Origin of the sequence: Mycobacterium gordonae, assembly GCF_001417955.2 — a bacterium.
Lineage (GTDB): Bacteria > Actinomycetota > Actinomycetes > Mycobacteriales > Mycobacteriaceae > Mycobacterium > Mycobacterium gordonae_B.
In genome coordinates this window covers 287524-344955 of the sequence record NZ_LKTM01000001.1, presented here as the reverse complement: position 1 = coordinate 344955, position 57432 = coordinate 287524, and the positions used below count along the sequence as shown (strand labels likewise).

Below are 57432 nucleotides of genomic sequence, written 5' to 3'. Positions count from 1 at the left end.
GCGGCATCACCCTGGGCGAACAACAGGCCGACGGGATGTCGGAGATCCGTGGGCTGATCACCCCCGAATTCCGCGCCACCCTGGAACCGGTGGTCGCCAAACTCGGCGCCCCGGGCATGTGCAACCCCGACGACCAACACCCCGTCACCGCGGGCAAGGCACCCGAGGACGCGGTCGACCGTGACGCCCGCAACCACGCCCAGCGCAGCCACGACGCCATCGCGGCCGGACTGCGGATGCTGCTGGGCTCCAAAGAGTTAGGCCGCCACCACGGGCTGCCGACCACCATCGTGGTCACCACCACCCTGGCCGAACTCGAAGCCGGGGCCGGGCGAGCCCTGACCGCCGGGGGCACCCTGCTGCCCATGTCGGAGGTTATCCGACTGGCCTCGCCGGCCCATCACTATTTGGCGATCTTCGACAAGGACAAAACACTGGCGCTCTACCACAGCAAGCGCCTGGCCTCGCCCGAGCAACGCCTGGCCCTGCTGGCCAGAGACGGCGGCTGCACCCGCCCGGGCTGCAGGGTGCCGGGCTACTGGACCCAGGTGCATCACCTTGAGGGATGGATGGCCAAGCGTCGCACCCACATCGACGAACTCGCCCTGGCCTGTGCACCAGACAACAGATTGGTCGAACTCCACAAATTCACCACCCGCCGAAATGCCCGCGGCCACACCGAATGGATAGCACCCAAGCACCTGGACTTCGGGCGCCCCCGCACCAACTGCATGCATCACCCGGTGCGACCACCGAAAACCGATGGCGTTGACAGCGAACCAGATTGACGCCAGGTCAGTTCGCTAGCCGGACAATTCCCGGCGCACCACCTTGCCCGCCGGATTGCGCGGGATGCTTTCGACTATGTTGATATCCCTGGGCTGCTCGAAGCGGGAAACTTTGCCCCGCAAGTATTCTCGCAGCGCCAGCTCATCGGCGGCGCTGTCCTCCCGCAATACGACGAACGCGGCCAAGCGCTTGCCGAACTGCTCATCGGCCACCCCGACGACCGCATTCTCGGCCACTTCCGGGTGCCCGGCCAGCGCGTTCTCCAGCGCGCGCGGGTAGACGTTCTCACCGCCGGAGACGATCATGTCGTCCTCGCGGCCAACGATATAGAGGCGGCCGTCCTCGTCGAGGTAACCCATGTCCCCGGTGCTCGTCATGCCGTCGATCACCGCTTTGCCGCCACCACCGGTGTATCCGTCGGAGGCCAGTCCGCCGCCGACGAAGATGCGGCCGGTGACCCGTGGCCCGACGGGCCGCCCGTTGCGGTTGTAGATACGCACCGGGCAACCGGCGACGGGCCTGCCCACCGTCTCGGGGTAGCGGCGCAGTTCCTGCGGTGTGGCCAGGGATCCGATGCCAACCTCGGTCGAGCCGTAGAGGTTGTAAAGGACGTCACCGTAGGCGTCCATGAATCGGCGGGCCAGGCCCGGGTCCAGGCGGTCGCCGCTGGATATGACAACACGCAAGCAGGACAGGGGGTTTCGCGCTCGCACCCGTTGCGGCAGATCCAACATGCGGGCCAACATGATGGGCACCGCGCTCATCGCCTCGGCCCGGTGCAGGGAAGCCTGGGCCAGGGCGGCTTCGGCATCGAAGCGGCGGCGGGTCAGCACCGTGCCGCCCAGTGCGATCGCCATCATCAGGATGCCGAAACCGAGACCGTGAAACATCGGCGCCGCCAGAGAGATTCGCGTGCCGACGCGTAATCCGGTACGCGCCAGTATGGTCATGCTGACCCCCACCCCCGAACTGAGGTGGGGCGTGCGTGGCACCCCTTTCGGGATTCCGGTGGTACCGGAGGTCAGCAAGACCATCCGCCCAGACGGGGCGACCTTGGGCCGCGGAACATCCAGTCGCGGTTCGACGCCGGCCGGATCGATGATCCGGATAGGCTCCCCGGTCGCGACGATCTGAGAGGTGAACTCTTCGTCGCAGAACATCGTCCGGATCTGGTGTGCCGCAAGGGCGCCCGCGAGGGCGTCGGAGCGGAACTCGGTGTTCACCAACACCACATCGGCGCCGATCAGCGCCGTGGCGAAAACCGCGGTGACGAAGTTGCGCCCGTTGCGGCACATCACGCCGACCGGCTGCCCGGCGCGCACACCGGCATCGAGCAGCTCCACGGCCATTGACTCGGTCATCGACAGCAACTCGTGGTAACTGAGTGCACCGTCTTCGTCGACGATCGCGGTCCGCTGCGGCCAGCGTGCCGCCGACACCGCCAGCAGGGTGAAAAGATTGGTCCCACCCCGGCATATTTCGCGGGCCAGACGCAACGCCCCGGCGGGACCGGGCGGGCCGAGCAGCCCCGATGACAGCACCGCGCGCGCTGTCGTGCCCACCACGCTGTCCGTCACGACCGGGCTTCCTTTGCGACCGGCGGCAAGCCGGATTCGGCGAAGAACCGGCTATACCACAGCCGGGCGGCGCGTTCGGCGGGCCCGGCCAGCAGCACCGAAGCGATTTCGGCCGGCCATACCCAGGGCGGCTCGTTGGTGCGGGGCCGCTCGATGATGACCTTCGCGACGGCGTCGGCTGCCTCGTCGGGCGTCAGGCCCGGCAGCCGGCCGAGTAGCGGCGTGGGTTCGATCATCCGGGTGCGGACCAGCGCGAAGTAGATCGTCGAAACGTCGATGCCGTCTACGTGCAGTTCCGGCGCGACGCTGCGCAGCCAGCGGTCGAAGGCTCCCTTGGACGCCTGGTAGGCGCCCCACTGTGGCCCCGGGACCACCCGCACGCCGACGCTCGACACGTTGACCAGGTGCCCGCGGCCGTTCTCGCGCATCGCCGGAAGCAACCCCAACAACAGCCAGATCGGCCCCAGATAGTTGACGTCGATCGTGCGCTGGAAGTCGTGCGGGCGGTCGTACTGCTCGTGCAGCGACCGGCGCAACGACTTGCCGGCGTTGCTCACGATGATGTCCAGCGGGCCGTGATTCTCGGTGATCTGCTTGGTCAGCTCGCTGACGGCGGCCTCGTCGCTGAGATCGGTCGGATAGACGACGGCCTGTCCCCCACCGGTATTGATGGAGGCTGCGACATCTTCCAGGCGATCGGCCGAACGGGCCACGATCAACACCTTCGCTCCGGCCGCGGCCAGCTTGCGGGCGGTCGCCTCGCCGATCCCGTAGGACGCGCCGGTGACCAGCACCGTCTTGCCAGTGACGACATCGCGCAACTTGTCCGGGTCGGATTCCCGCGCCGGATTTGCCAACCTGCTGGCAGCCGAATCAATCGCCTGCAAGACAAGATTCATCGGCTGTATCCCTCGATCGCTGTCGACCCGTCTTCACCTATCGAAACACAGGTGTGACCCACGGTCACAACGCCACCTGAAGCCCTCGCGCGTCGGGGTACCGCCGCTATCGAGTTCGGGGGCCGTATCTGCGGTGGAAGAGGTCCACCCTGCCGGCGGCGTCGAGGGTGCGCTGCGTCCCAGTCCAGAACGGGTGCGAATCCGCCGACACCTCGACGACGACCAGCGGGTACGTCTGCCGCCCCGCCGGGGTTTCCCACTCGATGGTGCGGGAGCTGTGCATGGTCGATCGGGTGAGGAACATCGTGCCGGTGTTGGCGTCCTGGAACACGACCGGGCGATAGTCGGGATGAATGCCGGGCTTCATCCGCGCTGACCATCGTTGCGGTGCGCCGTGAACTCGCCCGCCGCGTCCGGCGTCTCGTGGCACGGATCCTGATGCCAGTCGCCGAAGGGGTCTCGATACCCGGTCCAGGAATCCGGATCGGCCATCTCCAAGTCGGTGAGCAGCGCCGCGTTCAGGGCGTTCGTGATGTCGACCGGGTCGGCGCCGCAGACCAGCACGGTCATCGCGGTGTGCCGGTCGCCGTGGTGGAACTCCCACATCAGCTCGGCGAACAACCGGCGCTCGGGGTCGACATAGGCGACCTCCGAGGGGGACATGGCCGCCAGCCACTTCCCTGCCGAGGCGACCCGCAGGCCCCCGCCGGCCGATTCCAGCCACATCACCTGTTCGGGCCGGTTGGCCAGCCATAACCGCCCGCGGGTGCGGACCACTCCGTCCAGTAGCAGGTCCACGGCGTCGTGCAGGCGTTCGGGGTGAAACGGGCGGCGAGCGTTGAATTCGAGGATGACGACGCCGCGTTCGGCCTCCAGCGGGGGTAGGCCCGTCAGCAGCGGCGCGTGCGGGTGGTCGGTTCGGCCGCGCCGCGACCGCTCGTCGAGGTTCGCCAACGCCAGCTCGACGCGATCGCAGCCGACCGTGATCCGCGCCCGCGGCGCCAGGCGTCGCAGGACGGCCAGCGTCACCGGCTCCGGCTGGGTCAGCACCAGCAGGTCGCCGAATTCGGCTTGCCCGACGGCCGCCTGGGCCACCGTGCGCCCGTCGGGCAGCAGGTCCTCCCCGAGCGCCTGCGCCAGCCAATTGACGGAGTCCACGCAGGTCACCACGGCGGCTATCTGCACGTCGAGGGCGGCCGGTCCGTCCGGATAGCCGGGGCCGACCCGCACCCGGACGTGATTGACCGCCCAGCAGATCGGTTCGGGTTCCAGCCACGACGCCACATGCACGACGACGCGGGCCACATTGGAGCGTCGATGGAGCTTCCGCAGCAACACCAGCAGGTCGTTCCGGATCGTGCAGGAAAGGCAACCGTGCGCCAGCTCCAGCGCCTCCTCGGTCGTGCGCAACTCACCACGATCCAGGGTGATGACCGTGCGGCGGACCACGTGACCGTCGAACCGGTGCTCGACCACGGCAGTACCCGGCTGCCGCAGGAGCGTTCCCGTCACCTCGTCGGTGGCTCCCTGACCGACGACCAGCACTACCGGAGTTCGCATACCCGCTCCTTATTGAAAATCATTTTCATTAAGGCTACAGTCCAGTGCGTCGCTTGTCTAAAACACGAGGGGAGGCCGATATGTCAGCGCGATGCCAAGTCACCGGGCGCACAGTAGGTTTCGGCAATGCGGTGTCACACTCACACCGGCGCACCCGGTGCCGCTGGTCACCGAATTTGCAGCGCAAGACCTACTACCTGCCGTCCGAGGACCGCCGCATCACGTTGCGGGTCAGCACCAAGGGCATCAAGGTCATCGACCGCGACGGCATCGAGGCGGTCGTGGCCCGGTTGCGCCGCATGGGGGAGCATTTCTGATGGCGCGCAACGACATTCGCCCGATCGTCATGCTCCGCTCGACGGCCGGCACCGGTTACACCTACGTCACCCGCAAGAACCGGCGAAACGATCCCGACCGGATGACGCTGCGGAAGTACGACCCGGTGATCAGACGGCACGTGGACTTCCGGGAGGAACGCTGAATGGCCGCTGCCCGCTAATTGTTGATCCGGCGCGGGTCGACACCCACGCGCTGCCACGCGTCGGCCGCCCAGGAGGCGTAGACGAACCGTAGGGGCAACCGGTTGATCAACGGATTCAGCGCCCGCATGGTCGCGGCGAAGCGCTGAAATCGCTTCTCCTTCTTACTATCCCAGGCGAGATCGCATACCGCGCGCATCTGCGGCGGGCAGGTCCCCGCGATCACCAACCGGGCGTAGGCGTTCACGGGCGCGGACAGGATCCGCCAGATCGGGCGGGGAATTCGGCGCGGGCCCGGGAGCCCTTTGCGGATGTAACCCGTCCCGTACAGAACGGTCTTGTGTGGCACGAACCGGTCGAGCATGCCGTCCCAGTATTCGACGAACTCGTCGTAGGTCTGCGGCTGGCCCCGGTCGCTGACGCCGTACAGGGAATACCAGACCTTGCTCTCGGCGAAGATCTGCTCCTTCTCCGCGTGCGACAGGCGTCGGATGAACGTGTCGGCGTTGTAGAGAACCTGGTCGACGAACGTGGCGTGCGCCCAGTAGAACAACTCCGGATTCAGAGCGTGATAGCGCGACCCGTCGCTGACGGTCCCTTTGATCGGCTTGTGGAAGTCCCGCACGGTACGGCCCCACTTGTGCGGGTCTTCGGAATAGACGGTTTTCATCAGCGGCGGCGCTGTCCGCTTCGCCCGGCCCAGCGTGTCGCTGAACACCACCGAATGGTCGAGCACGCCCTGGGCAAGCTGTTCTATGCAGTTCTCGGTGCCGGCGACGCGCTGGAATCCGAACAACTGGGTCCGGTAATCGCCGTAGAACTTCCAGATCAACGAGCCCGGGCCCAGCACGGGCGCCGCGTCGTCGATCTCGTCGTGCACCACCGGCGTCGCTTCCCGGACACCGACGTCGAAACTCGTACTCATCACAACCCCCTCCGGCACCCCCCAGCGCCGTTGAAGCAGAGACACAAAACCGTACTTTTGTTTCACGATACCATTCGAATCGGGAAATCCCCGGCATCACTGCCGGGCGGGGAAAGTAGTTGAGCATGGCGACGAGGGCTACGGGTGCCAACATCGCGTCCGTCGAGGACACCATCCTGGACACCGCACGCTCGGTGTTTGAGACCTATGGCGTGCGGCGCGCGAACATCGAAGATGTCGCTGTCCGGGCCGGGGTGAGCCGCAGCACCATCTATCGGCGCTTCCCCACCAAAGACGAGCTGTTCGAAGCCGTAGTGCGGCGCGAGGCGGCGTTGTTCTTCACCACGCTGGACCAGGCCACCACTGGCTGCAGCCCGCAGGAAGCGGTCATCGAGGCGTTCACCCTCGGAGTCCGCCTGATCGAAGACTCACCGTTGTACTCGCGCATCGCCGAGAGTGAGCCCGAACTGTTCGGAATGTTCTCGCGTTCGGACGTCTTTCCGATCGGCCAGTTCGCCGACGGCATCGCCCACACCCTGCGGCGCTGTGGCGTCGGCATCCCCGACGCGGACCTCGCCAATGTCGCCGACATCCTGCTGCGGGTCGCCGTGGGCATCATCGTGTTTCCCACCGACCGTCTCGACACCTCCGATCAGGCGGCGGTCCGCGCCTACGCCGCGCGCTACCTGGTTCCGATCATCAGCGCGTAAGTCCGCGGCCGGAGTGGGTGGTACCCGAGCCGACGGATGACCTCGGGTGAAAGTGTCGGTCGCAATTACTAACCTGTATGTGTGGCGCAGGCTCCCCGGACTCGCTATGCGACCTGCGGCGAGGTGGACATCGCCTATCAGGTGTTCGGCGACGGCCCCCTCGACCTGCTGGTGCTGCCCGGCCCGTCCATCCCGATCGACACCGTCGACGCCGAGCCGTCGATGTACCGGTTCCACCGGCGCCTGGCGTCTTTCGCCCGGGTGATCCGCTATGACCAGCGCGGCATCGGGCTGTCGTCGCGGGTGTCGTCGCCGGACATGATCGGGCCGAAGCACTGGGCCAAGGACGCCATCGCGGTGATGAACGCCGTCGGCTGCGAGCGCGCGACGATCCTGGCTCCCGGCTTTACCACGATGACCGGCCTGGTCCTCGCGGCCGACTATCCCGAACGGGTCAGCAGCCTGGTCTGCATCAACGGCGCGGCCCGGACGCTGCGTGCGCCCGACTACCCGATAGGCCACGAAATCGATGCCACGGATCCCTTCACCACCGTCGCCATCGAACCCGACGCCGTGGAGCAGGGCTTCGACATTTTGAGCATCATCGCTCCATCGGTCGCCACCGACAACGCGTTCCGCTCGTGGTGGGACATGGCCGGCAACCGGGCCGCTTCACCGAGCATGGCCCGGGCGATCATCACCGCTGTCCGGCACTCCGACGTCCGCGACACCCTGCCCCGCGTCACCGCGCCGACGCTCGTGTTGCACCGCGACAACCGTGGCTTCAGCCCGATCGAGCATGGCCGGTACCTCGCCGATCAGATCGCCGGAGCGCGCCTGATCGAGCTGCCAGGCGAGGACACCCTGTACTGGGTGGGCGATGCCGCCGCCATGCTCGATGAGATCGAGGAATTCGTCACCGGCGTGCGCGGTGGCGGGGATGCCGAACGGGTGCTGACCACCATCGTGTTCACCGACATCGTCGGCTCGACACAGCGGGCCGCGGCGCTCGGCGACTACCGGTGGCGCGACCTGCTCGACAACCACGACACCATCGTCCGCCACGAGATCCAGCGGTTCGGCGGCCGGGAGGTCAACACCGCCGGCGATGGTTTCGTCGCCACGTTCACCAGCCCCAGTGCCGCCCTGGCCTGCGGCGACGCCGTGATCGAGGCGGTGCGCGTGCTGGGCATCGAGATTCGGGTGGGCATCCACGCCGGCGAGGTCGAAGTGCGCGGCGCTGACGTCGCCGGGATGGCCGTGCACATCGCCGCACGCGTCGGCGCCCTGGCCGGGCCCAGCGAGGTGCTGGTGTCCTCGACCGTGCGCGACATCGTCACCGGGTCGCGGCACCGGTTCGTCAGCCGCGGTGAGCGCGAGCTCAAGGGCGTGCCGGGGCAGTGGCAGGTGTGCGCGCTCATCCGCGAGCACGCGACTGTCAGCTCCTGATACCGCTTGTACGCTGGGCTTACCTGATTGCACTGAGCACCGAGGAGAACCGTGGCGACGCCGCTTGTGGAGAAACCCGAGCGGCAGCGTGTCCGGCTCGATGTTTCCGGGATGTCCTGCGCGGCGTGCGCGAGCCGGGTCGAGACGAAGCTGAACAAGGTCCCCGGGGTGCGCGCGTCGGTCAACTTCGCTACCCGGGTGGCGACCATCGACACCGTCGACGCCAACGTCGACGAACTGTGCGAGGTGGTCAACCAGGCCGGTTACCAGGCAGTTCCGCACACCGAGTCCTCCGCGCCGGCCGAAGGGGATGATCCCGACGCCCGGCATGCCCGCAGCCTGCTGCGCCGGCTGCTGATCGCCGCGGTGTTGTTCGTGCCGCTGGCCGACCTGTCGAGCATGCTGGCGATAGTGCCCAGCGCCCGGTTCCCCGGGTGGGGCTATGTGCTGGCCGCGTTGGCGGCCCCGATCGTGACCTGGGCGGCGTGGCCTTTTCACTCCGTCGCGCTGCGCAATGCGCGGCACCGGACGGCGTCGATGGAGACGCTGATCTCGGTGGGCATCGTGGCCGCCACCGTCTGGTCGCTGGCGACCGTCTTCGTCCCCAGGCAGCCTCGTGAGACGCACGGCGTCTGGCAGGCGATCCTGCAGAGTGACGCGATCTACCTCGAAGTCGCGGCCGGCGTCACCGTCTTCGTGCTGGCGGGTCGTTACTTCGAGGCGCGCGCCAAGTCGAAGGCCGGCGGCGCGCTGCGCGCCCTGGCCGCCCTCGGCGCCAGGAACGTCACCGTACTGCTCGACGACGGCTCGGAGTTGGTCATCCCGGCCGGCGAACTCAAGAAGCGTCAGCGTTTCGTGACGCGGCCGGGCGAGACCATCGCGGCGGACGGGGTTGTCCTGGACGGCTCCGCTGCGATCGACACCAGTGCCATGACCGGCGAGTCCCGACCGGTGCGGGTGTCACCGGACGCCGCGGTGGTGGGGGGCACCGTGGTGCTGGACGGCCGGCTCATCATCCAGGCCACCGCCGTCGGCGCCGACACCCAGTTCGCCGCCATGGTCCGCCTGGTCGAAGAGGCCCAGGCGCAGAAGGCACGCGCCCAGCGCCTCGCCGACCGCATCTCGGCGGTGTTCGTCCCGGCGGTCTTCGCCATCGCGCTGTTGGCCGGTTCGGCGTGGCTGATCAGCGGTGCGGGCGTCGAGCGCGCCTTCTCGGTGACGCTGGGCGTGCTGGTGATCGCCTGCCCGTGTGCGCTCGGGCTGGCGACGCCGACCGCCATGATGGTCGCCTCCGGCCGGGGTGCCCAGCTGGGAATCTTCATCAAGGGCTACCGCGCCCTGGAGACCGTGCACGGCATCGACACCGTCGTCTTCGACAAGACCGGCACGCTGACCGTCGGTCAACTGAGCGTGAGCACGGTGACGACCACCGGCGGGCACGACGACGAGCAGGTGTTGCGCCTCGCGTCGGCGGTGGAGGCGGCCTCCGAGCACGCGGTGGCCACGGCGATCGTGTCGTCATCACCAGATCCGTTGCCGGTCAAGGACTTTGTCGCGGTTGCCGGCTGCGGTGTCGCGGGAGTCGTCGACGGCCGGCGCGTCGAGGTCGGCAAGCCGTCCTGGATCACCCGGGAAGCGCCGGGCGACGAGGTTCTCGAATCGGCCCGGAAGGATGGCGAATCCCGGGGCGAGACCGTGGTTTTCATCGCGGTCGATGGACTGCCGTGCGCGGCGGTCGCGATCGCTGACACGGTGAAGGACTCGGCTTCGGACGCGGTCGCCGCGCTGCACCGGCGCGGCCTGCGGACGATCCTGCTCACCGGCGACAACAAAGCCGCCGCCGGCGCCGTCGCGAGCCGGGTCGGCATCGAGACGGTGATCGCCGAGGTCCTGCCGCAAGGCAAAGTGGAGACGATCGAGCGGTTGCGCGCCGAAGGCCGGACCGTGGCGATGGTCGGCGACGGTATCAACGACGGACCCGCACTCGCTTCTGCCGATCTGGGATTGGCGATCGGCCGGGGCACCGACGTCGCGATCGGGGCGGCCGACATCATCCTGGTGCGCGACGACCTGAACATCGTCCCGCAGTCGCTGGACCTGGCGCGCGCGACCATGCGGACGATCCGGATGAACATGGTGTGGGCCTTCGGCTACAACGTGGCTGCGATTCCGATCGCCGCTGCCGGCCTGCTCAATCCGCTGATCGCCGGCGCCGCGATGGCCTTCTCGTCATTCTTCGTGGTGTCAAACAGCCTGCGGCTACGCAACTTTGGCACCCAGACCTCGTCGCCGAGGGTGAATCACCCGACACGACACACAGATTGACCGTCGCCGAAATCACAGTCGGCCGGCCATGCGACCGCCGGTAGGATGGCCCGCATGGCCGAACAGACATTCTCCGTCACCGGGTTGCACTGCGAAGGGTGCGTGGCGACCATCACCACCGCGCTGACCGCACTGAAGCCGGTGACCGCGGTCAGTATCGACCTGAACACCGAAGGCACGTCCGCAGTGCGGGTTTCGGCCAACACCGAGCTGACCACGGAACAGGTTCAGGCCGCACTCAAGGGTGAGGGCAACTTCACCGTCGTCGGCTAGCGCCGCATCCGGGACAACTCCCGCAGCATCGCGTTGTATGCCTCCAGGTCGTCGTCGGCGTAGTCGCTGTCGGCGTGCCGATCGCCGCGGGACGCGTCCTTGCGGTCCTGCCGTGCCCACTGGGTGACCAACGCCACGATGACGATGATGACCGGCACTTCGGTCAGACTCCACGCGATTCCGCCGCCGAGATGCTGGTCGGCAATGATGCTGGGCAGCCACGGCAGGTTCACCGAACGGTAGAAGGTGTTCCCGACCGGCTCGGCCATCGTCATGAGCGCAACGCCGAAGAAGGCGTGAAACGGCATCACCGCGAACAGCAGACCGATACGGCCCGGGTAGGGCAGCCGGCGCGGGCCCGGGTCGATGCCGATGATCGCCCAGTAGAAGAGATACCCGACGAGCAGGAAGTGGACCGCCATGAACTCGTGGCCCCAGTGGTAGCGGACCAGCGTGTTGAACAGCGGCGTGAAGTAGACGACGTACGGCGAGCCGACGAACAGGACGAAGGCGACGATCGGGTTGGACAGGAAGGCAGTCACCCGGGAATGCAGGAGCCAGGTCAGCCATTCGCGCGGCCCGGGCGGCTGCCCCTTGCCGGCCGACGGCAGTACCCGCAGCGCCAGGGTTACCGGACCGCCCATCACCAACAGCACCGGGACGAACATGTTCAGAATCATGTGTTCGGTCATGTGCATGCTGAACACGGCTGATCCGTACGCACGCACACCCGAACTGGTGGTGAACACCAGCGACAGACATCCGGCCAGCCAGGCCACCAATCTGCCCACCGGCCAAGCGTTTCCGTTGCGCCGCAACCGGACGTAGCCCGCCACATAAGCGGCGGCCAGCACCAGCCCGGCCGTCCCCAGGAAGCTGTCGAAACGCCACAGGGTCAGCACGCTGGCAATGGTCGGCGGGTGCGGCAACTGGTAGCCGAGAAACACATCCCAACCGGTGAACTGGTGCGCAAGGAACCGCGGCGCGATCTGGGCGGCCATCGCCGAGATCGCTGCCAACGCGGCGGCCATGGCCAGCGCGCCGGCCGTGCCGGCGAACCGGGGCACCGCGCCACGCAACGCCCAGCAGTCGGATACCCACACCAGGGTCACCAGCGCACCCGCGAAAAGCCCCAGGCGCGCGAAATCGGACCCGAACGTCAAGGCCGGAATCAGCAGGTACAGCAGCACGGCGCCGTAGGTCACCGCCAGGGCGCCGAAGCCCACCTGCAGTACCTGTACGGCGCGGTTGGGGCTGGTCCCGGTCAGCGCGGCGACCACCTTGAGCCCGGTCAGCCCGGCCATGGCGACCGCGAAGACGATCGCAGCACTGGTCGCGTAATCGTGGTCGGGACCCTGACCCGCATTGCCGGTCACCGCGGTGGCCACGACGCCGATCACAGTGGGCACGAGCAGCACCGCGTGGCCGAGCCAGCGGGTGTTCAGCCGCAACGTCACCGCGACCGGAAGGGCGAAAACGGCCACCACGATCCAGGCCCGGGCCACCTCGGAGACGCCGATGGCGTCGAATATCGCGCCGTTGCTCACCAGCGCCCCCGGCCGCACACCCGTGTCATGCGACGCCTGGATCACCACCATCGCTGCGGCCGCCAGCACCCAGGCGAGCGACACACGCTCGGCCAACAGGTGAATCCGGAATGCCGCCGCATCGATCAGCCCGTCGGATTCCGGCTGCGCCGTCACTACGACCAGGAGCAATGCGCCCAGGCACAGTGCGCCCAGCAAAGACGCGACGAAGTACCCGACCGGTTCGGCGGCGCCGGCGAAGGCGCCCGGATAAGGGTTGCCGGCCTCGGCGTAGCGGCGCGGCCCGGAGACCAGGCCGTAGGCACCCAGCGCGACGGCCACCGCCACAAACCCGCCGACCAGTACCGCCGTCCTCGCCGAGGACGTGCGGGCAACGTCGCTATCCACCCTTGCAGCTTACGACCGTGCGTCGTAGCACCGGCCGCCCGCAGCGCATAAGGTTCGGTCACTGTGGGGCTTATCGCCGAGGAACACCGGGCATGATCGACGATCTGCCGCTGCGGTGGGTGGTCACGGGCCTGTTCCTGTTCAGCGCCGTGGGCTTCGCCCTCGTCACCGACCGGAAATCCTGGACCTCGGTGATCAGCCACGCACTGCACGTCACGATGGCGATCGCCATGGCGGCGATGGCCTGGCCGGAGGCACTCGGGCTGCCGCCGACGCCCGCGGAGGCGTTCTTTCTGGCCGCGGCGTTGTGGTTCCTGATCGTCGCCGTCCTCGCCGCCCGGATGATCGGCGCACGCCTGGCGCTCGGCTACCACGCGCTGAAGATGGTGGCGATGGCATGGATGTACGCCGCAATGGGTGGACATCTGACACCCGAACGCCCATCGATGCCGAGCATGCCCGCCATGCCGGAAATGCAGGCAACGTCGGCGGACACTTCGCACGGTTGGATCACCACGGTGAACTGGATCTGGGCCGCCGTGTTCGTGCTGGCCGCCTTCGTGTGGAGCTACCTCTTCATGACGCTGCGCCGCCGCCGCGAGGGCCCGGTGTGGCGTGCGAGACTGGGCGCCCTGGTTCAGGCGACCACGGCCGCAGGCATGGCAATCATGTTCTGCATCATGATTTTTCAGGCCTGAGCCGATCAGACACCCTGGAATTCTCGCGCCAGCAGGGTGTGGACCGACGGAGGTGGTGCGGCGAGTTCGGTGACGGATTCGAGGTCGAGGGCGATGGTCGGGTACTCCGCGAGGTACTCGGCGTACGACCGCGCCCCCAGGCGCATGCCCAGGCTCACCCACGCATCCACCACCGACCACCGGCGCGGGTTGGCCGTCGCCCACTCGCTGTCATCGAGCCGCTGCTTCCACTGGGCCACGTCGAGTTCGTCGAGCGCAAACCCGCCGAGCAAGTCTGCATAGTCCACGGCCTCGCCACGCGCCACGGTGATGCCCCGTCCCAGCTCCCGCACACCCGAAACCTCCGGTAGCAGGCTCAGGATCGCGGTCGCGGCAGCACGACCGGTGGTGACCTCCTCGACCAGCGTCAGGGCAGGGTGTGCACCCAGCGCGACGCAGGCATCCACGACCGATACCAGGATGTCCGCGGAGTCCCGCAGCTGACTGTCCTCGCCCAGTACCCGGGGCAACCGCACGATCGTGAAGTCGAGTCCATTTGGCGCGCCGGCCACCGCCAGTTCCGCGAGCGACTTGGACGCCGCGTAGGGGTAAGGCGCAGTCCGCGGATCGGTGACGCGGGCAGCGGTGACCTCGGCATCGACGACGAACGTCGACAAGTGCACCAACCTGACACCGCGGTCCGCGCACACGCCGACGATCGAGGAAACCAGATCCACATTCGCCGTCCGAAGTTCGCGGTAGGGAACGAGCACGTTGGTGTTGCCGATGCAGTTGATGACGGTTCCGGCGCCGGTGTCGCGGATCAGCGCGTCCAGTTCCGCCGGCCCGAAATCAGGCGAAAGCCGGGTGATCCGAACGCCTTCGACATCGTGAAGGTCGGGCCACGGGCCGTGCTCCGGTTGAGATCGGCTCGCCAGGACCACATCGGGGCACCGGACTCCGGACCGCTTGAGGTCGAGGATCGCACCGGCGAATCCGGTGCCCAGGATGCCTGACGCACCCAGCACCAGGATCGCGCCGCCGGCGTGGGGCGAGGTGCAACACCCGGCGCGGGGTGACCGCAGGTCCTCGACGTCGCGTTGTATCTCGATGGCGGTCGCCGGGTCCATCCACCCGGTCGTCGCGGCACCGGCCAGGTCGGTGACGAGGTTGGCGGCGGTGTCGGCACTGATCAGGTCCAGAATCGAAACCTGTTGCCGGAGTGCCCGTCTGGTGTCAGGAAGGATTCTGATGAGGTCCAGCGAACCGATGCCGGCGGCGAGCAGCGATGTGTCGGGCTCAATAACTGTCCCCAGGTGCCGGCTCCACAGCCGCGCCAGACCGACTGCGATCTCGGCGGATTCGGTGTCGTCGGGCACCGTATCCACGAACTCGGGCATTGTTCGCAGGTTGGCGCTGTCCACCTTCCCGCCCGGTTTGCGCGGGATTGTCGAGGCCGCGACCACGAAGAACGCGGATACCCCGTTGCTCACGAGTATGTTTCGGATCCGTCCGGCCGGGTCGCCGTCGGCTTCGCGGGTCTGCAGGGTTTGAAACCACACGCCGAGGCGGCCGTCGTGCAATTCGACCGCGACATCGGCTATCGCGGGGTCCGCGGAGATGCGCCTGGCGATGTCCGCGATGTCGACGCGCTTTCCGGCCACCTTGACGACATCGTCTTTGCGGCCGGCGAAGAGCGGGAATCCCTCGGCGTCCAGGATCATCCGGTCGGCGGTGGCGAATGCGGGCTGTTGCGTACCGTCAGCGGCGGTGACGGTACCGAAGCTGCGGTCGTCCGTCCCGAGGTATCCGGCGGAGACCAGGCCCCCGACGATCACAACCTCACCGAAGGCGATACACACCGTGCCCGGCACTATCGGTCGCCCCAGCCGTCGCCGTGCTTCGACCGCGCCGTCCGAAAGGATCGGCAAATAGGTTGCGACGACGGTGGTCTCGGTCGGTCCATAGCTCGACACCAGCTCAACTCGTTGTCCCGCAACCGAGCTCAGCCATCTGTCGACAGCGGCCGGGCGAAGCGCTTCGCCGCCGACCACGATCTGTCGAAGACGCGAACGGCGGATCGCGTCCACCGCCTCGGTATCTTCACACAGCAGATGCCACACGGCGGTGGGCAGGTCGACGAGCGTCGCGCCGCCGGCCACCAGATCCTCGACGAGTCCGTTGAGGTCGCCCGCTTTCATCGCCGTGGTTCGCACCAACTCCGCCCCGCTGACGGCGGCACCGAAGATCTCCTCGACGCTGATGTCAGATGTCAGCGGCGCGCACTGCAGCAAGGTGTCCTGCGGGCCCCAGCCGTAGGCGCTGACCGCGGCGGCACAGAACAGCGCCAGCGATTCATGGGTGACTCTGACCAGCTTGGGCTGGCCGGTGGAACCCGAGGTCGGCATGATGTAGGCCGTCCTGGTTCCGAGTGACATGTCCTGTGCCACTCGGGTAAGGCGTTCGGCGACGAGCGCGCCGGCGTCCTCATCCGATGCCACCGGCAGGTCCACGGCGCGCACGTCGAGCACCTGCGCCGTCGCGCCCTCCAGGTGCTCGGCGATGGCCTGTGCGCGCGCCGAAAGTTGTTCGGGCGCGTCGCAGATGCTGTATCCGCAGCCGGCCAGATGGGTCGCGATCAGGCAGTCAATGGTGTTGCCGGTGTCGTCGTCGGTGAGCACCACGACGTCACCGGGCGCGATGCCGCTGCGCACCAGATAGGCGATCCATTGGTGGACCGCGGGCCGGTCCGCGATAGCCGCGCGGACCGCTAAGGCCCCGTCCACGAACCAGGCACGCTGCCGGGGCGTTTCGATATCCGTGGCGTCTGAGCCGATGGACCCGTCCGGGCCGAGCTCGAACCATTCGTCAACGGCCTTCGCGATCGGTTGATCCCACAGGCTCACCATCGATCCGAGTGCCGCGGAGATCCGGTTGGCAACCGGGATCCGGGATTCCGGCTGGTCCGACCGGTCCCAGATGGCCACGTTGAGGACGCGCTGATCTTCGTCCAGCACGCTGGCTACGGTCCTGCCCTCGATCGGGCCGATATCCGTCGCGACCGGCGCCTGGATCAGGTACGGGCGAAGGCTAGGTGCGCATGTCTCGCGGATGAAGTTCAGTGTCAGCGCATCGACACGGGAGGTCCGGTTGGTCGCCAGATACATTCGCCGGTACTGCTCCTCACGCAGCCAGCGTCGTCGCACCGCCCTGACGTATCCCCGGTCGACCGCCCGCACGACGTCGCGGATCGACGCGAAGGGAGCGAACCTCACCGGGTGCGCTACCGAATTCACCAGGCACGTGGCGACATTGAGGTCCGGATCACCGAACCTGTTGTCGACGGCGTGGACGAGAAGGCCCCCGGTGTCGTGCCGCAGGCCTGCGTCCACCGCCAGCGCCGCCGCGGCCACCAGGACGTTGAGCGGGACCTGCTCGGTCTCCGAGAGCCGCAGGAGCGCGTCGAAGGCCTCCCCGGCTATCGTCACGGATTCCTGCAGGACCCCCTTGGCGGCGGACCCGGCGGCGTGCGGGCTCTGAGCGGGCCCGGCGAGGCGCGCATCCTCGGCTAGCTCGCGCTGCACGGCGGCGCCGACGCGGTGCAGCGTCTCATCGGTCTTCGCCAGTTCACGACGATGCGCCTGCTCCAGCTTCGTCAAACCGTTGGCCAGCGAGGGCAGTTCCGCGGCGCCGCCGGCCGCGAGGTGGCGGGCCAGGTCGGCTTCGATGATCGCGGTGGCGCCACCATCGACGACGATGTGGTGCGCATGCACGTCGAGGCCGGACACGTCGCCGGCCGGGTCGGTCCACACGGTGTACCGCACCAGTGCGGTATCGAGGATCCCGGAAGACCAGGTGCGCTGGAGTCCGAATTCATCACCAGCACTTTGCATTTCGCCCGACCGCACCCGCACGATGTCGCCGAACCGCAGCCGGGGCACCAGGCGGGGATAGTCGCTGTCCGACGCCGGTGTCTCCAAGACGCAGAGCTGAATCGGATTCTCGCAGACCATCGCCTCCAGGGCGGCCAGGAATCTCGGCAGCTGCAGCGGGTGGAATCGATACGTCTTGCCAATCAGGTACAGCGACGGATCGCCGTCCTGCAGCACTCCGTTGTAGAGGTTCTGTTGCGACCTGCTCAGCGTGAGGCCGTCCACCCAGACTTCAGGCGCGCTCACAGAGATTCTCCAGCTCCCGAACCCATCCGGCAATCGAGAGATCCTCGGCCAGGCGGGCCGGCACGTCGGATTCCCGGTCCACGTCAAGCCTTTTCATCAGCAGGACGAAGCGAACGGAATCCAGTCCGAGGTCTCGAAGGTCAGTGCCGTCGCCATCGTGCAGATCCTGTTCGTCGATGTACAACACATCGCAGACTGCGGCGAGCACCTTGTCCCGGATCGTCTCAGCCACGACCGGCCACCCCGGCTTTGCCGAGCGACGCGGCCAGCGATGCCCGCATGACCTTGCCGGACTGTGTGCGTGGGATCTCGGCGACGATCTCGATCGTCGAGGGCCGTGCCATCGATTCCGACTGCTCCCGGAAGCGGGCAGCGATCACCTGCTTGAGCTTGCGGGCCGCCGACTCGTCCAGCTCCGCCGAAGGAATCACGGCCAGGCCTACCAGGGCCCCGAACTCCGGGTCCGGGATCTCGTAGCACGCGGCTTCGCGGACGCCGTCTGCGCCTTCAGCGATGCGGTCGACCTCGTCGGGCGCGATATTCACACCACCGGAGATGAACATCTCCGACGATCTTCCCTTGATGTAGAAGAAACCATCCTCGTGGCGCTCGAGCAGATCTCCGGTGTTGACCCATCCGTCCACCAGCACCTCTTGCGTTCGCGCGGCATTGTTCCAGTACCCCAGCATGTTTGCCGGAGACTTGATCCAGAGCGTGCCGAAGGAGGCGGAGGGCCCAGCATCCGGCGCCGCGGGCCCGGCGCCGTCAGGACCGGCCAGGTACACCTGGACTCCGGGATAGGGCCGCCCCACCGCACCGGCCTCGATCTTGGCAATCGAGTCTTCGTCGGTCGGCAGACATAAAGCGGTGCAACCCGTTTCGCTCAATCCGTAGACCTGTGCGGTGCGCACGCCCAGCGCCTCGATGAACCGGACGTCGGCCGCGATCGCCCGCGACCCGCCGTAACCGAGCAGTCGTAGCGACGGGATCTTTTCGTCGGTCGCCTTCAATTCGGCGATCAGTTTCGAAAGCAGGGTCGGGACGACGCATGTCGTCGCGACCTCGTTCTTGCTGAGAATCTCCAGCAGGGACGTGGTGTTCTCACCACCGGTGATGCACAGTCCGCCGCGCATCAAACAGGTTAGTATCCACCATAATCCGCCGATATGCGTCGCCGGCAGCGGCGAGTAGGTGGTTTCGCCGTCCACCCAGCTGACCCAGTTCAGCCCGGTTTCGCGCAGGATGTCCTGGACGGCGTAGAAGGTGCGGTTGGCCAGCAGTACGGCCTTCGGCTCGCCGGTCGTCCCGCTGGTGAAGATCATGGCCAGCGGATCGTCGGCACCGCGATCCGGGCAGCGGTAATCGTCATCTGTGACAACGGAATTCCCGGCGTGACCGTCGAGCTGGACCTTCACCACCGGTATGGAGTGCAGGCTCTGGGACAGGGTGGACAGGTCGGTTCTGCTGCCGGGCGCGATGAGAATTCCGCTCGGAGCGGTGATTTCGGCGAAACGATCGATGGTGGCCGGCGGAAGGTTTCCGTCGGCCAGCACCGCGATCGCCCCGAGTTTCGCGCAGGCCAGCACCGAGAGGTATGTCTCGGGCCCGTTGTCCGACAGGACGAGTATCCGGGAGCCCGGGGATACCGACCGCGTCCGAAGCGTCGCGGCGAGCGCGCTCACTTCGGCCACCAGTTCGGAGTACCGCAGCGAGCTCTTGCCGTCGCACCGGCGCAGGGCGGTCGCCTGGGGCCGCAGCCGCGCCTGTTCGAAGACCCGTTCCAAGACAGTTGATGCTGAGTGAGACATGACGTTCAGCTGCTTTCTGTGGTGCTCTACGGGATGGTGCTCTACGGGATGTTGAGGGCCGCCAGCTCGACCTCGCCGGACGCGGCCCCGCCGTACTCGTCCCAGAACTCGATGGCGCACTTGATCGACAGGTAACGCAGATTGCGATCGATCACCTCGAAGTCCTGGCAGAGCAGCCGTGCGGAGAACTTCTGCGCGTGAATCATCCTCTTGAAGCGGGAGGCAGTGTTCTTGATCAACATGCTGGGCAGTTGGAGGTCGAAGTAGTCCGAGATCGACCAACCCCGAAGCACCGGAATCTCCTCGTTGAGGATCGCCGGCGCGAACGCGCTGTAGGCGAGCTGGTTGAAGCACAGAATCAATTCCGCCGCATTGAAATGCCCGGTGCTGCGGATGTAGGCCGGTTCGCTGATACTGAAATTCCCGTAGGCGAGTACCGAATCCGCCGTGGCCTTATAGCTCGCGTCGATGAGGTAGCGGCAACCTTTGTACTCGTACGGGTCGAGCACCTTGACCAGCAAATGCTCTTCGATCGAAACGGTGTCGCTGATGTCCGCGAATTCGGTCCGCGTTCGCGTGGAAGGGGACACAGTGATGGTACTCATACTGCATATCCTGGTGTTTTGAGTCCGTCCAACATCGTCAGCCGGTGGGTGGTTAAATGACCTGCGGCGGTGCCGTGTTTCGCGCGGTGCATGAGAGCCCGGTTGTCCCACAGAATGATGTCGCCGACTTCATAGTGCTGGGTGTGGATGAATGGCGATTTGTACTCGGTGTCGAGTTGGCCCGTCGCCTCCATCAGTTCTTGCAGAATGGCCGGGTCGAGCAGGTTCCCGTCCTTGTCTTCGATCTTCGTGGTGCCGGTCGCGCAGATGTAGAGGATCTCCTGACCGGTGTGCGGGTGGCGGATCACCGTCGGCCACTTGATCGGGGGCGTCGTTCGGTTGATCTCGTCCCAGACTTCGCCGATCGGCCGGTACACGTCGCGCGGGCGAATCTTGATGTGACGCCGCGGATCGTGGGTGCTGAAGGTGCCCCGGACCGGGTCCTGCGCGGCGGCCGGCAGCGACTCCCAGACCCTGGCGAGGTCGATGAAGTAGGTGCCGCGGTCGGCTCCCGGCACGGTCAGCGGCAGCACCATGGAGAACGCGAACGGCTCCGGCATGAACATGTAGTCGATGTGCCAGAACGCGCCGGTCTTCGGAACGCCCTGCCCTTCCTCGGTGGAGGAGACGAAGATTTCCGGATGCTCGTGGTGATGGTAGACCGGCTCGTAATAGGGAACGATCTGACCGATTATCCGGCCGAGTTTGATGAATTGTTCCGGAGTCGGATGGACGTCTTTGAGGACGACGAGTTTGTTGCTGTACACGATCTCGCGGATTTCTTCGGTAGCGAGATCGTCCAGGTTTGCGGGGTCCAGCCCGGTGACCTGAGCACCGAGGCCCTCGCCTTTCACATTAAGTGTCATTGAGTGTCTTTCCTGTCTGATAGAACAATGAGTCAGGGCTGCGCGTGCAGGTAAGGCGCCGTGATGGTCCAACCCCCTTAAGTGAATTCTTCCGATGATGTCGCCGTATCGCACTGGCGGCGCGGCTTGAGATGAACCGAGGGTGTCAGCAGCCGCTTGCCCGTTTCTTGCGTAATCCTTGAAGACGTCTGGATAAGAGTTCGCATCATCGGCGTCCCGAGGTCGCGTCGGTCGGCCACGTGGCAGGCAGCATCGGGACGGTGCCACCGGAGCCGTCGTCCGTCAATCGGGCGATTCCGGCCGGCGCTTCGGTGCGGGCTGCAGTGGTGCCGGCGAAACCGAGTCCTCCGGCTCCCCGGGTGCCGGCGGTGGCGGGTTCGGGCTCGGTGCGTGCCCCGGGCGCGTCGTCCATTTCAGCTGTGGCGTCAAGGAATTCGTCACGGTGACCGCGTATCCCGGCGGTGGCCCGGCGCCGGCGCCGGCTCTGGGCTCTCGCGGCGGCGACCTGAGCCGGGGCCGCGGCGTCGACGTTGTCGGCCACGCTGTCCGGCGCCTTCGCACCCACTCTGGGGCCGGCGCCGACTCCGGGCGGCGCCAGGCCGGGCACTGCGTAGCTGATGGTGGAGGCCGGCGCCGGGCTGGGCGCCGGCGCCGGCGCGGTCGCGCTGGGCGCCGGGTTGCCCACCGGCGAGCTTGGCGCGGGTGCAACCGATACTGGCGGCGCGACAACGATATTCGTGAGCGCGTCCGCACGGGTAGCAGGACCCGGTTCGGCGGCCACCGGCAGCGGCCCGGCCGGCAGCTCGCCGAACAGGAACGGAAGCAGCAGCCTCAGCGCGCTCAGCGCGCTCAGGGCAGGGGTGAAGAACGGCAGCAGCAGCAGGGAATACGAGGCGTAGTACGGGTACCAGAGCAGGTCGTACAGGAACAGCGCGATAACCGCCAGGACAACGGTGGTGGCGGGACTGAACCCGAGTTGCTGGAAGAAGTTCAGAAAATACTGGTACGGGTTGGCGATGAGGTTTTCCAGATCCGCGATGAGTTGGGCGATCGAATCCGCCGGGGCGGCCGGGGCAGCTTGAGCTTCCGCACTGGCCGCCCTGATGGGGGGTGCCGGCGGAGTCGTCGGCGTTGTCGCCAGTGCCTCCGTGGCGGTGGCCTGATAGACGGTCATGGTCTCGGCGGCCTGAATCCACATCCGGACGTAGTCGGCCTCATTGAGGGCGATGGGGATGGTGTTCACGCCGAAGAAGTTGGTGGCGACCAGTACGCCGTGCAGCGCGTGGTTAGCGGCAAGTTCCGCCAGGGTGGGCATGGCCGCAACGGCGGCGCTGTATGCGATGGCGGCCGTTTCGTGCTGCGCGGCCGTATTGGCGCTGTCGGCGGCGGCCTGTTCAAGCCACGCCAGGTAGGGGCCGTGGGCAGCGACATACTTGCTCGCGCTGTCGCCCTGCCAGCTACCGGCCTGCACGCCGGCGAGCACCCGGCTCAGCTCGGCGGCCGCTTCACTGTAATGATTGCTGAGTCCTTGCCACTCCTGCGCGGCAGCCAGCAATGATCCTGGACCCAGCCCGGCATTCAGCAGAGCTGAATGCTCCTCCGGAGGCAGGGCCATCCATATCGGGCCGGTCAGGCTGCCACCTCCTCGCTAGATCGATTGCGCGAGGCGGAAACCGATCTTGCGTTGCCCCGTGGTGTGTTAGTCGGCGCCGGTACTTCAGAAGTTCCCGCAACTTCCGGGGGTCAGTACTGTCTGACCCATGCCAGCGTTCGACGCCCGTCACCTCGACGGGGTATCCGAGACCGCACTGCTGACGCTGCATCAGCGAGCCACCGAGGCCGCCCGGCCGGACGGCATCATCGACGATCCGATGGCCATCGCGTTGCGCGACCGCATCGACTACGACTACCAGCATTTCGGCCGGACCCACCAAGCGACGGCGCTGCGGGCACTGGCTTTCGACAATGCCGCACGCGAATTCCTGACCACCCACCCGCGGGCGACGGTGGTCGCGCTCGCCGAAGGGCTGCAAACCAGCTTCTGGCGCCTCGACAACGGCGAACTGAACTGGCTGTCGGTCGATCTGGAGCCGATCGTGCACATACGCCGGCAACTGCTGCCGGCCTCCGACCGGTTGCGGTACTGCGCCCAGTCCGCACTCGATTACTCGTGGATGGATCGGGTGGACGCCGGCGACGGCGTGCTGATCACCGCGGAGGGCCTGTTCCAATACTTTGAGCGGGCAACCGTATTCGACCTGATCGGGGCCTGCGCCAGGCGCTTTCCCGGCGGTCAGTTGGTCTTTGACAGCATTCCGTGGCTGCTGAGCGTGTATTCGCGGCGGCGCGGCTTCAAACTCAGCGAGTTCTACACGGCGCCGCCGATGCCGTTCTGGTTCACCGCGAACCAGTACGCCGAATTGTGTGCCGTCCCCGGCGTCCGCGCCGTTCGCGAGCTGCCGGCACCACCGGCGCGCGGCCGGTTCCTCCCCAAGGTGGTCGCGCTGACCTACCGGCTTTCGGCCCTCGACCGGTTACGTGCGCCCAACACCCTCGTCGAATTCGGATAGCCGAGTCGGTAACGGGCCGGGAACAAATCGCCCGTCATGCGCGACTATTAGGGCATGGATTGCGAGGTGGCGCGCGAAGCGCTGTCGGCCCGGCTCGACGGCGAGCGGGAGCCCGTGCCGTCGGCCCGGGTCGATCAACACCTGGACGAGTGCGCCGCCTGTCGCGAATGGTTCGAGCAGGTGGGTCTTCAGGCTCGCCAACTGCGCCGCCTGGTGGAGTCCCGGCCGGTCATCGCGCCGGTGGGCCCGATCGGGATTCAGCAGCCGACGCCGCGACTGCGCCGGTCACTCAGCTGGCAACGCTGGGCGTTGATGTGCGTCGGCGTCGCCCAGATTGCCCTGGCAGTCGTGCAGGGCTTGGGCCTGGATGTAGGCCTCGATGTGGGCCTGCACCACGGGATGGACGGCACCGATCATCTCCTCCACGAATCCACGTCGTGGTGCGTCGCGCTCGGCGTATCCATGGTGGTCGCCGCGCTGTGGCCGGCTGCGGCAGCAGGGCTGGCGGGGGTACTCACGGTGTTCGTCGCGGTACTGGCCGTCTACATCGCCTTGGACGCGGCCTCCGGTGCCGTCACCCTCGGACGGATGCTCACCCACCTGCCGGTGGTGCTGGGGGCGGTCCTGGCGGCCATCGTGTGGCAAACCTCCCCGGCACCCGGGCCCGCGCCGCAGGCCGCCGAAACCGATATCGTGTTGCCGGACAACGCGTCCCGGGGCCGCCGCCGGGGTCACCTGTGGCCCACCGACGGCTCAGCCGCCTGATTTCAGCGGCTCTCACCGAAGCTGCGCAGGCGCAGGCTGTTCGACACGACGAAGAACGAAGAGAATGCCATCGCCGCGCCGGCCACCAGCGGGTTGAGCAACCCCGCGGCGGCGATCGGGATGGCCGCGATGTTGTAGCCGAAGGCCCAGATCATGTTGACCTTGATGGTGCGCATCGTCGCCGCGGCCAGGCCCAGCGCCAGTGGTACGACCTCGAGGTTGTCCCGGACGAGGATGACGTCGGCGGCGCCGATCGCGACGTCGGTCCCGCGCCCGATGGCCATGCCCAGATCGGCGCGTGCCAGGGCCGGACCGTCATTGATGCCGTCACCGACCATCGCGACCACGTGCCCACGTTCACGGAGTTGCTCGATCACGTCGACCTTGCCTTCGGGCAGCACATCCGCGATCACTTCGTCGATGCCGACCCGGGCTGCCACAGCCGCCGCAGATGCCGGGTTGTCTCCGGTCAGCAACACGGTTCGCAGGCCGCGGTCGTGCAACTGGGCCACGGCGGGCGCCGCGGAATCCCTGACCGCGTCGGCAACCGCGATGACCGCGCAGACCGCACCGTCGACCTCGACGAATACCGCTGTCTCACCGCGTGATTCGGCTTCACGTCGCGCGTCGGTCAACACCCCGGCGCCAACCGGCGCGGCAATCCAGGACGGTTTTCCGACCCGCACAGCGCGCCCTCGCACGGTGCCGCTGACGCCGCGGCCGGGTACCGCGCGGAAGTCGGCAACGGAATCCCGCTGCGGCACGGCCGCCGCGATGGTGAGGCCCACGGCGTGCTCGGAGGCCGCTTCGACCACCGCTGCCAGTTCCAGCACCTCATCGGCATCCCAGCCCGGTGCGGCCGTCACCGCGCTGACCGCCAGCTGGCCGGTGGTCAGGGTGCCCGTCTTGTCGAACACGACGGTGTCGACGGCGCGGGTGGCCTCCAGGGCGTGCAGGCCCTTGAGGAATATGCCCAGTTGAGCGCCGCGCCCGGAGGCGACCAGCATGGCGGTCGGCGTCGCCAGGCCGAGGGCACACGGGCAGGCGATGACGAGAACCGCGAGCGCGGCCGAGAACGCCCGCTCGGGGCCGGCCCCGGCGAGCAGCCAGCCGGCTGCGGTCAGGCCGGCGATGACGAAGACGCACGGAACGAACACCGACGCGATGCGGTCGGCCAACCGCTGCGCATCGGCCTTCTGCACCTGCGCTTCCTCGACCAGGCGCACCATTCCGGCGAACTGCGTGTCGGCACCGACGGCGGCAGCCTCCACGATCAGCCTGCTGTCCAGCACCACGGTGCCACCGATCACCTGGGCGCCCGGGTGGACTTTCACCGGTTTGGCCTCGCCGGTCATCGCGCTGACGTCGACCGCTGCGCGGCCGTCGACCACCAGTCCGTCCGCGGCGATCGTCTGCCCGGGACGCACGACGAAGCGCTGCTGCTCCTTGAGCTGGTCTGCCGGGATGACCACTTCCGACCCGTCGGCCTGCAGCACCGCGACGTCCTTGGCACTCAGGGCCGCCAGCGCCCGCAGTGCGCCGCCGGCCCGCGACTTGGCCCGTGCCTCGAAGTACCGGCCGGCCAGCACGAAGACCGTGACGCCGGCGGCGACCTCGAAGTAGATGGCGTCACTGCCGAGCAGCGCCTGCCACACGCCGCGGCGTTCGGCGGTTTGATGGGTGCCGAACGCCGTGTGCAGCGACCACACCGTAGCCGCGGTGATCCCGACCGAGATCAGCGTCTCCATCGAGGCGGTTCCGTGCATCGCGTTGCGCAGCGCGACCCGGTGGAACGGCCAGGCTGCCCAGACCACGACCGGTAGCGCCAGCAGGGTGAGCACCCATCCCCAGCCGGTGAACCGGGAGCTGGGCACCACCGCGAACATCACCGACAGGTGCGCCAGCGGCACGAAGAACACTGCCGCCACCGCCAACCGGACCAGGAGGTACCGGGCATGATCAGCATCGGGGTCGCCGAGGTTGTCACCGCCGCCAGTATGCGGCTCGGCCTGGTAGCCGGCCTTTTCGACGGCCGCGCAGAGGTCGTCGGTGGCAATGTCCTCGCTGAGCTCGAGCGTCGCCACCCGGGTGGAGAAATTGACCGAAGCCCGTACGCCGGGCAGCTTGTTGAGGGTCGATTTGACCTTGAGCGCGCAGGCCATGCAGGACATCCCGGTGATGTCCAGTTGTATCCGCTGCACCTCTGGGTGCGCGTCAGTCGTTGCCGTCGTCACGTAGTGTCTCGCCTCCTGCGAACTCGTCCCTAGACAAGTCGTCGGCGCCGGTTCAAGAGTTCCCTGCGTTCGTCATGTTCGCATGGCCTAGGCTCAAAGCCCGTGGCCCCGGGCAGTGACGGACGAACTCACGATGACCAAATTACCGATCTCGCCAGATCCGCGGGGCGCGGTGACCGGGCAGCGTTGTCCGAATTCATCCGGTGCACCCAGCGTGACGTCTGGCGGATGGTGGCCTACCTCGCCGATCCCGGCAGTGCGGACGACCTGACGCAGGAGACTTTCCTGCGGGCGATGGGTTCGCTGCCGAGTTTCACCGGGCGGTCGACCGCGCGGACGTGGCTGTTGTCGATCGCCCGTCGTGTCGTTGCCGACCACTTCCGGTCCAAGATGCGCAGGCCCCGCTCCGCTCAGGTGGCCGACCTCGACGAGGCGCTCGGTCAGGGCCGTCGGGGCAGCCGGATCGAGAACATGGTGGAGATCCGCATCCTGCTGGACGGATTGGACCCCAAGCGCCGGGAAGCGTTGATCGTCACCCAGGTGCTCGGCCTGTCCTACGCCGAAGCGGCCGAGGTCTGCGGGTGTCCCGTCGGCACCATCCGCTCCCGGGTGGCCCGGGCCCGCGACGATCTGCTGCGCGCGACCGCCGAGGGCGACTGCGCGGGCTAGCCGGGGACGTTCAGTTGCCCTTCATGGCCGGGTGGTTGCGGGTCAGCAACGGCAGCATCCACTCCGGTGGCGCGACGCGGAAGAGTCCCGCGGAGATCCGGTTGGCCAGTCCGGGGACCACGACGGCCTTTCCGGCCGCCAGGCCGTCGATCCCGGCCTGCGCCACCTGATCGGCGGGTATCCACATGACCCGCGGCAGCGCGGCGTCGGCTTCCTCTTTGGAGAACCCGGCTGCCTCGCCGAATCCGGTGTCCACCGGTCCCGGACACAGGGCGGTCACCGAGACGCCCTTTCCCTTCAACTCCCCCCGCAGACTGTGGGTGTAGGACAACACGAATGCCTTGGCCGCCCCATAGGCCGCCTGTCCGGGCAGCGGGCCGAACGCGGCGACCGAAGCGACGTTCAGGATCGCGCCGCGACGGCGTTCCACCATTCCGGGCAGGAACCTGCTGCACAGATCCACGACGGCCGCCACGTCGACTTCGACCAGATTGAGTTCCTTCTCCGGGTCGGACTTCGCCACCACTCCCAGCGTCGACAGGCCGGCGTTGTTGATCAGGATGTCGGGGGTCAGCCCGAGTTCGCCGACCCGGTCAAGCAGCGTCGCGCGGTCGCTGCGTTGGGCGAGGTCGGCAGGCAGCGGATGCGCCTTGGACCCGAGCTTCCTGGCGAGCGCCTCGAGCCGGTCGGCGCTGCGGGCGACCAGGACGATGTGGTAGCCGCGTTTCGCCAGAATGGTGGCGATCTCCTCGCCGATGCCCGACGATGCCCCGGTCACGATGGCCGCGCTGGTACTTCCTGCAGGTGGGAGAGCCATACCGAGACCGTACCCGGGCTCAGGGCTGGACGACTAAGCCTCCGCGCTCTCGGCAATCACCGCGAGCCGGTCGATCGACGCCCGCAACCGTTCAGCGGTGGTGGCCTGCGCGCGAGCCAGGCGCTCGGGGTCGTTCAACTGGGTCCAGTCGTAGGTGTGGGTGACCGTGGTCCGCGTCTCCGACACCGGAGTGAGTTCCCAACGCCAGAGATGACCGGGCGGTGGTTTGCCGGGTTCTGAAGGGCGCCAGGCGATTCGGCGTCCCTCGTCGAATTCGACGACGTGGTTGTGCCGGACTGTGCCGAGCGTCAGCGTCATCGCGAACACGTCGCCGACCCCGCGGACGCGCTGCCCGGACTCGGCGGCGGCCAGGTTGTCGTTGCCGTCCCAACCCGGCTGGCGGGACGGATCGGCGATCAGTTCGAAGATCCGCTGCGCGCCGGCCGCGATGTCACGGCTGGCGCTGACCACCCGCGCCGACTCGGCCATGCAGCGATCCAATCACGCCGGTGCAGTTCCCTCAGCAGCGCTCGTCGCCGCGCCGCATCAGGTTGGGGCCGGTAACCACCGGTCGTGGCCGTCCTCGCCGCATGGCATACAGCGCGCGGCAGGCCCGCGCCTTCACGGGCGCGGCGATCCCAGCGCCACCGGGGCTCTGGTTGATCCAGTTCTGCAGTGCTGTCACGGTCTTGGTCCTTCATCGGTGCGACGTCGTCAGGTCGCTTGGTGCCATATCAGCGGCTTCCCTTTAAGCGTGCACCGCGGCACGGTGAACAACGGGGAAAGCGGGGCGCGTGTGAGCTGTGCGATCCGGCACACTGGGCGGCGGGGCATCGCCGGCGTCACAGTTTTTCCGGTTGGCGCTTCGTTTTTCGAATCATCACGTCGGAGAACGAAACGTCGTGCCCGGCGGTACATCGAACCCGCGGCACCACGGATTCGCCGCAGCCCTCGTGGATCAATTCCGTGCCGGGCTCTGCCTGCAGCAGCCGGCCGAATTCGATCAGGCTGATCAGCACCGGGAACAGCTCGCGGCCCCGATCGGTGAGCACGTACTCGTAACGCGTGCGCTGGCCGGCTTCCTGGTAAGGCTGCTTGTCCAGCAACCCCGCCTCGACCAGCTGGCGCAACCGCTTGGCCGCAATCTGCTCGGTGACACCCGCCCGACGCGCCAGGTCGTCGAAACGTCGCCCACCCCAGAAGGCTTCGCGCAGCAGCACCATGGCCGAATGGGTGCCGATCAACCGCAGCGCGTATTCCATCGGGCACCAGTCAGCGGCCGTCCACCCCTCCCGATCGGCAAGGCGTCCCGACAACTTCATGACGTCCCGCTGTTAGGCATTCAGGATCAGGCAGTTACTGGTGGCGGTGGCCAGCAATTTGCCGGTGCCGCTGGTCAGCTTCGCCTCGGCCAGCGCGGTACGCCGGCCCAGATGCGTTACCGTGCCGGTACACCGGACCGGCCCGGTCTCGACACTCATCGCACCGATGAACCGCACCGACAGATCCAGGCTGGTGTAGCCCACCCCGGCGGGCAGCATGCTGTGCACGGCACACGCGGCCGCCGAGTCCAGCAGCGTGCAGTACATTCCACCGTGCACCGACCCGATCGGGTTGTAGTGGAACTCGGCCGGGGTCAGGGTGAAGACCGCCGTGCCCGCCGAAACGGACTCCAGCCGGCCACCGATGGTGCTCATGACGGGCGGCGGCGGTATTTCTCCGTCCACCATGGCCTGCAGAAACTCCAGGCCGCTGCGGCTGCGCGCCGCCTGCGCCGCGCGCAGGGGATCCGACCACTCGATTGTCCGGTTTCGCTCGCCTTGCTCGCGCTCGGCAGCGCACGCGGTTTCGCTCATACTCGGCATCATCCGATGCTGACTAAACTAAAGTCAAGTCAGGTCAGTCGGGGTTGGATCCTGAGCCGCGACAGCAGTCATGGTGGTCAGAATCGTGGCTACCCGCTTCTCGTCGTCGCCGTTGACCACGTACGCGTCGCCCCGGCACACCGTGAGGTTTCGACCGGGTCGCAACACCTCGCCATGCGCCCGCAGTCGGTCGCCGACCGCCGGGGCGAGAAGGTTCACCTTCAGTTCCACGGTCAATACCCGCGAACCGTGCGCCATCAGGGTGAGCGCAGCGTAACCGCACGCGGTGTCCAGAATGGCGATGGTGACGCCGGCATGGAAGAACCCATCCTGCTGGGACAGTCCAGGCAAGAAGGGCACCTCGACCTCCGCCAGACCGGGCTGGATGCTGCGTAACTCCGCGCCGAGTGTTGCCATCAGGCCCTGCAGCGCAAAGCTTTCCCGCACGCGTTGGCGGTAATCAGGATCTCGCGGGAGGTAAGCGGGCACTCATTCCGCCGTCATCGCCGCGCGTTCCAGATCGAGCAGTTGTTCGCCCTGCCGCTCCTCTTCGTAGGCTTCGCGGCCGCCCCGTAACCCGAACAGCCGCTTGGAGATCAGCAGATAGAGCACCGCGGCGATGTTGATCGTCAGAGTCGCCACCCGCGTCGTGGTGATGCCCTTGAGCAGGTCATGAATCTCCAGCGGCAGAAACACCGAGGTCGCCACCACCGCGAAGTACTCACCCCAGCGTTTCATCAGCCACAGGCCGACGCCTTCGACGATCTGCAGCACGGCGTAGGCGGCGAGCAGGCAGGTGATCAGGGTGAGGGTGGACGGTTTGGCCGCCAGCGCCTTCTCCAGTTCATGGATCGCCGACATCTGGTCGACTTTGAAACCGGCGGCGCGAAAGACCGGCAGGTCGCGGTCGAGGGTGGCCTGAATGGCGCCCCGCGCACCGCGGAAGGTCCACACCGCCCACGCGGCCAGACCCAGCACGACTGCCCGCCCGAGCCGCTCCACGGCCAGCGCGCGGATGATAATGGCCTGACGTAAAGCCTTGCCCCGCATGATCATCGGTGCATCTTCGGGATGGCCGCGGCCGTGCGGTTCGCCCAGCGCGAAGTCGCCGCAGCGCAGACAACGCCACACCTCACCGAGCTCGGTCTTGGCGTGCAGACGCGCGGCCAGCTGCTCGTCGTCCGGAGCGTACGTGGCGTGGCCCGTCACCGCGCAGGTGACCAATTCCCACCGGTTGACGGCGCGATTCCTGCTTTTCCCCACGTGCGCTCCTTCGGCCAGTTTGACGCCGATCATTCAACGCCAGCGGCAAAACGCGCAAGGCGGCGCCGGTGTCGGCGTTCGTCACGACCGCCGGGCGCTGCGCGTCCGGCTGGCCGTCGGGCTGACGGCACCTAGCAGCGCGGTGAGATCGCGAACGGCAATCTCGTCGATCCGCCGGACCGCATCGATGATCTCGCCGCACAGCCCTGCACCGCAGAACGGCTCGGCCAGCCAGTGAAACTTCTCGACGACGCGGTCCCACGACATCGGGTGGGTGGGCGAGCCCTCGTAATCGGATTGCTCGCGGCTCAAGCTTCGCCCGTCCTGCGTCACGACCCGTACCCGGGCGGCCGTGCGATCGGGGTAGGCCGCGGTGAGGTCCGCGGCCGGTTCGACGACGACCCGGGTCAACAGATCCTGTACGTCGGAGCGCCGAACCCGGTCATTCTCAAGCTGTTCCGGGCCGACATCACCGTCGAGCAGCGCGACCGCGGTCAGATACCTGAGGTTGTAGTCCGCTTGCTCTTTCGTCGACGGATGGTCCTTGTTTCCGTATGCACCGCCACCGGCGAAGTCGAACGCGCCCTGGAAAACTTCCAGCGTCACCGAGGCGACGTCCCGGCCGCGTAGTCCGTGCGCATCGCGCAGCGCCAGAACGGCGTCGATGATCACCTGCCCATGGATCAGCGCACAGTACCGCTTGAGGTAGGTGTGTTCGGCCGCGGTGAGTTCTGTTGTGCCGATGTCCAAATCGATGGGCTGATCGAAGAGCTGGGCCAGTCCGTGCGGGCCCTCGAACAGCGTCCGGGGCCCGGTGATACCGCGGCTCGCCAGCATGGTGGCGTAGACCGCGCGCATACCGGTGACGGCCGGCGAGATTCCTTTCCAGTTGGAGACCGGTTCGGCGTGCACCGCGGCGAGCGAGACGTTATCGGCCGTGGCGGCCGAGATGGCGGCGGCGGTCCGGCCGGCGTCCAGGCCCATGAGCTTCGCCGAGCCTGCCGCAACCGACATCGCCAGTTGCAGCGCATGGTTGAGGCCGTGCGCCATCACCGGCACTGCCGCGCTGAACCGGCACTGCACTTCATAGGCAACCGCAAGGGCGAGAAGGAAATTCGCACCCGAGGCCTCGAGATGCTCAGCGACGGCGAGGATGGCTCCGAAGTTGTCGGCCGGGTGGCACAGACCGCCCTGGGTCAGATACGTGTCGAGCAGATCCGGGTAACGGACGAGGACGGCGTTGAAGAACGCCGCCTGATCCACCGAGGCAGTGCCACCGCCGACGAGTGTCGCGCTACGGCGTCCACTGAATTCGTCGGCCTGGGCGCGAACGGCGGGGACGAGTTCGCCGTCCAGAGCCCCGATCGCACAGGCGATGCTGTCCAGCACGTTGCGCTTGAGCGTCGGCCTCGCCGCGCCTGCCAGATCCGGGTGTTGCGCGCGGACCACGAAGCCCGCGAGATCGTCCACAAAGTAGTTCGGCGCCATCGGCTTTCGCCTTTCTCTCGTCGATACCCCGACTCAAGCGCGTGGGCCACGGTGCGTCCAGGACTCTTTGGCTACCTGTCTTCGGCCAAACTTCCTATCGCTGTTCAGCGGCGTCCGCGAGCACCGTTCGATGCGGATCGTCGGACGGCGTCCACCACCGCCCGACGGGAGGCGTGCGCCACCCGTGGCGGCCGGCGACGCCCAGCAGTGCGTCCACCAGCGCGTGCACGGCGGCGCGTTCCTCGTCGTTTCGGTGGACCAGCGACCACGTCCACACCGGAACAGGATTCGCCACGAGTCGTTGCCCCAGGCTCGGCGGCGGCACCGCAGTGTGGCGCTTGGGCGAGGCCAGCACAGCGGCACCGAGTCGGCGGACATGCGCATAGAACGCGGGGCCGGTGATGCCGCCGTCGTCGATGTCGACAACGCGCGCACCGGTGTCCGCGGCGAGTTCCCGCGCGAACCGATTCCATGACTGCCAGGCCGATTCGTCGGTGTCGACGAGGATCCGAAGTTGCCTTGCCGCAACGGGTTCGGTGGAGTCGACGCCGGGAAGCACCGCGCCCAGCTGCTCCGCGCGCAGCAGGTGCGAGGTCAGCCCGCGCTCGGTGGCCTGCCGCGCAGTGACCCAGGTCAGCGCGACGTCGAGGCTGCCCTCGGCCACCCGGTCGGCTTGCACATGCGAGGGCAGCACCCATTCATCGATGCGCACGGCCACGTCGCCGACCAGGCTGCTCACATCGTCGGGCAGCCAACTCACGTATCCGAGTCGGACGGGCGCGGAGATCTCCGCCGCCTGCCGCACCCGGCTTTTCGCGTCGTCGGCCAGCGCCAGCATGCGACGCGCATCCGGCAGCAGCGTCCGGCCGCTCTGACTCAACCGGACAGAGCGACGGTCGCGGACGAACAGCTCCGCACCCAGGTCTCGTTCCAGCGCCACGATCTGTTGCGACAAAGCCGGCCCCGAGATATGCAGGCGCTGCGCCGCGCGGCCGAAGTGCAGTTCCTCGGCAACCGCCACGAAGTACCGCAGCTGCCGCAGTTCCATAGATCGAGGTTAGGTTCCGGATGCGGCGTCGGCGAATTCCGAGAACGCGTCGTAGGCGCGGGCGCCGTAGATGGTGGCCGGTCCGCCGTGCATCATGATGCTGACACCCACCGCTTCCGCCGCCTCCTCCCTGGAGGCTCCGGCGCGGACCGCCGCTTTAGCGTGGGAGGCGATGCAGCCGTCACAGCCGTGCACGACACCGATCGCGAGCGCGATCAGTTCTTTGTACTTCGCGTCCAGGGCGCCGGAAGCCATGGCCGCTTTGCTCATCTCGCCGAATCCGGCGTACACGCCTGGGATCATCTGGCGCAGGGCACGATGCTGCGGGTTGAGGTCAGTAAGGACGTCTTGGTGACGATGCTGTTGATCCATACCCGCACTATACTGATACCGGTGGGGGTATTGGTATAGTATGGAACAGGGATGAGACAGGAAGGCATTCGATGAACGCAGACGAAGACACGATGGGCGCGGTGCTCAATCGGTTGCGTCGCGCCCAGGGGCAACTCGGTGGCGTGATCGCGATGATCGAGCAGGGCCGCAACTGTAAAGACGTCGTGACTCAACTCGCGGCGGTCTCGAAGGCGCTCGACCGCGCCGGGTTCAAGATCGTCGCCTGCGGACTGCGTGACTGCATCAACGGCACCCAGCACGGCGACTCGCCGCCGCTGAGCGAAGCCGAGCTGGAGAAACTCTTCCTGGCTTTGGCCTGAGAAGGAGAAAGGGATCAGTCATGACACTAGGAACCGCGGGATTGACCGCCACCTTGCACACCTCGTTCGGTGATGCCGTCGAGCAGACGACGCAGGCTCTGGCCGAACAGGGCTTCGGGGTACTCACCAGAATTGACGTCAAAGCCACGCTGAAGCAGAAGCTCGGCGAGGACATGGAGGACTACCTGATACTCGGCGCCTGCAACCCACAGCTTGCGCACCGCGCCCTGGACGTGGACCGCCACATCGGCCAGCTGCTGCCGTGCAACGTGGTGCTACGCGCCGCCGAGGACGGCGGTGTCCTGGTCGAGGCGATGGACCCCCAGTTGATGGTCCGCGTCGTGGACCAGCCGGGCTTGCAGGAGGTCGCCGATGAAGCCGCAGCCAAGCTGCAGGCCGCCATCGGCAAACTCAGTCAGGCATGACGGACCGCGACGATATCTCCGACCTGCTGGTGAGATATGCCACCGGGATCGACCGGCGTGACTGGTCGCTGTTCCGCACGGTGTTCACCGAAGACTGTCAACTGGACTACGGCGAGATCGGCGCATGGAGCGGGGTCGACGCCGTCACCGACTTCATGGAGAAGGTGCATGCGATGGCCGGGCACACGCTGCACCGGCTGACCAATCAGGCCATTGACGTCGACGGCGACAACGCGGTGGCCCGTACGTACGTCGACGCCCTGATCATGGCCGCCGACAACACGTCGGGTGTCAACGGCATCGGCTTCTATGACGACGAGATGGTGCGCACGCGGCAAGGATGGCGGATCGCCCGTAGGCGGTTCACCACGGTGCGAGTCAGCGCGGTCGGCTAGGGGTTACGGGTGACATTCGCGGCCAAGTACGGGCCCTGGGCACTGGTGGCAGGTGCGTCCGACGGCGTGGGCGCCGCGTTCGCTCGGGGGCTTGCCGAGCGAGGCGTCAACGTCGTCCTGCTGGCCCGCCGCCAGGCGGTGCTCGATGACGTTGCCGCCCAGATTGTTTCGGCCACGTCGGCACAGACCCGGACTTTGGCGGTCGACCTCGCGGCGCCCGGGGCGGCGGCCGCCATCGCTGAGGCCACCGCCGACCTGGAGATCGGGTTTCTTGTCTATTGCGCCGGGGCGGACCCGAATTTCAAGCCTTTTCTGTCCAGTCCGGTGCAGGCCGCCGAGTCGATGGTGCAACGCAACTGCATGGTGCCGGTGCAGTTGTGTCACCACTTCGCGCCGGCGATGGTCGAGCGCGGCCGCGGCGGCATCGTCGTCTTCGGCTCCGGCGCCGGGTTCGCCGGCGGACCCAACATGGTGGCCTACGCGGCTTCCAAGGCTTTCGACATGGTCTTCGCCGAGGCGTTGTGGGCCGAGTTGCACGACAAAGGCGTCGACGTCCTGGGTCTCATTCTCGGCAAGACGGATACCCCCGCGCTGCGAGAGCTCGAGTACAGCCGCGGCCAGATCGCTTCACTCGATGAGGTGCCGCCGGGAGCGGTCGCCGTCGGCGACGTCATCGCGGAGGCTTTCGACAACCTGACCGGCGGGCCGACCTGGATCGTGGGCGAGGAGTTGCGGGCAGGTATGCAGCTGCTGGGTTCACTGCCCCGCAATGAGGCCGTCAAACTCATCAGCGCGGCCAGCGCCGCTGCCATGGGATCGGATTAGGTTGCGCGCCAGGTGATCAGCACGCGTCCGTAGAGCAGTCGCCGGACCCGCACCCCGGGAAGCACTTCCCGAGCGTGTGCGCGCAGCTGGGCGAAGTTGTCCGGTGGTGGCCATTTGATGGGAGCGCTGTGTTCCCATTTGCCTCGGATCTGATTGACGACGCCGCAGGCCGTCCACGAAGTCAGGTGCCAGATGGCTTCTTGCAGAGACGGTTTAACGAACGACACCACGGCCAGCTTTCCTCCTGGCCGCACCAGTTGCGCAAGCCGCGCCAATGCGGCCCGCGAGTCGTCGATGTGGTGCAGGGCGGCGTTGGACACCACCGCGTCGAAGCAGGGCAGGTCGGCCGTCATCACGTCGCCGTGCCGCCACTGCACCGGCGCATCGGGAAACCTGGCGGCCGCGCGCTGCAATACGGGCTCGTCGATGTCGAGCGCGACGACCCGCGGTATCCGCTCGGCCAGCAATGCGGCCAGGAACCCGTCACCACAGCCCACGTCGAGGACCTGCTGGGCCCCGGCAGGGACCTGTGCGTCCACCAGTGCGTTGTAGTGGATATTGATATTCCACGGTTGTTGCGTCGGCACCTCGTCCAACGTAGCCGCAGAAGTCTTATTCTTCGATTGGCGTCAGAACCGGATCGGTGGTGCAGACATGACGGACGCGGCGACTGCGTGCGCGACATGCGCTACCGATCTGCGGCCCGCCGCGAAGTTCTGCCACGAGTGCGGATCGCCGAGCGTGGCCTCCGCTCCGTCGGCGGAATACAAGCAGGTGACGGTGCTGTTCGCCGATGTGGTGCACTCGATGGACATCGCTGCGGCTGTCGGCCCGGAGCGTTTGCGGGAGATCATGACCGAACTCGTCACGGCCGCGGCGGCGGTGGTGCAGCGCTACGGCGGAACCGTGGACAAGTTCACCGGCGATGGCATCATGGCGGTGTTCGGGGCCCCGATCGCTCTGGAAGACCACGCCTTTCGCGCCTGCCTCGCTGCGTTGGGCATCCAGGACGAGGCGCGGCGACTGGCTCCGGACATCGCCCACCGTGACGGCGTGGATTTCAAGCTGCGGGTGGGACTGAATTCGGGGCAGGTTATTGCCGGTGAAATAGGTTCTGGTGCTTGGGGTTACACTGCGATTGGGCAGCAGGTCGGCATGGCACAGCGGATGGAATCGGTGGCTCCGCCCGGTGGGGTGATGCTCAGCGAATCGACCGCTCGACTGGTCGAAGACGTCACAGTGCTGTCCGAGCAGGAGCTGGTGCACATCAAAGGCGCGACCGACCCGGTGCCCGCACGGCGCCTGCTCGCGACAACACAAGATCATCATCGACGCAGTGATCCACAGCTGGTCGGGCGCACCTGGGAACTCAACACCCTCACCGGAATTCTCCAGGAGGCTATCGCCGGAGCCGGTTGTGTGATCGGTGTTCTGGGCCCCGCCGGAATCGGCAAGAGCCGCATCGTGCGTGAAACCGCGGCGTACGCGGGCGGCCGCGGCGTGGCCGTATTCACCACCTGCTGCGAATCACATACCAGCGACCTGCCATTTCATGCCGTCAGTGGCCTGTTGCGGACCGGGCTGGCGGTCGACGACCTCGATGCCGCCGCGGCCCGTGCCCGCATTCGCGCCCTTATGGGCGGTGCCGATCCCGAAGACCTTGTGCTGCTTGACGATTTACTCGGAATAGCGGACCCAGACGTCGCCCTGCCGCCCATCGAGGCCGATGCCCGCCGGCGGCGCCTGACGGCACTGGTCAACGCGGCGTCGCTGGCCCGCGACGAGCCGGTCTTGTATGTGATCGAAGATGTTCACTGGATCGACGAGGTCAGCGAGTCGATGCTGGTTGATTTCCTGGCGGTAATCCCGCAGACCCCATCGATCGTCTTGATCACCTATCGCCCTGAATACCACGGTGCGCTCACCAAAGTCCCGGGCATGCAGACGATTGCCCTGCGGCCGCTCAACGCCGCACAAACCGCATCATTGATCGGCGGGTTGCTGGGGCCCGGCTCCTCCGTGCAGCCGCTGATCGATGTCATCGCCGAGCGTGCCTCGGGTAACCCGTTCTTCGCCGAAGAGCTCGTGCGCGACCTGGCCGAACGAGGAAAGATTTGCGGCAGGCGGGGAGGGTATCGACTCGCCGCTGAGATTGCGGACATCAGTGTGCCCGCGACGTTGCAGGCGGTGATTGCGGCGCGTGTCGACCGCCTGAGCTCCTCGGCCAAACGCACATTGAGCGCCGCGGCAGTGATCGGGTCGCGTTTCACCCCCGAACTGGTGACCGCGCTGGGAATCGAACCGGTGGTACCCGAGCTGGTCGGGGCTGAGCTGATCGATCAGGTGAGTTTTACTCCCCAAGTCGAATATGCGTTCCGGCATCCGCTGATTCGTGCGGTTGCCTATGAGTCACAACTGCGGGCCGACCGCGCCGAACAGCATCGGAAATTGGCAGCCACAATCGAACGCCTCGGCTCACCCGACGAAAACGCCCCACTGATCGCCGAACATCTCACAGCAGCAGGCGACCTCCACACGGCCTTCGACTGGCACATGCGCGCCGGGACCTGGCTTACTCACCGCGACCTCGCTGCGGCACGAGCCAGTTGGCAGCGCGCACGCGATGTGGCCGACCGATTGCCGACCACCGATCAGCAACGCCTCTCGATGCGTATCACTCCTCGGACACTGTTGTGTGCCAGCTCCTGGATGGCCGGCGGCAGCATGGCCGACACCGGTTTCGACGAGCTGCGCGAGCTCACCGGCACCGCCGGTGACAAGGTGTCACTGGCCATCGGGATGACCGGATGGGTGTCCGCACTGACCGTCCACGCCGAATTTCGCCAGGCATCGCACTGGGCTTCGCAACTCGTCGATCTACTTGAGTCAATCGAAGATCGGCAACTGAGCGTTGGGCTGCTATATGCCGCAGCAACCGCCAAACTGCAGTGCGGCGCCGCGGCAGAATGCCGGCGTCTGTCGCAACGCGCGATCGACCTGGCAGACGGTGACGCCACGATCGGCAACCTCGTGATCAGTTCTCCGCTGACCGGCGCGATCATGTTGCGAGGTTGCGCCCGATGCATTCTCGGCGACCCTGGGTGGCGCGCCGATGTCGAGCGGTCCGCAACAATGGTCCGGGATTTCGGCGTGACACTGCGCGCGGTGATGCTCGTCTTCAAGCATTCCCTGACGGTCAACGGAGCGTTGCTGCCGGACGCCGCCGCCCTGGACGAGGCAGCTGAAGTCCTCGAGACCGCGGAGCGGGCAGGCGACGATTTCACACTCAGTTGCGCCCGCTATGTGCGCGGACTGACCCTACTCATGCACGGCAGCACGGACGAGGGCATCCAATTGCTTGTGGCGGCCCGTGAAGCCGCTGTGCAGGAACGCTTTACCATGGCGATCATCGGATTCATCGACCTCCATCTCGTCAACCAGGAGACCAGGGCCGGGGATCTCGACAAGGCAGTTGAATTCGCTCGCGATGTCGAGGAGGCCGACTACCGGTCCGGCGGGACGCTCATCCGCGCAGCGGCCGTCTCGGCTCTCGTTGACGCACTGCTGAGCAGGCGGGCGCCCGCAGACATCCAGGAAGCGCAGGCGGCGGTCGAGCGGTTGGCAGCCGAGCCGTCCGAGCCCGGATCCCTTATGAACGAACTCTGGCTGCTTCGTATGCGGGCGTTGCTGGCGAACGCGCTCGGCGAGGGCGGGGCCTACCGCGCATATCGAGACAGCTACCGTCAGATGGCGAATTCCTGTGGCTTCGAGGGACATATCGCCTGGGCAGAGGAGATGGCATGACGGTGTACCGCGAAGTGCTGACCGTGATCGGTGTGGGCGGTATGGGACAGGCGATTGCCCGGCGCCTTGGTCCGTCGAAGACGGTGTTGCTGGCTGACAACAACGAACAGGTACTGGCCTCGGTCGCCGACTCCCTGTCCGCGGATGGCTACGACGTCGAAACTCAGAAGGTCGACGTCTCATCGCCCGAGTCGGTGCACGCGCTTGCCGGCTTCGCCGGATCGCTGGGCAACGTGACCCAACTGGCCCACACCGCCGGACTCTCACCGGCGCAGGCCTCGGCCGAGGCGATCCTGGCCGTGGACCTGCTCGGCGTCGCGCTGGTGCTCCGAGAGTTCGGCGACGTCATCGCGCCCGGCGGCGCGGGCGTCGTCATCGCCAGCATGGCGGGCCACATGTTCCCGCCGCTGTCCGCCGAGCAGGAAAAGGCGTTGGCGCACAATCCGCCAGAGGAACTGCTCACGCTGGATCTCGTCCGGAAGATCACGGAGCCGAACTTCGCCTACCCGATCGCCAAGCAAGCCAACCTGATTCGCGTCCGTGGCGCCAGTGCGCAATGGGGCCGCCGTGGCGCCCGCATCAACTCGATCAGCCCAGGCATCATCTCCACGCCGATGGGTCAGCAGGAACTCGCCTCGCCCGTCGGCGACGGGATGCGGGCCATGATCGCCATGTCCGGGACCGGCCGCATCGGCACCCCCGACGACATCGCCGCGGCGGCCGCGTTTCTGCTCGGCAGCGATGCCTCGTTCATCACCGGCACCGACCTGTTGGTGGACGGTGGTGTCATCGCAGCGGTGAAGGCGGGGACGCCGTGAATTCTCAGACCAGGTAGTAAAGGTCAGGTTCCGCCCCGGGCCGGTCTGCCGCTTTGGCGTGGGCATAGCGCACGGCCTTCAGGGTCGCCGAGAACTCCCGGTCCTCCTCGGGAAAGACGTGCTCGGCGGGGAACCAGCTTTGGAAGCCGACGTTTTTGAGAATCTCGGCGGTGTCGGGGCGCACGCCGGCGAGCAGCACGGTGACGTCGCGGTCCGTGAGTTCGCGTAGGAAGTGCTCGATTCGCTCGATGCACACCACGTCGGGGTGCCGAACGCGTTTGAGTCGCAGGATCACGATCTTGCCCTGATCCTCCGCCTCGATCCGGTGCGTCAAATCCGCGAGGTGGCGGTCCAATTCCGGCGCGGCTCCGAAGAACAGCTCACCTTCCAGGTCGTAGATGACGGTGCTGGCGTCCGGCTCGTCGCCCCGAACACGCTCGCGGACGACGCGTTCGGGCGTGACGATGAGTTCGGTTGCCTTGAGTTTGGCCGCTCGGGGCACGAACAGCAGGATCGACAGAATCACCCCGAGCAGCACGGCCTTGTCGAGGTCTATGGCGATTCCCGTCAGGGCCGTCACGACCACCAGCCCGGCGTCGTACCGAGACGCCTTCAACGTGTAAATGAGTCGCTTGAAGTCGACGAGCCGAGCCGCGGTCACCAGCAGCAGTCCGGCCAGCGCGGGCTGCGGTACATAGCGCAACAAGGGCGCGAACAACAGTAGCGCCACGGCAACCGTCGCGGCACCGGATTGATAGTTGATCGCCGAGCGCGACAACGACCCCGAGCCGGGCAGACTCTGGAAGAACCCGCCACCGAGGTTGGCCAGTCCTTCGGCCATGATCTGACGGTTGTAGTCCAGCTTCTGCTGGGTCTGGTGCGCAATGGCTTTCGCGATCGACAGGGCTTCGATGATGCCGACGAACGCGATGGCCAGCGCTCCGGTCGACAGTTCCGGCAACCACGCCGTGTTGACGTCGGGGATGTGCGGGGTGGGCAGGCTACGCGGCACCTTGGCCGCCACCGACACCGCGGTGCGGCCACCTGTGCCCGGAACGGACCAACCGGCCACATAGGCGATCACGGCCGTGATGACCAGTACCGCGAGCATGTCGATCTGCGGCAACCCGAAGCGCTGCACGACCTTTCGCAGCACCACAGCCAGCACTACTGCGGAGGCGCTGATGATCACCGCGCGGTAATTGATCGCGTCCCCGTGGAAGAGCGTGAGCCATACGCGCCGCAGCACCTGCATATGGCCGTTGCCTTTGTCCTTGACGCCCAACGCGTTACCGAGCTGTCCGATGGCGAGCAGAAAGGCGGCCGCCGCCATGAAACCGATGATCACGGATTCGGAGATATAGCGGGTGAGATTGCCCAGCCGGAACACCGCGATGATGATCTGGAACGCCCCCACCAACACCCCGAGCAGGAACAGTGCCTGGTAGAGCTGTCCGGTGTTCTCCGAGTCGATGAATGCCAGCGCGGTGAAGACCAGCAGCGAAATCGCACTCGTCGGGCCGTTGATCAGGTGTGAGGAGGACCCGAAGATCGACGCGATCGTCGTCACCACGATGGCCGAGTAGACGCCGAACTTCGGGTCCACCCCGGCGATCAGCGCGTACGCGATCGCTTGCGGAAACGAGATGGCCGCGACGGTCAGACCGGCGATGAGATCCGCCCGCCCTTTGATCCAGCCGTACTGAAATGGATGGCCCACGTGCCTGCCTCTACGTCGCCGGCGCCGCGAGGACCGGGGGCGCCGTCAGGGTGTCCAGAATTCCGTTGTCGCCGAAGAACTTCTCCCGGGCGTCGGTCCAATCCCGAGCGACGGCGGTGACGGGGAACAACGTCAGTGCAGGGAGCCGGTCGGCATGCCGCGCGAGGACATCCGGGCGGAACGGCCGGTAGCCGTACTGAGCAATCACTTCCTGTGCGGCATCGGTGAACAGGTAACGCAGGTAGTCCTTCGCATACGTCGCCGCCTTGGGATCGGTGAGGTTCGCGTCCACCCATGCCACCGCGGGCTCGGCCAAAATGCTCACCGGCGGGTAGACGATCTCGAGTTCGTCCTTATTGGCGGCGACTTCGCGCAGCGCCTCGTTCTCCCAGGTCAATTGCACATCACCGATCCGCTGGACGGCGAAGCTGACCCCGGCCCCTCGGGCCCCGGCATCGGCCACCGCGACATGCTGAAGCAGTGCCCGCACATAGCTGCCGGCCTGTTCAGGGCTGCCGCCGCGCGTGATGACCGAACCCCAGGCGGCCAGCACGCTGAGCTGACCATTACCCGACGTGCGCGGGTTCGGCGACACGATGGCGACATCACGGTTCACCAGGTCGGGCCAGTCGCGAATGCCCTTGGGGTTGCCCTTGCGGACCAGGAACACGATCGTCGAGGTGTACGGGACGGAGTTGTTGGGCAGCCGTTGCCGCCAGTCGGACGGCAGCAGTCCGCGCCTGGCCAAGATGTCGATGTCACTGATCAGCGCCAGCGACACCACGTCGGCCCGCTGGGACCCGTCCACCACGCTGCGCGCCTGCCGGCCCGAACCGCCGTGAGACTGCTTGATAACCAACTTGTTTCCGTACTGGGCGGTGAAGGCGTGGTCGATCGCCGCGTACAACTCACGTGTCGGGTCATATGAGACGTTGAGGATCTGGTTCGACCGGTCCTCGGGCAGGTTCTTCACCACGATCGCGGTTGCCGCGAATACGATTGCCGTAACGCCGAGGACGTTGAGCCAGGGCACCCGACCAAGCCAACGCAGACGGCCACTCACAACGATCCCCACTCGTACGGTCGACGGGCAATTCGTCGATGCTAACGATCCGGCCGGTTCGCGGCAGCGGTGAGAATCAGGCAGAAGATAAAGCCGCGCAGGCCAGACCGCCGCCGATCACGGCTTTCATCAGCGAACGGTGTACTCGTGCAACGTCTGGCCGGTTCCCTCGCTGACAGTCACGTAGCCCTGGCCGTCGGGGTGGAAGGCGATCGCTTCGCCCTGGGTTTCGCTGACCACCGGCCCGTCGACCGGCTGCTGACTGAACGGCGACCAGGCACTCGTGTCCGGGGCACGATCCCAGAGCAGGACATCGCGATATGTGCGCACCGCCAGTTGCGAGCCGTCCGGCGAGAAGTCGGCGCTGGTGACGAGTTTCGACCCGGAGTTCGACATGTCAAGGGTGGCAACCTGATTCCACTGCGCCGGGGTGGCGCTGCTGCCCGCGCTGGTCCACCCGCTGTCCGGGGTGGAGAACACCCGGGAGACGCTGCCGCTGGTCTTCTCGATGACCACGAGGTTGTGCGTGTTCGGGTCGACCGCCAGCGCCTCGGAGTTGATTTTCTCGCCGCCCGGATACTGCAGCCGAAGCTGTTCGACTCCGGACAGGGAGCCGTTCGTGGGATTGGCGGCGGTGCCGGTGACGATCGGCTCGGGGACCCGGTAGACCGTGACGTTGCTGCGCGACAGGCCGTTGTCGCCGATGTCCCCGACGTAGATGTACGACTTCCCGTCAGCGCCCCTGGCAACCTCGATGTCCTCCCAGTCGCTGGCCGTTGCGCCACTGAGTTTGTAGGTGGCCAGGGTCTGACCGGTCTTGGCATCCACGGCGAAGATCCGGGCGCTGTCTCCGGAATCGTTGTGCACCCAGTAGACATCGGGATTGTTGATGCCGGCGTCGATGCCGGAGATCTCCTTGAGGTTGCCGTCGGTGATGGTCCCGCCGTTGGAGGAGCTGATCTTGCCGTCGCGGGCCGCGTCCACGGCGTTCTGGCCAGATGGGTTGGACGGATTACCCGGGTCCGTCGGGTTACCCGGATCGGTCGGGGTACCCGGATCAGTCGGCGTACCCGGATCGGTCGGCGTACCCGGATCAGTCGGCGTACCCGGATCAGTCGGGGTACCCGGATCAGTCGGCGTACCCGGATCAGTCGGCGTACCGGGGTTGCCCGGGGCGCTGAGCTTCGTTCCTGTCGCCCCCTGCGCACCATCGTGGCCAGCGAGTTGCCCGCGGGAGCCTCCCGACCCACCCGTACCCGGCGTTTGACCGGACCCGCCGGTTCCCCCGGCGCCGCCGTCGCCGACCAGTCCGGCGTGTCCGCCGGCACCACCGGCGCCACCGATCACGCCGGCGCCGCCCGCTCCGCCGGCACCACCGTTGCCGGCCAGCAACCCGCCATTGCCGCCCCGGCCGCCCGCCGGCGCCGCCCTGGTGGCATCGACCCCGGCACCACCCTGACCCCCCGCGCCGCCGTTACCGATCAGTCCGGCGCTGCCGCCGTTACCGCCGGCGCGGCCGGCCGCTCCCGATCCACCTTTGCCGCCATTTCCGTACAACAGTCCTCCGGCGCCACCGTCCTGACCCGTGCCGGCCAGTCCGTCCGCGCCGTTGCCGATCAGCGGGCGGCCGGTCAGCGTCCTGGACGGCGCGTTGATCAGCTCGAGCGCCTGCTCGAACGGGTTGGCGTTGGCCACCTCGGCGGCGGCGTACGAGGCCGCGCCGGACGTCAGCATCCGCACAAACTGCTGGTGAAACGCCTCGACCTGGCCGTTGACGGCCTGATACTCGCGGGCGTGACCGGCGAACAACGCGGCGATGGCCGCCGACACCTCGTCTTGCCCCGCGGCCAGGAGCGAGCTTGTCGGCAGGGCCGCCGCGGCATTGGCGGCAATCAGCGTCGAGCCGAGACCCGCCAACTCCGTCGCCGCCGACGACAACAACTCAGGGATTGCCAGCACGTACGACATCCTCGACCTTCCCGCCGGTTGCATAATCAATCAATTGATCGTATGCACGTCGCCGAAGGTGGTGGAGCATTTTCGGCGAATAATCAATCAGTTGATAGTTTAGGGTCGATTCGGCAGTCGCCCTGCGGCAATTTTCGGCGAAGCGGCTTGGGCGTGCACCCAGTCGCCGGGCCGGACCCGCCAGGTACGGCGTGCGTATTCCAACTCGGTGTACGGCCACTGGGTCACGACGCGACCGCTGGGTGAGCGGAAGTAGCTGTCGCACTGCGTCCAGATGGAGCGTTCCAAGTCCGCCGAGAGCCGGTCGTTGTAGCGCTGCTCGGCCTCGGGACGCACCTGGAGGAATCCTCCGCGACGGGCGATCCGGGACACCGCACTGGCCACCAGTCTCGCTCCCGCCTCGAGGATGTAGACGATCGAATTGCCGCCCTGGTTGGTGTTGGGCCCGTAGAGCATGAAGAAGTTCGGGAACCCCGGCACCGCTACGCCCAGATAGGCGGTCGGGTCGGCGCCCCACCGTTGGTGCAGGTTCTGTCCCCCTGCACCCACCACATCGATGCCTGACAGGTAGTGCGACGTTTCGAATCCGGTGGCGAGCACGACGGCGTCCACATCGACCGTGGCCCCCGACGCCGTGACCACCGAGGTCTTCGTCAACCGCTCGACGGGATCGGTGACCAGAGTGACGTTGTGCCGTTGCAGCGCCCGGTAGAAATCGTCACCCAACAACACGCGTTTGCAGCGGAACGGATAGTCCGGCGTCAGATCGCGGCGCAACTGCTCATCGGGCACGGTGCGTTCCAGAAACGATGTCGCGAATTGCGATCGCGCGGCGACGATCGGGTCGTCGGCCATGGTCGCGGTGTTGTCGTGCTGGAATTTCCAGATCTCCCAACGCTTCCGGCGCGCGGCCAGCGGGTTCCGCCGAAACTGCGCCAATTCCGTTGCGCTGTATGGCCGGTCCTCTTTGGGCACCATCCAGGGCGGTGTCCGCTGGAAAACCGTGAGGTGCCCGGCGATCCTCGCCAGCTCGGGGATGACCTGCACGCCGCTGGCGCCGGTTCCGATCACCGCCACCCGCTTGCCGGTCAGGTCGACGTCGTGATCCCACTGCGCGGTGTGCATGAGGGCGCCACCGAATTCGGTCAGGCCGGCAATCTCTGGAAGTCGCACGGATCCGAAAAGACCGGCGGCACAGACGACGACGTCGACGGCGAGATCCCGATCGCTGCCTTGACGGTCCAGCTGCAAGTTCCACCGTCCGGCTCCGTCGTCCCAGCGGGCAGACCGCAGCGCGGTGTTGAGCATGAGGTGGCGCCGGAGGTCGAAATCGTCGGCCACCGACTCGAGATAGGCCAGTATCTCGGGCTGCCGGGCGTAGGTTCGGCTCCAGGACTTGTTGGGCGCGAATGAAAATGAATAGAGGTGGCTCTGGATGTCACAGGCCGCGCCCGGGTAGGAGTTGCGCCGCCAGGTCCCGCCGACGCCGTCGGCGGCTTCGATGATCACCAGGTCATCGATACCGGCGCGACGCAGCGCAACCGCGGCGCCCAGGCCGCCGAACCCGGCCCCGATGATCGCCACCTTCGGGGAAGGCCGGCGGCGCCCGGCCGCCCTGATTCGACCGAGGACATACCTCACGGAAGGTCCCGGGTAGGGCGAATGTCGAAGCCCGACAGGTCCCCATCGGCCCGCCATGCGGCCAGCAGGTCGGCGTATTCGGTAGGGCCACCGAAGAAGAAACTGCCTTGACGGGTCTTCGCGTCCGCCTTGCCTTCCCGGTTGTAGTAACCGGGTGTGCAGGTCCTGGCCCGCTCCGCGGTGGCCGCCGCCCGCTGCACCACCGTCTCGACCCAGGAGGCTTCCGCCGCGGCCGACGCCTCGACTTCACTCACCCCGTGCTGCAGAGCCCAGGCGATGATCCAGGCGGCATGGGTGGCCTGGACGTCCAGCAGATAGGGGAAATTGACGGTCAATCCGGCCTGGGCGATACTTTCGATGAAGCAGTTGGGAAAACCGTTGGCGCACAGGCCCTGGAAGGTGCGCACCCCGTCGCTCCACCGCTGCGTCAAGGTCACGCCGTCACGGCCGATCAGCTCGAAGCCGGTGCGCCGGGAGTAATCGGTGCCCACTTCGAAACCCGTTGCGAAGATCAGACAGTCAAGCTCATAGGTCACCCCGTCGACCACTACACCGGCCTCGGTGATCTGTTGGACGCCCCGTCCACGGGTGTCCACCAGCGTGACATTCTCACGGTTGAAGGTCTGCAGGTAGTCGTCATGGAAACACGGCCGCTTACAGAAGTAGCCGTACCACGGCTTGAGAGCTTCGGCCGTCGCGGGATCGAGCACGATCTCATCGACACGTGCCCGGATCTCCTCCATCTTCGCGAAGTCCGCGACCTCGATATCCCGGGTGCGTTGCTCGGGACTGACGGTCGCATCGGTGTCGTGGCGCATCACCGGCAGCTTGCGAGTGATGCTCGTCCAGGCATCGGCGACCAGATCCTGGTCCGCCTGCCCCCCGGAGGTGAGTATCTGGAAATTCTCGATCCGTTCGCGCTGCCACCCGGGCTGTAAGGTGTTGGCCCACAGCGGATCCGTTGGACCGTTGGCGCGCACGTCCACGGACGACGGGGTGCGCTGGAACACGTACAGCCGCTGTGCCGCCGCCCCGAGGTGAGGCACACACTGCACCGCGGTGGCCCCGGTTCCGATGATGCCGACCCGCTTGTCCGAGAGATTCTCCAGTTGATCACCGGTGTACGCGTAGTCCCATCGGCTGGTGTGAAACATGTGGCCGCGGAAGTCGTTGATGCCCGGGATGCCGGGCAACTTGGGCTTGGCCTGGTACCCGTTGGCCATCGAGACGAACTTCGCCCGCATCTCGTCGCCGTGGTTCGTCCTGATTACCCAGCGGGAAATGTCGGCATCCCAACGGATTTCATGCACGTCGGTCTGCAGGCAGGCATCCCGGTAGAGATCGTAGTGTTCGGCGATTCGCCGGCAGTGCCCGAAGATCTCCGACCCCTTCGCATACTTCTGCTCCGGGACGTAACCCAGCTCTTCCAGCAGTGGGATGTAGACGTAGGACTCGACGTCGCACGCGATCCCCGGATAGCGGTTCCAGTACCAGGTGCCGCCGACGTCAGCCGCGCGATCGATGAGCCGGATGCTCTCGACCCCGAGTTGGCGTAGCCGCACACCGGTCAGCAACCCGCCGAACCCGGCCCCGACAATCGCCACGTCCACCTCGTCGGTGACCGGCTCACGGGTGAAGTCGTCGTCCGCCCACGGGTCGGCCGCAAACCGGGCGAACTCCCCCGCGATCTCCACATACTGAGCGATCCCGTCAGGACGCAGTCGCCGGTTACGCTCCTGCGCATACTTCTGGCGCAGCGCTTCCACGTCGAATGTGCGCCCGACAGTTCCGGTCAAACCCTCGACCCCACTCTCAGCGAGCCAGTCCCGATAATCGATCGCTTGATCGCATCAGAAGATGCTAGCTTCCCGGAGCGAAGAGTTCGCCTCTGACCATTACTTTGGCAGCGTCCAGCGCAGCGTGGTACTCGTCGGGCGGCAGCGCCGCGGCCAGCTCGGTCAAGCCGTAGATGAGCGCGTAGATCGCTTCCCCAGTGGCGTGCAAATCAGGATGGTCACCGAGCTCGCCGTTTCGGTGGGCCTCGTCCACCAGGCCTTCGATGATCCCGCGGAAAGCCTCGAACCGGGCTTCCCCTCCGACCCTGACGAGGTGTTCGGCCCGGATCGCCCACTCGAACGCCGCCAGGTCGGGATACTCGCGCATCAGCGCCCCGCATTCGTCGAGCACGGCCTCGATTCGATCGACGGCGTGCCCCGGACCGTCGGCCGCCTTGCGCAATCTCGGCAGGGCGGTCTCGGCCCTGTCCGCGATCGTCGCCTTGAGCAGTTCCGCTTTGTTGGGGAAGTAGTTGTAGAGGCTGGCGCTCGTGACGTCGGCCATCCGGGCGATCTCGCGGATGGTGGCGCGTTGGCAGCCGACCTGCGCCACGCAGCGCATCGTCGCCCCGATGATCCGCCGGCGAGTCTCCTCGCCGCTTGCCCCGACGGGGCGGCCCAGCTGCGATCGGGCCATGTCCAGCGGTGTCCTTACTCGTGGGCTGTCCACCTGGTGAGGCGGGGCCGATGTCGACGTGGTCGAATATATTCGACCGATCAATTAGTTCTCGCGACCGGGCGTTTTGAGCGTCTTCTCCATGGGGGCAAAGCGGCGTGACTGTCAGTTCTTCCCTGTCCGATTCGTCCCCACCGGGAACTCAGCTGGGCCGCCCGGTAGGCGCCGACGGCGAGCAGACCCGGCGCCGCATCATCACCGCAGCCATGCGGTGCGTGGCAGAGGTCGGCTACTCGCAGACGACGATCCGCGAGATCGCCCGGGCCGCTGACATGACCAGCGGCAGCCTCTATCACTACTTTCCGAACAAGTCCGAACTGCTGCGTGCGACCGGTCAGGAGATCGAGAACATCGTCGCGCCCCGGCTGCGTGGCGCCGTGCAGCGCTCCGAGGACGTCGCCGATCAACTCGATGCGGTGCTGGACGAGTCGAAGCGACTGGTGCGCGACTTCCCGCACCTGGCCGCCTTTCTGCGCGCCGTGCGCTCGGGCGGCACCACACAGTCGAGGCTGGGGGCGCCCCCATACCCCGGCTCCAAGGCGCTGCGCGACGTCGTGACGGAGATCGTCGAAAACGCAGACCGCCAGGGTGCGTTGTCTCCTGCCACCAACGCCGCGGCAGCGATCGACGCCATCTGCGCGCTGACGCGCGGCCTGACGGAACCGGCAGCCCTGGACACACCGGAGGCGTACGACGCCACCCTCGGTGTTGCCAAGCGAATGATCAGAGGAACGTTGTTCGCGCGCCCGAAAACCGGTCAGTGATGGCGGAACTGCTCACCGCGCTGCGGCTGAACATGACCAACATCGCCGATCCGGCGGCGCGTCACGGCGACCGCTATCGGGCTGCGCTGGAGATGGCGGAGTTCGCCGACAAGAACGGGTTCACGGCCGTCAGCGGCGAGGAACACCACCTGGCCGCCACGGGTTGGCTGCCGTCGCCGTTGCTGCTGGCCGCCGCACTGGCGGGACGCACCCGCCGCGTCCGGATCAGCATCAATGCGCTGATCGTTCCGCTCTACGATCCGATCAGGCTCGCCGAGGACATCGCCGTGCTGGACAACCTGGCTCAGGGCCGGTTCAGCTTCGTGGCCGGAATGGGTTACCGCCCAGATGAATACCACGCCGTCGGCAAGGACTGGTCACAGCGCGGCGCCCTGATGGACCACTGCCTCTCGGTGCTGCTGCAGGCATGGGGCGACGAATCCTTCGAGTACGGCGGCACGGTCATCAATGTCACGCCCAAGCCGCACACCCGTCCACACCCCTTCTTCTTCGTCGGCGGGATGTCCGTCGCGGCGGCCCGCCGCGCGGCACGTTTCGGGTTGCCGTTCTCGCCGCCGATGGCGATGCCGGACCTGGTCGCCGTGTACAACGACGAGTTACGCAAGCACGGCAAGACCGGCTTCGCCTACTACCCGGAGAAGGGCAGCACGGTCACCCTGCTGCATCCCGACCCGGACGAGGCCTGGTCGCGCTACGGCGGATTCATCATGAACGAGGCAGCCGAGTACTCGGGCTGGAAACGGGACGGGGTCCCCCGGCCGAACGAGAGGCCCGCGGCGTCGGTCGAAGACCTGCGTCATCTCGACAACGTCGAGATACTGACTCCGGACCAGTTGCTCGCGCAGATCCGCTGCGGCCGTAAAGACATCGTGATCAACCCGTTGATCGGCGGTCTTCCGATCGATGACGGCTGGGCCGGCTTGCACCGGTTGGTCGACGAGGTTCTCCCGTACGTGTGAAGGCGGTTTCGCCGTACACCACGGAAAACTTGCGTGAACCCTGCCTGTGAAAATTCACAGTGATAATACGTTCGCAGTGGTTTGGATAACGCATCGGCGGGCAAAATAAGCGGCATGATCACGCGTATCCTCGGTTCCGCCGCAGCCGTGGCTGCGGGTTTCAGTGCCTCGATCCTGGCTTCCCCCGCCCCCTCCGCATCGGCTGAGCCATGCCCCGACGTCGAGGTGGTGTACGCCAGGGGTACCGGCGAAGAGGGCCTCGGCGCCACGGGTCAGGCTTTCGTCGACGCCCTGCGGCCGCGCATCGGCGCGCAGTCGATGGGCGTGTATTCGGTCAACTACCCCGCCAGCGAGGAGTGGGCCAGCGGAGTCGACGGCATCAGGGACGCCGGCGCTCACGTGAACTCGATGGCCGCCGCCTGCCCCAAGACCAAGATGGTGCTCTCCGGCTTCTCGCAGGGGGCCGCGGTCATGGGCTTCGTCACCTCCGCCAAGGTTCCGGACGGCGTCGACCCCGCGACCGTGCCCAAACCGCTCGATCCTGCTGTGGCCGACCACGTCTCCTCGGTGGTGCTGTTCGGGACGCCTAACGTGCGCGCGATGGAATTCCTGGGTCAGCCGCAGGTGGCGATCGGTCCGCTGTATCAGGCGAAGACGCTGAAGATCTGCGCCCCCGAAGACCCGGTGTGCTCGCAGGGTTTGAACTTCGCCGCGCACAACTCTTACGCCGACGACGGGGCGTCGATCGAGCAGGGCGCGGCCTTCGCCGCGGCTCGCCTCGGCGGCGGCGCTCCGGCGCCGGTTCCGTCCGGCTTCGGCAACTGACAAGTCAGGCGAGGCGCGCCAACCCGTCGACGATGAGTCGCAGCCCGAAGTCGAACTCATCGGCCAACGGCACCGGCAGGTGCCCGGCGACCGCCACGGTTGCCGGGTAACTGTCGGCGTCGAGGCGGCCGAACATCACCGTCGCCGACTCGTCATTGGGTTCCGTGACCTCCGACGCCGAAACCTGCATGGCGAAGCCCAGAATGAACCGTGACAGGGTGGCGTAGGTGCGTGCGGCCGCTTCCGCGGAGAACCCGCCGTTCAGTAGGACGTTCAGCACGAACTCCCGCTGCGCCATCGCGTTCGGCCCCATCGGAATATGACCGGCCAGCAACCTGGCGGCGTTGCTATGCCGCCCGAGCGCTTCGAACATGTTGTGCGCGAACGAGATACACGCCTCGTCCCATGACAGTACCGGCTCGCTCGCAATCGCTACCTCGCCGAGCATCCGGTCAACCACCATGGCCACCAATTCGGCGCGATTCGCGAAGTGACGGTAGAGCGTTGCGGTGCCCGAGCCCAGACGCTGCGCGAGCGATCTCATGGACAGCGCCTCCGCACCTTCCTCGTCGACGAGTTCCAGGGCAGTGCCCACGATCCGGTCCAGCGGAAGCGCCGGACGCCCGCGCGGCCGGCCCACGCCCCTGTTGACATCGCCGATATTTATGGAGACACTGTATCCATAATTAAGCCGCGGGTCAACGCCCCTGCCATGAAGGACGTTTCAGCATGCTTCTCCCCCTTGCCGCGGAGCCGTTCACGGCTCCCACCGACCGCGACATGCTTCCCTCCGAGCGCCGCGAATTCGTCCGCACCCACCGCACCGCGATATTCGGCTACCGCCGCCGCAACGACGGCCCGGCGATGTCGGTCGTCTACTACATCCCCACCGACGACGGCGAGTTGCTGGTTTCCACGATGGCCGGCCGCGGCAAGGCCCGAATCATCGAGCGGGACAACAAGATCAGTCTCTGCGTGCTGGACGAGCGCTGGCCCTTCACTTACCTACAGGTCTACACGGACGCAACGCTGGACGACGACCGCGACCTGGCGGTGGACGTGATGATGGCAGTGGCCGGACGGATGTCGGGCCAGCCACTCGGAGCAGAGGCGCGCCCGTCGATCGAGGCGATGTGTGACCGGGAGAATCGCGTGGTGATCCGTTGCCGCCCTTACTCGACGTTCGCCACGCCGCCCCGGCATCTGCACCGCAACGACGAGGTCGAACAGCTGTCGCACTGGGTTTCCGGCGTGGTGCCGTGGGACGCCGCCGACCCCGCGGTGTGAGCGGCCCTCAAGCCGTCGCGTAGCGGTCGCGCAGCTTGGCCAGTGTCGCCTCGATACCGCGGGCGTTCGCCTTCGCGAAACCCATCCGCTCGTAGTACTTCAGCTTCTTCTTGAGCGTCCCGGCGTCGTGGTAGTCGAAGGTCTCGGTGACGCGGGTGACGGTCGGTGAGACGGCTTCGAATTCCCACCGCCATCGGTGACCGAGCGGGTGCCGCCACTCGATCAGCTCATCGGGCTTGAAGGCGGTCACCGTGCTGGTGATGCGGTAGGGCAAACCGAACATCTTCATGTCGGTCGAGAACTTCGCGCCCTCGGAGAGCTGGGCCGGGGCCTTGACGTTGGCCTGCACCGTGCCCGACCCGTCCAATTCAGTGTGCCGCCGCGGATCGGCGGCCATTGCGAACAACTCGGCCACCGGCGCGGCGACCTCGACCCTGCGACTGATCCTGCGGGGTCCCCGGTCGACGACAACGACGGTCATTCTGTCAGCCTATCGTCGGGGGCAGGACAGTTCCACGACGCGAGGAGAGCTATGAACAGTCCGCTGAAGGGACGCGTCGTGGTGATCACCGGCGCGGCACGCGGACAGGGCCGGGCGCACGCGGTGCGGCTCAGCGCGGATGGCGCCGACATCATCGCGCTCGACCTCGCCGGGCCGCTGCCCACCAGCGTCCCCTACGACTCACCGACGCCCGACGACCTCGCCGAGACCGCCCGGCTGGTGCACGCCAACGGCCGGCGAGCCGTGACGGCCGCGGTCGACGTGCGCGACCTGGACACCCTCAAGATCGCCGTCGACCGTGGGGTCGCCGAATTCGGCCGGCTCGATGTGATCGTCGCCAACGCGGGTATCTGCAATCCCGCGGCCTGGGATCAGATCACCGCCCAGGCATTCCGCGACACCATCGACACGAACGTGATCGGGACGTGGAACACCGTGATGGCCGGCGCTCATCACATCATCGATGGTGGCCGCGGCGGGTCCATCATCCTGATCGGGTCGGCCGCCGGGATCCGGATGCAGTCGTTCATGATCCACTACACCGCCAGCAAGCACGCCGTCGTGGGCATGGCCCGCGGGTTCGCCGCCGAGCTCGGCCGGCACAACATTCGCGTCAACAGCCTGAACCCGGGAGCGGTCGCGACACCGATGGGGACCGGCCGGATGCGGGAGGCCATGCAGTCGGCCGCCGACACCAACCCGCAGCTGCGTGACATGCACAAGCCGTTGCTGCCCGAAGGCATCGCCCAGCCCGAGGACATCGCGGATGCGGTCGCGTGGCTGGCTTCGGATCAGTCCAGGTTCGTGACCGGCACCCAGCTCTCGGTCGACATCGGGATCGGCTACTGCTGATTTGTGATCGGCACAACAGTTAGTCGCTGCTGCGGCGCTGCGCAGGGTATATCCGCGCTGGTCATGGTACGGTTCGCTGCTGTGGTGTCGTTGCTGGTGAACCTGTTGTGCAGCCCGGACGGGGGCTTGCACCGGTCCCGGCACACCCGGAGATCGATTGCAGAATGTCAGAGCTGAGCCGCCGCCGTTTCCTTGGGTCCCTCGCCGTCTCCACCGTTGCCGGCGTGGGCCTGGCCCGCTGCATGGTCGACCCCCAGCCGCGCACGTTCGCCCAGACGCCCGCTGTCGCCGCGGCGGACGCGCCACCCGCCGGTCCGACCGTCGCGGGCCTGTTGCCGCCGCCACCCCCGAGCGCACGCGTGCGGCTGCCCGGCGGGGGTGTGCTGAGCCAGCTGCCCGGAAGTGGTGACCTGCTGGCGCTCACCGTCGACGACGGGACGAACAGCGAGGTGGTGCGCGCCTACACGCAGTTCGCGAAGGACACTGGTATCCGATTGACCTACTTCGTCAACGGAACCTACGACTCGTGGACCGACAACCTGGCGCTGCTCCGGCCGTTGGTCGAATCCGGGCAGATCGAGCTCGGCAACCACACCTGGTCGCATCCCGACCTGACCACCCTGTCCAAGGGTGATATCGCAAAGCAGCTCACGCGCAACGACGAGTTCCTGAAAAAGACGTACGGCGTTGGCGCCAAGCCCTATTGGCGCCCACCGTATGCAAAGCACAACGCGGCTGTCGACGCGGTGGCCGCCGACCTCGGATACAGCGTGCCGGTCCTGTGGTCGGGATCGCTGTCGGATTCGACGTTGATCACCGAGGAATACATCGTGAAGATGGCCGACCAGTACTTCACGCCGCAGTCCATCGTGATCGGGCACCTGAACCATTTGCCCGTCACCCACGTCTACCCGCAACTGGTCGATATCATCCGCGCCCGCAACCTTCGCACGGTCACCTTCAACGACGTCTTCCTCAAGACTCCGTAGCGGCCGCCGCGCGCAGGCGCTCGTCAAGGACGGCATGGAAGTGGCCCGCCGCACTCTCGTGCCGGCCGAACTCGACGAAATCGTTTGCGCCAGAGCTTAACCCGCGCTGAACACCTTCGGACATCTCGTTGTCCTCCACCGAGCCGCGCGCGACCAGCGTGCCGGCGGCCGCCGGGTTGTACTGTCCGGCAGCATTATTCGCGCGCTCGGCCAGCTCGGGCCGGGCCATCGAGTAGATGGTGACCGTGCTGTGACCGATATCCACCGGGTCGACCACGATCATCAGCATCAGCCCCGGGAACGTCGCCAGCATCACGTTGGGGAAGAGCTGATACAGGTAAGTCACCCGCGCTTCCGTCGTCCAGGTGCTCTCCGGACGGTCGCGCAGCCGCCCGATGTTGCGGTACGGGAACGTCAGACGGCAATTCGGGCCGAACATCTCGACCACATTGAGGTCGTCGTACTGCAGCGGAAAGAAGGTGTCCTTGTGGGTCGAGCGGAGGTGATAGCCCTCCAGGAACTGTTCGACGAGGACCTTCCAGTTCATCGGCCGCACCGTGCTGTCGACGTACACCAGTCGCCGGGCCGGCAGCAACTTGTCGCGCCAGGGAGTTCCGTCGGTCAGCCACGCCAGGGCGTCGTCGTGCGGTTTCAAAGCGGGATCCAGCGCCTCGATGACGACCAGGCCGTCCACCTCATGGCTGGCGACCTCAACCAACCCCCGGGCCGGCATATCGAGATCGGGGAATGCCTCCTGGTGCGGTACGTGAGCAAGCGACCCGTCCAGCCGGTACGTCCAGCCGTGGTAGCGACACACCAGCGCGTGTGCACAACCGGGGCCTTCGACCAGAGCGAACCCTCGGTGCCGGCACGCATTGCGGAAAACCCGCACGCGCCGATCGCGTCCGCGCACCGCGAACAGGGGCACCCCGAACGCCGTTCGTGCCACGTGGTCACCCGGGTTGGGCAGCGCTGCCGACGGCACGAAGACGCTCGGCATGGTCCGCAGCAGCCGCATCTCGCGCCCGAATCGGGATGGGTCCAAATAGTTTTCGACCGGCTCGCGCCAGGCGGGACCTTCGTCGGTGGTGCCTGCGTCGATATGGGAGAGCACCCGCCGAACGATCTCGATGTCGTCGGCGACCAACGGCTTCGTCGGGGAGGCCACGCCCGCTAGTATCACAGTCTTATTGTCACACGTCAATGAATCAGTGATACCGGACGGGATCGGGGAAGATGGACGGATGCCCGCCGCGTCCGGATCTCGTGTGCGCGAACTGATCGGCGACCGACCGCTCAGCGCACGCTCGGTGCTCGCATCGGCCTTGTTGGGCTCCGACGAGGCCCGGCTTCCGGTGTCGAATCTCGTCGCGTTCGCGTCCCTCTTCGGCATCAGCGACGGCGCCGCCCGCACCTGCCTGTGGCGGATGGTGTCCAACGGCGAACTCAGCGGGGACGACGGCAGCTACGCCCTGGCGGGGCGGTTGGCCGACCGCCGCCAGCGGGTCGATGAGGCCTATCGCATCGACGATGTCAGGCAATGGGACGGCACCTGGGAACTTGCCATTGTCTCGGTG

The 57432-nt window shown here is 66.8% G+C and carries 57 protein-coding genes (2 of these 57 cut by a window edge); 24 read left to right on the top strand and 33 right to left on the bottom strand.

Annotation, left to right across the window (positions count from 1 at the left end):
• Positions 1-788, top strand: the 3' portion of a protein-coding gene (locus AO501_RS01650) for an HNH endonuclease signature motif containing protein (protein WP_055576016.1). It extends 589 nt beyond the left edge of the window; only the last 788 of its 1377 coding nucleotides appear in the window; its start codon lies off the left edge, out of view; the stop codon is at positions 786-788.
• 15 nt (positions 789-803) lie between these two features.
• Here the strand turns inward: AO501_RS01650 and AO501_RS01645 are convergent, their stop codons facing one another.
• From AO501_RS01645 to mrf, 4 genes are all read right to left on the bottom strand, one after another.
• A complete protein-coding gene (locus AO501_RS01645; RefSeq protein ID WP_231752298.1) occupies positions 804-2366 on the bottom strand; it encodes an AMP-binding protein in 1563 nt (520 codons plus the stop codon).
• Positions 2363-3265 carry an SDR family NAD(P)-dependent oxidoreductase gene (locus AO501_RS01640; RefSeq protein ID WP_055576014.1) on the bottom strand — a complete coding sequence of 301 codons (903 nt, stop codon included), beginning with the start codon at positions 3263-3265 and terminating at the stop codon, positions 2363-2365. The genes AO501_RS01645 and AO501_RS01640 overlap by 4 nt, the downstream gene beginning before the upstream one ends.
• Positions 3266-3371: 106 nt before the next feature.
• Positions 3372-3632 (bottom strand): type B 50S ribosomal protein L31, encoded by a 261-nt coding sequence (locus AO501_RS01635; RefSeq protein WP_055576013.1) that lies wholly within the window; start codon positions 3630-3632, stop codon positions 3372-3374.
• Complete coding sequence (gene mrf, locus AO501_RS01630; protein ID WP_055576012.1) at positions 3629-4825, bottom strand: ribosome hibernation factor-recruiting GTPase MRF; 1197 nt, start codon at positions 4823-4825, stop codon at positions 3629-3631. The genes AO501_RS01635 and mrf overlap by 4 nt, the downstream gene beginning before the upstream one ends.
• Positions 4826-4905: 80 nt before the next feature.
• Between mrf and rpmB the strand changes: the two genes are divergently transcribed.
• Together rpmB and rpmG are read left to right on the top strand one after the other, a co-directional pair.
• Positions 4906-5142: a 50S ribosomal protein L28 gene (gene rpmB, locus AO501_RS01625; RefSeq protein ID WP_055576011.1), complete on the top strand. Its 237-nt coding sequence runs from the start codon at positions 4906-4908 to the stop codon at positions 5140-5142.
• The gene (gene rpmG, locus AO501_RS01620) at positions 5142-5306 is read left to right on the top strand and encodes a 50S ribosomal protein L33 (RefSeq protein WP_055576010.1); all 165 of its coding nucleotides are present in this window, start codon (positions 5142-5144) and stop codon (positions 5304-5306) included. Before rpmB ends, rpmG begins: the two co-directional genes overlap by 1 nt.
• A gap of 14 nt (positions 5307-5320) precedes the next feature.
• On the opposite strand, the gene AO501_RS01615 is transcribed toward rpmG, so the two are convergent.
• Positions 5321-6229 carry an oxygenase MpaB family protein gene (locus tag AO501_RS01615; RefSeq protein ID WP_055576009.1) on the bottom strand — a complete coding sequence of 303 codons (909 nt, stop codon included), beginning with the start codon at positions 6227-6229 and terminating at the stop codon, positions 5321-5323.
• Between the two features lie 125 nt (positions 6230-6354).
• On the opposite strand from AO501_RS01615, the gene AO501_RS01610 reads away from it, so the two are divergent.
• The 4 genes from AO501_RS01610 to AO501_RS01595 all read left to right on the top strand — a co-directional run bounded on the left by AO501_RS01610 (position 6355) and on the right by AO501_RS01595 (position 10986).
• A complete protein-coding gene (locus AO501_RS01610; RefSeq protein WP_055576008.1) occupies positions 6355-6939 on the top strand; it encodes a TetR/AcrR family transcriptional regulator in 585 nt (194 codons plus the stop codon).
• An 81-nt stretch (positions 6940-7020) separates the two neighbouring features.
• A complete protein-coding gene (locus AO501_RS01605; RefSeq protein ID WP_055576007.1) occupies positions 7021-8388 on the top strand; it encodes an adenylate/guanylate cyclase domain-containing protein in 1368 nt (455 codons plus the stop codon).
• Positions 8389-8439: 51 nt separating this feature from the next.
• Positions 8440-10713, top strand: coding sequence for a heavy metal translocating P-type ATPase (locus AO501_RS01600; RefSeq protein ID WP_055576006.1), 2274 nt, complete (start codon positions 8440-8442; stop codon positions 10711-10713).
• A 54-nt stretch (positions 10714-10767) separates the two neighbouring features.
• Complete coding sequence (locus AO501_RS01595; RefSeq protein WP_055576160.1) at positions 10768-10986, top strand: heavy-metal-associated domain-containing protein; 219 nt, start codon at positions 10768-10770, stop codon at positions 10984-10986.
• Here AO501_RS01595 and AO501_RS01590 read toward each other — a convergent pair.
• Complete coding sequence (locus AO501_RS01590) at positions 10983-12875, bottom strand: cytochrome c oxidase assembly protein (RefSeq protein WP_231752303.1); 1893 nt, start codon at positions 12873-12875, stop codon at positions 10983-10985. The two genes, AO501_RS01595 and AO501_RS01590, sit on opposite strands and share 4 nt — an antisense overlap.
• A 137-nt stretch (positions 12876-13012) precedes the next feature.
• Here AO501_RS01590 and AO501_RS01585 point away from each other — a divergent pair, with 137 nt between their 5' ends.
• Positions 13013-13618, top strand: coding sequence for a DUF5134 domain-containing protein (locus tag AO501_RS01585; RefSeq protein ID WP_055576004.1), 606 nt, complete (start codon positions 13013-13015; stop codon positions 13616-13618).
• A gap of 5 nt (positions 13619-13623) precedes the next feature.
• Here the strand turns inward: AO501_RS01585 and AO501_RS01580 are convergent, their stop codons facing one another.
• The 6 genes from AO501_RS01580 to AO501_RS01555 all read right to left on the bottom strand — a co-directional run bounded on the left by AO501_RS01580 (position 13624) and on the right by AO501_RS01555 (position 22669).
• Positions 13624-17775, bottom strand: coding sequence for an AMP-binding protein (locus AO501_RS01580; RefSeq protein ID WP_055576003.1), 4152 nt, complete (start codon positions 17773-17775; stop codon positions 13624-13626).
• Positions 17762-17995, bottom strand: a complete 234-nt coding sequence (locus AO501_RS01575; RefSeq protein WP_055576159.1) for an acyl carrier protein — start codon at positions 17993-17995, stop codon at positions 17762-17764. The genes AO501_RS01580 and AO501_RS01575 overlap by 14 nt, the downstream gene beginning before the upstream one ends.
• 4 nt (positions 17996-17999) lie before the next feature.
• Positions 18000-19583: a fatty acid--CoA ligase FadD10 gene (gene fadD10, locus AO501_RS01570; RefSeq protein ID WP_055576002.1), complete on the bottom strand. Its 1584-nt coding sequence runs from the start codon at positions 19581-19583 to the stop codon at positions 18000-18002.
• A 41-nt stretch (positions 19584-19624) separates the two neighbouring features.
• The gene (locus tag AO501_RS01565; RefSeq protein ID WP_055576001.1) at positions 19625-20188 is read right to left on the bottom strand and encodes an FcoT family thioesterase; all 564 of its coding nucleotides are present in this window, start codon (positions 20186-20188) and stop codon (positions 19625-19627) included.
• On the bottom strand, positions 20185-21054 hold the full coding sequence (locus AO501_RS01560; RefSeq protein ID WP_055576000.1) for a TauD/TfdA dioxygenase family protein: 870 nt from the start codon (positions 21052-21054) through the stop codon (positions 20185-20187). Before AO501_RS01560 ends, AO501_RS01565 begins: the two co-directional genes overlap by 4 nt.
• A gap of 205 nt (positions 21055-21259) precedes the next feature.
• Positions 21260-22669: a PPE family protein gene (locus AO501_RS01555; protein WP_055575999.1), complete on the bottom strand. Its 1410-nt coding sequence runs from the start codon at positions 22667-22669 to the stop codon at positions 21260-21262.
• Positions 22670-22814: 145 nt separating this feature from the next.
• On the opposite strand from AO501_RS01555, the gene AO501_RS01550 reads away from it, so the two are divergent.
• Entirely contained in the window at positions 22815-23624 is an 810-nt protein-coding gene (locus AO501_RS01550; RefSeq protein WP_055575998.1) for a class I SAM-dependent methyltransferase, read from the top strand.
• 54 nt (positions 23625-23678) lie between these two features.
• Positions 23679-24389: a zf-HC2 domain-containing protein gene (locus tag AO501_RS01545; RefSeq protein WP_055575997.1), complete on the top strand. Its 711-nt coding sequence runs from the start codon at positions 23679-23681 to the stop codon at positions 24387-24389.
• Between the two features lie 2 nt (positions 24390-24391).
• Here the strand turns inward: AO501_RS01545 and AO501_RS01540 are convergent, their stop codons facing one another.
• On the bottom strand, positions 24392-26623 hold the full coding sequence (locus AO501_RS01540; RefSeq protein ID WP_055575996.1) for a heavy metal translocating P-type ATPase: 2232 nt from the start codon (positions 26621-26623) through the stop codon (positions 24392-24394).
• Positions 26624-26725: 102 nt separating this feature from the next.
• On the opposite strand from AO501_RS01540, the gene sigC reads away from it, so the two are divergent.
• Positions 26726-27292 (top strand): RNA polymerase sigma factor SigC, encoded by a 567-nt coding sequence (gene sigC, locus AO501_RS01535; RefSeq protein ID WP_055575995.1) that lies wholly within the window; start codon positions 26726-26728, stop codon positions 27290-27292.
• Positions 27293-27302: 10 nt separating this feature from the next.
• Here sigC and AO501_RS01530 read toward each other — a convergent pair whose 3' ends face one another.
• The 10 genes from AO501_RS01530 to AO501_RS01490 all read right to left on the bottom strand — a co-directional run bounded on the left by AO501_RS01530 (position 27303) and on the right by AO501_RS01490 (position 34145).
• Entirely contained in the window at positions 27303-28109 is an 807-nt protein-coding gene (locus tag AO501_RS01530; RefSeq protein WP_055575994.1) for an SDR family NAD(P)-dependent oxidoreductase, read from the bottom strand.
• 33 nt (positions 28110-28142) lie between these two features.
• The gene (locus AO501_RS01525) at positions 28143-28598 is read right to left on the bottom strand and encodes an SRPBCC family protein (protein WP_055575993.1); all 456 of its coding nucleotides are present in this window, start codon (positions 28596-28598) and stop codon (positions 28143-28145) included.
• Positions 28599-28629: 31 nt separating this feature from the next.
• The gene (locus tag AO501_RS37650) at positions 28630-28794 is read right to left on the bottom strand and encodes a hypothetical protein (protein ID WP_197419730.1); all 165 of its coding nucleotides are present in this window, start codon (positions 28792-28794) and stop codon (positions 28630-28632) included.
• A 157-nt stretch (positions 28795-28951) separates the two neighbouring features.
• Entirely contained in the window at positions 28952-29371 is a 420-nt protein-coding gene (locus AO501_RS01520; RefSeq protein ID WP_419775660.1) for a winged helix-turn-helix transcriptional regulator, read from the bottom strand.
• A 72-nt stretch (positions 29372-29443) separates the two neighbouring features.
• Complete coding sequence (locus AO501_RS01515) at positions 29444-29965, bottom strand: PaaI family thioesterase (protein ID WP_055575991.1); 522 nt, start codon at positions 29963-29965, stop codon at positions 29444-29446.
• A gap of 33 nt (positions 29966-29998) precedes the next feature.
• Positions 29999-30421, bottom strand: coding sequence for a PaaI family thioesterase (locus tag AO501_RS01510; RefSeq protein ID WP_197419728.1), 423 nt, complete (start codon positions 30419-30421; stop codon positions 29999-30001).
• 42 nt (positions 30422-30463) lie between these two features.
• Positions 30464-31237, bottom strand: a complete 774-nt coding sequence (locus AO501_RS01505; RefSeq protein ID WP_156452248.1) for a DUF2127 domain-containing protein — start codon at positions 31235-31237, stop codon at positions 30464-30466.
• Positions 31238-31318: 81 nt separating this feature from the next.
• Positions 31319-32725 carry an MmgE/PrpD family protein gene (locus AO501_RS01500; protein WP_231752296.1) on the bottom strand — a complete coding sequence of 469 codons (1407 nt, stop codon included), beginning with the start codon at positions 32723-32725 and terminating at the stop codon, positions 31319-31321.
• A gap of 94 nt (positions 32726-32819) precedes the next feature.
• The gene (locus AO501_RS01495) at positions 32820-33773 is read right to left on the bottom strand and encodes a LysR family transcriptional regulator (protein WP_055575989.1); all 954 of its coding nucleotides are present in this window, start codon (positions 33771-33773) and stop codon (positions 32820-32822) included.
• A 9-nt stretch (positions 33774-33782) separates the two neighbouring features.
• On the bottom strand, positions 33783-34145 hold the full coding sequence (locus AO501_RS01490) for a carboxymuconolactone decarboxylase family protein (protein ID WP_055575988.1): 363 nt from the start codon (positions 34143-34145) through the stop codon (positions 33783-33785).
• Between the two features lie 71 nt (positions 34146-34216).
• On the opposite strand from AO501_RS01490, the gene AO501_RS01485 reads away from it, so the two are divergent.
• From AO501_RS01485 to AO501_RS01470, 4 genes are read left to right on the top strand one after another with little or no spacing between them, the layout of a single operon-like run.
• Complete coding sequence (locus AO501_RS01485) at positions 34217-34486, top strand: metal-sensitive transcriptional regulator (protein ID WP_055575987.1); 270 nt, start codon at positions 34217-34219, stop codon at positions 34484-34486.
• Between the two features lie 20 nt (positions 34487-34506).
• Entirely contained in the window at positions 34507-34911 is a 405-nt protein-coding gene (locus tag AO501_RS01480) for a DUF302 domain-containing protein (protein WP_055575986.1), read from the top strand.
• Positions 34908-35306: a nuclear transport factor 2 family protein gene (locus tag AO501_RS01475; protein ID WP_055575985.1), complete on the top strand. Its 399-nt coding sequence runs from the start codon at positions 34908-34910 to the stop codon at positions 35304-35306. The genes AO501_RS01480 and AO501_RS01475 overlap by 4 nt, the downstream gene beginning before the upstream one ends.
• 9 nt (positions 35307-35315) lie before the next feature.
• On the top strand, positions 35316-36131 hold the full coding sequence (locus AO501_RS01470; protein WP_055575984.1) for an SDR family NAD(P)-dependent oxidoreductase: 816 nt from the start codon (positions 35316-35318) through the stop codon (positions 36129-36131).
• Here the strand turns inward: AO501_RS01470 and AO501_RS01465 are convergent.
• A complete protein-coding gene (locus tag AO501_RS01465; RefSeq protein ID WP_055576156.1) occupies positions 36128-36718 on the bottom strand; it encodes a class I SAM-dependent methyltransferase in 591 nt (196 codons plus the stop codon). The two genes, AO501_RS01470 and AO501_RS01465, sit on opposite strands and share 4 nt — an antisense overlap.
• A 67-nt stretch (positions 36719-36785) precedes the next feature.
• On the opposite strand from AO501_RS01465, the gene AO501_RS01460 reads away from it, so the two are divergent.
• Both AO501_RS01460 and AO501_RS01455 read left to right on the top strand, forming a co-directional pair.
• Positions 36786-39935, top strand: a complete 3150-nt coding sequence (locus AO501_RS01460) for an ATP-binding protein (protein WP_055575983.1) — start codon at positions 36786-36788, stop codon at positions 39933-39935.
• The gene (locus AO501_RS01455) at positions 39932-40753 is read left to right on the top strand and encodes an SDR family oxidoreductase (protein ID WP_371934982.1); all 822 of its coding nucleotides are present in this window, start codon (positions 39932-39934) and stop codon (positions 40751-40753) included. The genes AO501_RS01460 and AO501_RS01455 overlap by 4 nt, the downstream gene beginning before the upstream one ends.
• Positions 40754-40757: 4 nt before the next feature.
• Here the strand turns inward: AO501_RS01455 and AO501_RS01450 are convergent, their stop codons facing one another.
• From AO501_RS01450 to AO501_RS01425, 6 genes are all read right to left on the bottom strand, one after another.
• Positions 40758-42473, bottom strand: a complete 1716-nt coding sequence (locus AO501_RS01450; protein WP_055575982.1) for a SulP family inorganic anion transporter — start codon at positions 42471-42473, stop codon at positions 40758-40760.
• Positions 42474-42483: 10 nt separating this feature from the next.
• The gene (locus AO501_RS01445; RefSeq protein ID WP_231752295.1) at positions 42484-43536 is read right to left on the bottom strand and encodes a sulfate ABC transporter substrate-binding protein; all 1053 of its coding nucleotides are present in this window, start codon (positions 43534-43536) and stop codon (positions 42484-42486) included.
• A 129-nt stretch (positions 43537-43665) separates the two neighbouring features.
• On the bottom strand, positions 43666-45504 hold the full coding sequence (locus tag AO501_RS01440; RefSeq protein WP_055575981.1) for a PE family protein: 1839 nt from the start codon (positions 45502-45504) through the stop codon (positions 43666-43668).
• A gap of 99 nt (positions 45505-45603) precedes the next feature.
• Complete coding sequence (locus AO501_RS01435; protein WP_055575980.1) at positions 45604-47145, bottom strand: flavin-containing monooxygenase; 1542 nt, start codon at positions 47143-47145, stop codon at positions 45604-45606.
• Positions 47142-48941 carry a flavin-containing monooxygenase gene (locus AO501_RS01430; RefSeq protein WP_055575979.1) on the bottom strand — a complete coding sequence of 600 codons (1800 nt, stop codon included), beginning with the start codon at positions 48939-48941 and terminating at the stop codon, positions 47142-47144. The genes AO501_RS01435 and AO501_RS01430 overlap by 4 nt, the downstream gene beginning before the upstream one ends.
• Before the next feature lie 64 nt (positions 48942-49005).
• A complete protein-coding gene (locus tag AO501_RS01425; RefSeq protein ID WP_055575978.1) occupies positions 49006-49617 on the bottom strand; it encodes a TetR/AcrR family transcriptional regulator in 612 nt (203 codons plus the stop codon).
• A 137-nt stretch (positions 49618-49754) separates the two neighbouring features.
• Here AO501_RS01425 and AO501_RS01420 point away from each other — a divergent pair, with 137 nt between their 5' ends.
• The 3 genes from AO501_RS01420 (at position 49755) to AO501_RS01410 (ending at position 52225) form a co-directional block, all read left to right on the top strand.
• Complete coding sequence (locus AO501_RS01420) at positions 49755-50420, top strand: TetR/AcrR family transcriptional regulator (RefSeq protein WP_055575977.1); 666 nt, start codon at positions 49755-49757, stop codon at positions 50418-50420.
• The gene (locus AO501_RS01415; protein WP_055575976.1) at positions 50420-51400 is read left to right on the top strand and encodes an LLM class flavin-dependent oxidoreductase; all 981 of its coding nucleotides are present in this window, start codon (positions 50420-50422) and stop codon (positions 51398-51400) included. The genes AO501_RS01420 and AO501_RS01415 overlap by 1 nt, the downstream gene beginning before the upstream one ends.
• Positions 51401-51514: 114 nt before the next feature.
• Positions 51515-52225 (top strand): cutinase family protein, encoded by a 711-nt coding sequence (locus AO501_RS01410; RefSeq protein ID WP_055575975.1) that lies wholly within the window; start codon positions 51515-51517, stop codon positions 52223-52225.
• A 4-nt stretch (positions 52226-52229) separates the two neighbouring features.
• Here AO501_RS01410 and AO501_RS01405 read toward each other — a convergent pair whose 3' ends face one another.
• The gene (locus tag AO501_RS01405) at positions 52230-52832 is read right to left on the bottom strand and encodes a TetR/AcrR family transcriptional regulator (RefSeq protein ID WP_055576153.1); all 603 of its coding nucleotides are present in this window, start codon (positions 52830-52832) and stop codon (positions 52230-52232) included.
• Between the two features lie 122 nt (positions 52833-52954).
• On the opposite strand from AO501_RS01405, the gene AO501_RS01400 reads away from it, so the two are divergent.
• Entirely contained in the window at positions 52955-53512 is a 558-nt protein-coding gene (locus tag AO501_RS01400; RefSeq protein WP_055575974.1) for a pyridoxamine 5'-phosphate oxidase family protein, read from the top strand.
• 7 nt (positions 53513-53519) lie between these two features.
• On the opposite strand, the gene AO501_RS01395 is transcribed toward AO501_RS01400, so the two are convergent.
• On the bottom strand, positions 53520-53993 hold the full coding sequence (locus tag AO501_RS01395) for an SRPBCC family protein (protein ID WP_055575973.1): 474 nt from the start codon (positions 53991-53993) through the stop codon (positions 53520-53522).
• A gap of 51 nt (positions 53994-54044) precedes the next feature.
• On the opposite strand from AO501_RS01395, the gene AO501_RS01390 reads away from it, so the two are divergent.
• Positions 54045-54866: a mycofactocin-coupled SDR family oxidoreductase gene (locus AO501_RS01390; RefSeq protein WP_055575972.1), complete on the top strand. Its 822-nt coding sequence runs from the start codon at positions 54045-54047 to the stop codon at positions 54864-54866.
• A 173-nt stretch (positions 54867-55039) separates the two neighbouring features.
• On the top strand, positions 55040-55855 hold the full coding sequence (locus tag AO501_RS01385; RefSeq protein WP_055576152.1) for a polysaccharide deacetylase family protein: 816 nt from the start codon (positions 55040-55042) through the stop codon (positions 55853-55855).
• On the opposite strand, the gene AO501_RS01380 is transcribed toward AO501_RS01385, so the two are convergent.
• A complete protein-coding gene (locus AO501_RS01380) occupies positions 55842-57038 on the bottom strand; it encodes an aromatic ring-hydroxylating oxygenase subunit alpha (protein ID WP_055575971.1) in 1197 nt (398 codons plus the stop codon). The genes AO501_RS01385 and AO501_RS01380 overlap by 14 nt on opposite strands.
• A gap of 61 nt (positions 57039-57099) precedes the next feature.
• Between AO501_RS01380 and AO501_RS01375 the strand changes: the two genes are divergently transcribed.
• Positions 57100-57432: the 5' end (the start) of a PaaX family transcriptional regulator C-terminal domain-containing protein gene (locus AO501_RS01375; RefSeq protein ID WP_055576151.1), read on the top strand. 471 nt of this gene lie beyond the right edge of the window; 333 of the gene's 804 nt are visible here — the first part of the coding sequence; it begins with the start codon at positions 57100-57102; the stop codon falls past the right edge of the window.

Bases quoted from the DNA above. Each gene is read 5' to 3' on its own strand.
- AO501_RS01545 (WP_055575997.1), top strand. From the start codon at position 23,679: ATGGATTGCGAGGTGGCGCGCGAAGCGCTGTCGGCCCGGCTCGACGGC.
- AO501_RS01425 (WP_055575978.1), bottom strand. From the start codon at position 49,617: ATGGCCCGATCGCAGCTGGGCCGCCCCGTCGGGGCAAGCGGCGAGGAG.
- AO501_RS01490 (WP_055575988.1), bottom strand. From the start codon at position 34,145: ATGGATCAACAGCATCGTCACCAAGACGTCCTTACTGACCTCAACCCG.
- AO501_RS01495 (WP_055575989.1), bottom strand. From the start codon at position 33,773: ATGGAACTGCGGCAGCTGCGGTACTTCGTGGCGGTTGCCGAGGAACTG.
- AO501_RS01500 (WP_231752296.1), bottom strand. From the start codon at position 32,725: ATGGCGCCGAACTACTTTGTGGACGATCTCGCGGGCTTCGTGGTCCGC.
- AO501_RS01480 (WP_055575986.1), top strand. From the start codon at position 34,507: ATGACACTAGGAACCGCGGGATTGACCGCCACCTTGCACACCTCGTTC.
- AO501_RS01390 (WP_055575972.1), top strand. From the start codon at position 54,045: ATGAACAGTCCGCTGAAGGGACGCGTCGTGGTGATCACCGGCGCGGCA.
- AO501_RS01565 (WP_055576001.1), bottom strand. From the start codon at position 20,188: ATGAGTACCATCACTGTGTCCCCTTCCACGCGAACGCGGACCGAATTC.
- AO501_RS01520 (WP_419775660.1), bottom strand. From the start codon at position 29,371: ATGGAATACGCGCTGCGGTTGATCGGCACCCATTCGGCCATGGTGCTG.
- AO501_RS01555 (WP_055575999.1), bottom strand. From the start codon at position 22,669: ATGGCCCTGCCTCCGGAGGAGCATTCAGCTCTGCTGAATGCCGGGCTG.
- rpmB (WP_055576011.1), top strand. From the start codon at position 4,906: ATGTCAGCGCGATGCCAAGTCACCGGGCGCACAGTAGGTTTCGGCAAT.
- AO501_RS01640 (WP_055576014.1), bottom strand. From the start codon at position 3,265: ATGAATCTTGTCTTGCAGGCGATTGATTCGGCTGCCAGCAGGTTGGCA.
- AO501_RS01610 (WP_055576008.1), top strand. From the start codon at position 6,355: ATGGCGACGAGGGCTACGGGTGCCAACATCGCGTCCGTCGAGGACACC.
- AO501_RS01460 (WP_055575983.1), top strand. From the start codon at position 36,786: ATGACGGACGCGGCGACTGCGTGCGCGACATGCGCTACCGATCTGCGG.
- AO501_RS01585 (WP_055576004.1), top strand. From the start codon at position 13,013: ATGATCGACGATCTGCCGCTGCGGTGGGTGGTCACGGGCCTGTTCCTG.
- AO501_RS01635 (WP_055576013.1), bottom strand. From the start codon at position 3,632: ATGAAGCCCGGCATTCATCCCGACTATCGCCCGGTCGTGTTCCAGGAC.
- AO501_RS01415 (WP_055575976.1), top strand. From the start codon at position 50,420: ATGGCGGAACTGCTCACCGCGCTGCGGCTGAACATGACCAACATCGCC.
- AO501_RS01515 (WP_055575991.1), bottom strand. From the start codon at position 29,965: ATGAGCGAAACCGCGTGCGCTGCCGAGCGCGAGCAAGGCGAGCGAAAC.
- AO501_RS01410 (WP_055575975.1), top strand. From the start codon at position 51,515: ATGATCACGCGTATCCTCGGTTCCGCCGCAGCCGTGGCTGCGGGTTTC.
- AO501_RS01455 (WP_371934982.1), top strand. From the start codon at position 39,932: ATGACGGTGTACCGCGAAGTGCTGACCGTGATCGGTGTGGGCGGTATG.
- AO501_RS01395 (WP_055575973.1), bottom strand. From the start codon at position 53,993: ATGACCGTCGTTGTCGTCGACCGGGGACCCCGCAGGATCAGTCGCAGG.
- AO501_RS01400 (WP_055575974.1), top strand. From the start codon at position 52,955: ATGCTTCTCCCCCTTGCCGCGGAGCCGTTCACGGCTCCCACCGACCGC.
- rpmG (WP_055576010.1), top strand. From the start codon at position 5,142: ATGGCGCGCAACGACATTCGCCCGATCGTCATGCTCCGCTCGACGGCC.
- AO501_RS01595 (WP_055576160.1), top strand. From the start codon at position 10,768: ATGGCCGAACAGACATTCTCCGTCACCGGGTTGCACTGCGAAGGGTGC.
- AO501_RS01440 (WP_055575981.1), bottom strand. From the start codon at position 45,504: ATGTCGTACGTGCTGGCAATCCCTGAGTTGTTGTCGTCGGCGGCGACG.
- AO501_RS01615 (WP_055576009.1), bottom strand. From the start codon at position 6,229: ATGAGTACGAGTTTCGACGTCGGTGTCCGGGAAGCGACGCCGGTGGTG.
- AO501_RS01485 (WP_055575987.1), top strand. From the start codon at position 34,217: ATGAACGCAGACGAAGACACGATGGGCGCGGTGCTCAATCGGTTGCGT.
- AO501_RS01560 (WP_055576000.1), bottom strand. From the start codon at position 21,054: ATGACACTTAATGTGAAAGGCGAGGGCCTCGGTGCTCAGGTCACCGGG.
- AO501_RS01550 (WP_055575998.1), top strand. From the start codon at position 22,815: ATGCCAGCGTTCGACGCCCGTCACCTCGACGGGGTATCCGAGACCGCA.
- mrf (WP_055576012.1), bottom strand. From the start codon at position 4,825: ATGCGAACTCCGGTAGTGCTGGTCGTCGGTCAGGGAGCCACCGACGAG.
- fadD10 (WP_055576002.1), bottom strand. From the start codon at position 19,583: ATGTCTCACTCAGCATCAACTGTCTTGGAACGGGTCTTCGAACAGGCG.
- AO501_RS01525 (WP_055575993.1), bottom strand. From the start codon at position 28,598: ATGGCCGAGTCGGCGCGGGTGGTCAGCGCCAGCCGTGACATCGCGGCC.
- AO501_RS01475 (WP_055575985.1), top strand. From the start codon at position 34,908: ATGACGGACCGCGACGATATCTCCGACCTGCTGGTGAGATATGCCACC.
- AO501_RS01530 (WP_055575994.1), bottom strand. From the start codon at position 28,109: ATGGCTCTCCCACCTGCAGGAAGTACCAGCGCGGCCATCGTGACCGGG.